Source organism: Microcoleus sp. FACHB-831 (assembly GCF_014695585.1).
GTDB lineage: Bacteria > Cyanobacteriota > Cyanobacteriia > Cyanobacteriales > FACHB-T130 > FACHB-831.
In genome coordinates this window covers 1-57,671 of record NZ_JACJON010000073.1, presented here as the reverse complement: position 1 = coordinate 57,671, position 57,671 = coordinate 1, and the positions used below count along the sequence as shown (strand labels likewise).

The 57,671-nt window shown below is 44.7% G+C and carries 55 protein-coding genes and 1 tRNA gene (1 of these 56 running past the window's edge); 28 read left to right on the top strand and 28 right to left on the bottom strand.

The genetic code is table 11. The annotated features are described in order from the left end of the window. From H6F77_RS22560 to H6F77_RS22520, 12 genes are all read left to right on the top strand, one after another. Positions 1–1,185, top strand: partial view of an ELWxxDGT repeat protein gene (locus tag H6F77_RS22560; protein WP_190491152.1) — the 3' portion only. Its footprint begins 4,209 nt before the window's first position; 1,185 of the gene's 5,394 nt are visible here — the last part of the coding sequence; the start codon falls outside the window, past its left edge; its stop codon occupies positions 1,183–1,185. A 212-nt stretch (positions 1,186–1,397) separates the two neighbouring features. Then, a complete protein-coding gene (locus H6F77_RS22555; RefSeq protein ID WP_190491151.1) occupies positions 1,398–1,574 on the top strand; it encodes a hypothetical protein in 177 nt (58 codons plus the stop codon). A 31-nt stretch (positions 1,575–1,605) separates the two neighbouring features. After that, positions 1,606–1,728: a hypothetical protein gene (locus H6F77_RS28555; protein WP_255515845.1), complete on the top strand. Its 123-nt coding sequence runs from the start codon at positions 1,606–1,608 to the stop codon at positions 1,726–1,728. Next, positions 1,725–2,114: an FG-GAP repeat protein gene (locus H6F77_RS28960; protein ID WP_190491150.1), complete on the top strand. Its 390-nt coding sequence runs from the start codon at positions 1,725–1,727 to the stop codon at positions 2,112–2,114. The genes H6F77_RS28555 and H6F77_RS28960 overlap by 4 nt, the downstream gene beginning before the upstream one ends. Next, positions 2,035–2,403, top strand: a complete 369-nt coding sequence (locus H6F77_RS28550) for an IS5 family transposase (protein WP_255515844.1) — start codon at positions 2,035–2,037, stop codon at positions 2,401–2,403. Before H6F77_RS28960 ends, H6F77_RS28550 begins: the two co-directional genes overlap by 80 nt. Further along, positions 2,313–2,702: a transposase gene (locus H6F77_RS28545; RefSeq protein ID WP_255515851.1), complete on the top strand. Its 390-nt coding sequence runs from the start codon at positions 2,313–2,315 to the stop codon at positions 2,700–2,702. Before H6F77_RS28550 ends, H6F77_RS28545 begins: the two co-directional genes overlap by 91 nt. Then, a complete protein-coding gene (locus tag H6F77_RS28540) occupies positions 2,671–2,841 on the top strand; it encodes a transposase (protein WP_255515843.1) in 171 nt (56 codons plus the stop codon). The genes H6F77_RS28545 and H6F77_RS28540 overlap by 32 nt, the downstream gene beginning before the upstream one ends. Before the next feature lies 1 nt (position 2,842). Beyond that, a complete protein-coding gene (locus H6F77_RS22540) occupies positions 2,843–3,943 on the top strand; it encodes an ELWxxDGT repeat protein (protein WP_190491149.1) in 1,101 nt (366 codons plus the stop codon). Positions 3,944–4,160: 217 nt separating this feature from the next. Further along, a complete protein-coding gene (locus H6F77_RS22535) occupies positions 4,161–4,913 on the top strand; it encodes a peptidylprolyl isomerase (RefSeq protein ID WP_190491148.1) in 753 nt (250 codons plus the stop codon). Then, positions 4,862–7,699 carry a peptidase domain-containing ABC transporter gene (locus H6F77_RS22530; RefSeq protein ID WP_190491147.1) on the top strand — a complete coding sequence of 946 codons (2,838 nt, stop codon included), beginning with the start codon at positions 4,862–4,864 and terminating at the stop codon, positions 7,697–7,699. The genes H6F77_RS22535 and H6F77_RS22530 overlap by 52 nt, the downstream gene beginning before the upstream one ends. A 368-nt stretch (positions 7,700–8,067) precedes the next feature. Beyond that, positions 8,068–8,634 carry a hypothetical protein gene (locus H6F77_RS22525; RefSeq protein WP_190491146.1) on the top strand — a complete coding sequence of 189 codons (567 nt, stop codon included), beginning with the start codon at positions 8,068–8,070 and terminating at the stop codon, positions 8,632–8,634. Between the two features lie 1,003 nt (positions 8,635–9,637). Next, on the top strand, positions 9,638–14,521 hold the full coding sequence (locus tag H6F77_RS22520) for a beta strand repeat-containing protein (protein WP_190491145.1): 4,884 nt from the start codon (positions 9,638–9,640) through the stop codon (positions 14,519–14,521). 213 nt (positions 14,522–14,734) lie between these two features. On the opposite strand, the gene H6F77_RS22515 is transcribed toward H6F77_RS22520, so the two are convergent. The 7 genes from H6F77_RS22515 to H6F77_RS22485 form a co-directional block, all read right to left on the bottom strand. Next, positions 14,735–15,505 carry a phosphatase PAP2 family protein gene (locus H6F77_RS22515; RefSeq protein WP_190491144.1) on the bottom strand — a complete coding sequence of 257 codons (771 nt, stop codon included), beginning with the start codon at positions 15,503–15,505 and terminating at the stop codon, positions 14,735–14,737. Between the two features lie 24 nt (positions 15,506–15,529). Beyond that, a complete protein-coding gene (locus H6F77_RS22510; RefSeq protein ID WP_190491143.1) occupies positions 15,530–17,386 on the bottom strand; it encodes an ABC transporter ATP-binding protein in 1,857 nt (618 codons plus the stop codon). A 2-nt stretch (positions 17,387–17,388) separates the two neighbouring features. Next, complete coding sequence (locus H6F77_RS22505) at positions 17,389–18,753, bottom strand: sulfotransferase family protein (protein ID WP_190491142.1); 1,365 nt, start codon at positions 18,751–18,753, stop codon at positions 17,389–17,391. A 578-nt stretch (positions 18,754–19,331) separates the two neighbouring features. Next, on the bottom strand, positions 19,332–20,216 hold the full coding sequence (locus tag H6F77_RS22500) for a CobW family GTP-binding protein (RefSeq protein WP_190491141.1): 885 nt from the start codon (positions 20,214–20,216) through the stop codon (positions 19,332–19,334). Positions 20,217–20,219: 3 nt separating this feature from the next. Further along, the gene (locus H6F77_RS22495; RefSeq protein ID WP_190491140.1) at positions 20,220–21,680 is read right to left on the bottom strand and encodes an RtcB family protein; all 1,461 of its coding nucleotides are present in this window, start codon (positions 21,678–21,680) and stop codon (positions 20,220–20,222) included. A gap of 52 nt (positions 21,681–21,732) precedes the next feature. Further along, the gene (locus H6F77_RS22490) at positions 21,733–22,467 is read right to left on the bottom strand and encodes a lycopene cyclase domain-containing protein (protein WP_190491139.1); all 735 of its coding nucleotides are present in this window, start codon (positions 22,465–22,467) and stop codon (positions 21,733–21,735) included. A gap of 16 nt (positions 22,468–22,483) precedes the next feature. Continuing rightward, a complete protein-coding gene (locus H6F77_RS22485; protein ID WP_190491138.1) occupies positions 22,484–22,684 on the bottom strand; it encodes a hypothetical protein in 201 nt (66 codons plus the stop codon). Positions 22,685–23,239: 555 nt separating this feature from the next. Between H6F77_RS22485 and H6F77_RS22480 the strand changes: the two genes are divergently transcribed. Beyond that, positions 23,240–24,136 carry a hypothetical protein gene (locus H6F77_RS22480; protein ID WP_190491137.1) on the top strand — a complete coding sequence of 299 codons (897 nt, stop codon included), beginning with the start codon at positions 23,240–23,242 and terminating at the stop codon, positions 24,134–24,136. 21 nt (positions 24,137–24,157) lie between these two features. Beyond that, a complete protein-coding gene (locus tag H6F77_RS22475; RefSeq protein ID WP_242022466.1) occupies positions 24,158–26,134 on the top strand; it encodes an Hsp70 family protein in 1,977 nt (658 codons plus the stop codon). Between the two features lie 18 nt (positions 26,135–26,152). On the opposite strand, the gene H6F77_RS28535 is transcribed toward H6F77_RS22475, so the two are convergent. Next, positions 26,153–26,278, bottom strand: a complete 126-nt coding sequence (locus tag H6F77_RS28535; protein ID WP_255515842.1) for a hypothetical protein — start codon at positions 26,276–26,278, stop codon at positions 26,153–26,155. Between the two features lie 162 nt (positions 26,279–26,440). Here H6F77_RS28535 and H6F77_RS22470 point away from each other — a divergent pair, with 162 nt between their 5' ends. Beyond that, positions 26,441–27,250, top strand: a complete 810-nt coding sequence (locus H6F77_RS22470) for a prohibitin family protein (RefSeq protein WP_190491136.1) — start codon at positions 26,441–26,443, stop codon at positions 27,248–27,250. A gap of 81 nt (positions 27,251–27,331) precedes the next feature. On the opposite strand, the gene H6F77_RS22465 is transcribed toward H6F77_RS22470, so the two are convergent. The 6 genes from H6F77_RS22465 to H6F77_RS22440 form a co-directional block, all read right to left on the bottom strand. After that, positions 27,332–27,793 carry a DUF7980 family protein gene (locus H6F77_RS22465; protein WP_190491135.1) on the bottom strand — a complete coding sequence of 154 codons (462 nt, stop codon included), beginning with the start codon at positions 27,791–27,793 and terminating at the stop codon, positions 27,332–27,334. A gap of 145 nt (positions 27,794–27,938) precedes the next feature. Then, entirely contained in the window at positions 27,939–29,093 is a 1,155-nt protein-coding gene (locus H6F77_RS22460; RefSeq protein ID WP_190491134.1) for a glycosyltransferase family 4 protein, read from the bottom strand. Between the two features lie 363 nt (positions 29,094–29,456). Continuing rightward, positions 29,457–30,098, bottom strand: a complete 642-nt coding sequence (locus H6F77_RS22455; protein WP_190491133.1) for a hypothetical protein — start codon at positions 30,096–30,098, stop codon at positions 29,457–29,459. Positions 30,099–30,151: 53 nt separating this feature from the next. After that, entirely contained in the window at positions 30,152–30,796 is a 645-nt protein-coding gene (locus tag H6F77_RS22450) for a cadmium resistance transporter (protein ID WP_190491132.1), read from the bottom strand. 22 nt (positions 30,797–30,818) lie between these two features. After that, positions 30,819–31,532, bottom strand: a complete 714-nt coding sequence (locus H6F77_RS22445) for a cadmium resistance transporter (RefSeq protein WP_190491131.1) — start codon at positions 31,530–31,532, stop codon at positions 30,819–30,821. Positions 31,533–31,571: 39 nt separating this feature from the next. Further along, positions 31,572–33,062, bottom strand: coding sequence for an APC family permease (locus H6F77_RS22440; protein WP_190491130.1), 1,491 nt, complete (start codon positions 33,060–33,062; stop codon positions 31,572–31,574). A gap of 189 nt (positions 33,063–33,251) precedes the next feature. Here H6F77_RS22440 and H6F77_RS22435 point away from each other — a divergent pair, with 189 nt between their 5' ends. Both H6F77_RS22435 and H6F77_RS22430 read left to right on the top strand, forming a co-directional pair. Further along, positions 33,252–34,178: a LysR family transcriptional regulator gene (locus H6F77_RS22435; protein ID WP_199321491.1), complete on the top strand. Its 927-nt coding sequence runs from the start codon at positions 33,252–33,254 to the stop codon at positions 34,176–34,178. A gap of 121 nt (positions 34,179–34,299) precedes the next feature. Next, positions 34,300–34,590, top strand: coding sequence for a hypothetical protein (locus tag H6F77_RS22430; protein ID WP_199321490.1), 291 nt, complete (start codon positions 34,300–34,302; stop codon positions 34,588–34,590). Positions 34,591–34,732: 142 nt separating this feature from the next. On the opposite strand, the gene H6F77_RS22425 is transcribed toward H6F77_RS22430, so the two are convergent. From H6F77_RS22425 to H6F77_RS22410, 4 genes are all read right to left on the bottom strand, one after another. Beyond that, positions 34,733–35,230, bottom strand: coding sequence for a DUF1634 domain-containing protein (locus H6F77_RS22425; RefSeq protein WP_190491129.1), 498 nt, complete (start codon positions 35,228–35,230; stop codon positions 34,733–34,735). Position 35,231: 1 nt separating this feature from the next. Continuing rightward, a complete protein-coding gene (locus H6F77_RS22420) occupies positions 35,232–36,068 on the bottom strand; it encodes a sulfite exporter TauE/SafE family protein (RefSeq protein ID WP_190491128.1) in 837 nt (278 codons plus the stop codon). A gap of 59 nt (positions 36,069–36,127) precedes the next feature. Further along, positions 36,128–36,829: a cadmium resistance transporter gene (locus H6F77_RS22415; protein WP_190491127.1), complete on the bottom strand. Its 702-nt coding sequence runs from the start codon at positions 36,827–36,829 to the stop codon at positions 36,128–36,130. Positions 36,830–37,847: 1,018 nt separating this feature from the next. Further along, positions 37,848–38,720, bottom strand: coding sequence for a sulfite exporter TauE/SafE family protein (locus tag H6F77_RS22410; RefSeq protein ID WP_309228904.1), 873 nt, complete (start codon positions 38,718–38,720; stop codon positions 37,848–37,850). A 111-nt stretch (positions 38,721–38,831) separates the two neighbouring features. Here H6F77_RS22410 and H6F77_RS22405 point away from each other — a divergent pair, with 111 nt between their 5' ends. The 3 genes from H6F77_RS22405 to rtcA all read left to right on the top strand — a co-directional run bounded on the left by H6F77_RS22405 (position 38,832) and on the right by rtcA (position 41,556). Continuing rightward, positions 38,832–39,263, top strand: coding sequence for an archease (locus H6F77_RS22405; protein WP_190491272.1), 432 nt, complete (start codon positions 38,832–38,834; stop codon positions 39,261–39,263). A 670-nt stretch (positions 39,264–39,933) separates the two neighbouring features. Continuing rightward, positions 39,934–40,110 (top strand): hypothetical protein, encoded by a 177-nt coding sequence (locus H6F77_RS22400; RefSeq protein ID WP_190491126.1) that lies wholly within the window; start codon positions 39,934–39,936, stop codon positions 40,108–40,110. A 378-nt stretch (positions 40,111–40,488) separates the two neighbouring features. After that, a complete protein-coding gene (rtcA, locus tag H6F77_RS22395; protein ID WP_199321489.1) occupies positions 40,489–41,556 on the top strand; it encodes an RNA 3'-terminal phosphate cyclase in 1,068 nt (355 codons plus the stop codon). Between the two features lie 114 nt (positions 41,557–41,670). On the opposite strand, the gene H6F77_RS22390 is transcribed toward rtcA, so the two are convergent. Together H6F77_RS22390 and H6F77_RS28530 are read right to left on the bottom strand one after the other, a co-directional pair. After that, a complete protein-coding gene (locus H6F77_RS22390) occupies positions 41,671–42,090 on the bottom strand; it encodes an AbrB/MazE/SpoVT family DNA-binding domain-containing protein (protein WP_190491125.1) in 420 nt (139 codons plus the stop codon). Positions 42,091–43,124: 1,034 nt separating this feature from the next. After that, complete coding sequence (locus H6F77_RS28530; protein ID WP_255515841.1) at positions 43,125–43,253, bottom strand: hypothetical protein; 129 nt, start codon at positions 43,251–43,253, stop codon at positions 43,125–43,127. 266 nt (positions 43,254–43,519) lie between these two features. Between H6F77_RS28530 and modA the strand changes: the two genes are divergently transcribed. Beyond that, positions 43,520–44,317 (top strand): molybdate ABC transporter substrate-binding protein, encoded by a 798-nt coding sequence (gene modA / locus H6F77_RS22385; protein ID WP_190491124.1) that lies wholly within the window; start codon positions 43,520–43,522, stop codon positions 44,315–44,317. A gap of 75 nt (positions 44,318–44,392) precedes the next feature. After that, positions 44,393–46,186, top strand: a complete 1,794-nt coding sequence (modB, locus tag H6F77_RS22380) for a molybdate ABC transporter permease subunit (protein WP_190491123.1) — start codon at positions 44,393–44,395, stop codon at positions 46,184–46,186. 98 nt (positions 46,187–46,284) lie between these two features. Here modB and H6F77_RS22375 read toward each other — a convergent pair whose 3' ends face one another. From H6F77_RS22375 to H6F77_RS22365, 3 genes are all read right to left on the bottom strand, one after another. After that, complete coding sequence (locus H6F77_RS22375) at positions 46,285–47,058, bottom strand: EcsC family protein (RefSeq protein WP_190491122.1); 774 nt, start codon at positions 47,056–47,058, stop codon at positions 46,285–46,287. Between the two features lie 56 nt (positions 47,059–47,114). Next, positions 47,115–47,261 (bottom strand): hypothetical protein, encoded by a 147-nt coding sequence (locus H6F77_RS22370; RefSeq protein ID WP_190491121.1) that lies wholly within the window; start codon positions 47,259–47,261, stop codon positions 47,115–47,117. Between the two features lie 19 nt (positions 47,262–47,280). Continuing rightward, positions 47,281–47,353, bottom strand: a tRNA-Ala gene (locus tag H6F77_RS22365). Positions 47,354–47,519: 166 nt separating this feature from the next. Between H6F77_RS22365 and trhO the strand changes: the two genes are divergently transcribed. The 3 genes from trhO (at position 47,520) to H6F77_RS22350 (ending at position 50,928) form a co-directional block, all read left to right on the top strand. Then, on the top strand, positions 47,520–48,344 hold the full coding sequence (gene trhO, locus H6F77_RS22360) for an oxygen-dependent tRNA uridine(34) hydroxylase TrhO (RefSeq protein WP_190491120.1): 825 nt from the start codon (positions 47,520–47,522) through the stop codon (positions 48,342–48,344). After that, a complete protein-coding gene (locus H6F77_RS22355) occupies positions 48,314–49,948 on the top strand; it encodes an adenylate/guanylate cyclase domain-containing protein (protein ID WP_242022464.1) in 1,635 nt (544 codons plus the stop codon). Before trhO ends, H6F77_RS22355 begins: the two co-directional genes overlap by 31 nt. A gap of 488 nt (positions 49,949–50,436) precedes the next feature. Then, on the top strand, positions 50,437–50,928 hold the full coding sequence (locus H6F77_RS22350; RefSeq protein WP_190491119.1) for an acyl-CoA thioesterase: 492 nt from the start codon (positions 50,437–50,439) through the stop codon (positions 50,926–50,928). Between the two features lie 97 nt (positions 50,929–51,025). On the opposite strand, the gene H6F77_RS22345 is transcribed toward H6F77_RS22350, so the two are convergent. The 5 genes from H6F77_RS22345 to H6F77_RS22325 all read right to left on the bottom strand — a co-directional run bounded on the left by H6F77_RS22345 (position 51,026) and on the right by H6F77_RS22325 (position 55,535). Then, positions 51,026–52,105, bottom strand: coding sequence for a peptidoglycan-binding domain-containing protein (locus tag H6F77_RS22345; protein ID WP_190491118.1), 1,080 nt, complete (start codon positions 52,103–52,105; stop codon positions 51,026–51,028). Between the two features lie 78 nt (positions 52,106–52,183). Beyond that, on the bottom strand, positions 52,184–52,402 hold the full coding sequence (locus H6F77_RS22340; RefSeq protein ID WP_190491117.1) for a hypothetical protein: 219 nt from the start codon (positions 52,400–52,402) through the stop codon (positions 52,184–52,186). A gap of 290 nt (positions 52,403–52,692) precedes the next feature. Next, positions 52,693–53,406 (bottom strand): tetratricopeptide repeat protein, encoded by a 714-nt coding sequence (locus H6F77_RS22335; RefSeq protein WP_190491116.1) that lies wholly within the window; start codon positions 53,404–53,406, stop codon positions 52,693–52,695. A gap of 44 nt (positions 53,407–53,450) precedes the next feature. Next, a complete protein-coding gene (dxr, locus tag H6F77_RS22330; RefSeq protein ID WP_190491115.1) occupies positions 53,451–54,659 on the bottom strand; it encodes a 1-deoxy-D-xylulose-5-phosphate reductoisomerase in 1,209 nt (402 codons plus the stop codon). A gap of 147 nt (positions 54,660–54,806) precedes the next feature. Beyond that, positions 54,807–55,535 carry a sugar phosphate nucleotidyltransferase gene (locus H6F77_RS22325; RefSeq protein WP_190491114.1) on the bottom strand — a complete coding sequence of 243 codons (729 nt, stop codon included), beginning with the start codon at positions 55,533–55,535 and terminating at the stop codon, positions 54,807–54,809. Between the two features lie 42 nt (positions 55,536–55,577). On the opposite strand from H6F77_RS22325, the gene H6F77_RS22320 reads away from it, so the two are divergent. From H6F77_RS22320 to H6F77_RS22310, 3 genes are read left to right on the top strand one after another with little or no spacing between them, the layout of a single operon-like run. Then, the gene (locus H6F77_RS22320; RefSeq protein ID WP_190491113.1) at positions 55,578–55,757 is read left to right on the top strand and encodes a hypothetical protein; all 180 of its coding nucleotides are present in this window, start codon (positions 55,578–55,580) and stop codon (positions 55,755–55,757) included. A gap of 7 nt (positions 55,758–55,764) precedes the next feature. Beyond that, entirely contained in the window at positions 55,765–57,033 is a 1,269-nt protein-coding gene (locus H6F77_RS22315) for a mannosyltransferase family protein (RefSeq protein ID WP_190491112.1), read from the top strand. A 9-nt stretch (positions 57,034–57,042) separates the two neighbouring features. Further along, entirely contained in the window at positions 57,043–57,594 is a 552-nt protein-coding gene (locus H6F77_RS22310) for a putative hexosyltransferase (RefSeq protein ID WP_190491111.1), read from the top strand. Positions 57,595–57,671 lie beyond the last annotated feature (77 nt).

Here is a 57,671-nt window from a genome sequence, read left to right as displayed (position 1 = left end):
ATGACCGACGGCAGTCTTCAAGGTACGAATATGGTAAAAGACATCGTACCGGGGCTTGGGAGTTCGTCTCCTTCCTTAATGACCAACGTCAATGGCACGGTGTACTTCGTGGCCGATAACACAACTAAAGACGGGGGTGGGAACACTATTGGCAACGGGCTTGAGCTGTGGAAGACCGACATCATGGGTATAACGACGCTAGTCAAAGACATCTTTGTAGGGACTGGCAGTTCAGACCCCGCCGATCTCATCAACTTCAATGGCACTTTGTACTTCACTGCTACTAATCCAGCCAACGGACTTGAGCTGTGGAAGAGCGACGGCACGACACTCGGCACGGTCTTGGTCAAAGACATCATCGCTGGGACTGGCAGTTCGTCTCCTACCAATCTCACCGTTGTGGGTAACACGCTGTACTTCACAGCTAGTGATGGAAACAACGGATTTGAGCTGTGGAAGAGCGACGGCACGACACTCGGCACGGTCAGAGTAACAGACATCAACCCCGGGGCTGGCAGTTCCTCTCCTGAAAATCTCACCAATGTTAATGGCACGCTGTACTTCACGGCTACTAATGCAACCAACGGGCGCGAGTTGTGGAAGACCGGCCCAGGGGGGACATTCATAGTAAAAGACATCATTGCTGGGGCTGTCAGTTCGTCTCCTGCGAATCTCACATTGGTGGGGAGTACGTTGTACTTCACAGCTAGTGATGGCAACGGGACCAAGTTGTGGCAGACTGACGGCAGTGATGCGGGAACGAGCATAGTCGCGATGACCGGTACCTCGCCAACCAACCTCGCTGCTGTCGGTAACATACTTTACTTCACAGCCACTGACGCTACCAACGGGCGCGAACTGTGGCAGACCACCGGCGGCACGACACCGACCTTGGTCAAAGACCTCAGAGTGGGGAGCCTCAATTCAAACCCTGACCAGCTCACCAATGTTAATGGCACTCTGTACTTTACAGCCAATGGCACAATCGAAGACCCTGTTACTAAGCAACCAGTTCTGAGCGGAACTGAATTGTGGAAGATCGATGGCATAAAGGGACCAGTCATTGTTAAAGACCTCAACCCAGGAGTTCTCGGGTCGAACCCTGACCAGCTAACCAACGTCAATGGCACTCTGTACTTCATAGCCAATGACGGGGTTAACGGAGATCAGATATGGAGCATCTAGGCTCCCCCGTTTCTGGCTTAAAGCTAAGTTCTGTCTAAGGGGTTAGCACGTATAAATTGCCCTCCGGGGCTACATATCAAAGGGCGATCGCTTTATAGTGCGATCGCCCTTTTCCTTTTTGATGGCGATCGCTCCACCTGCCAACCCATTCACATTTGTGTGTAAAAGTCTACAGCAATAGTTATAATCTCGCTATTCACCTATAGAGAATTTTGTCAATAAATCCAACAGCGATCGCTATGAGTGCGTATTGGTATGTGCTATCTTCATGTGGTTCTCAACTGATGGCATTGAGGCATTGCAACTCTAGCAGCGGACAGCCCAGCTTTATTAAAACTTTAAATTATTTCGCCAAGGTTATGATGCGGACACCGTATAAACACTTATAATGTTGTGCCAAACGCAACCGGAAGGACTTCCATGGCTTCTGCATCAGAACTGCTGCAACAAAACCTAACTGTTGGTGGACTGGACTGGCAAGCACAGGCGTCAAAAGCATCAGTTGCTCCTGGACTTAACGCAGATACGTCGGTTACGGGTTGAGCAGTTCTGCACCCTCGGTTTTGGCATCAGCCCCAATAGACGGGGGGAGTGTTAACAATTCCGACTTCAACGGGGATGGCAAAGCAGATATCCTCTGGCGCAACTATGCGACGGGGGACAATGCCGTGTGGTTGATGGATGGTAAACTCTTGTCCAGCTCTGCATACCTCGCTGCAACGTCTGACGTGAATTGGGAGTCAGGGTTAAATGATGCCGTTACTCCTAAAAGTCTCAACTTATCTACTAGGGCGTGTTTTCAAACTCGTTGTATCCTAAAAAAGACGCGCTCGCAGGCAGGGTGTGTTGATGAATCGAGGAGACTTAACTACCGAGCAGTGGGATTTGTTAAAATCGCTACTGCCACCGCAAAAACCGCAAACAGGTAAGCCCAATCACGATCACCGACAGGTGATTAATGGCATCCTCTGGATACTAAGAACTGGGGCACCGTGGCGAGACCTGCCAGAACGTTATGGAAAGTCGCAAAGTGTGGCAACTCGGTTTTATCGGTGGCAAAAAGCTGAGATTTGGAACCAAGTCTTAGAAAACCTACAAGCCGAGGCAGACAAACAAGGAAAGCTAGACTGGGAGGTTCATTACGTCGATGGCAGCGTGATTCGTGCCCACCAACATGCTGCTGGTGGAAAAAAAGGGGCGAAGAAGACGAAAAACTAGGTCGTTATCGGGGTGGTTTCAGTACAAAAATACACATACGTTGTGAAGGGAAAGGTAAACCGATAACTTTTCTGCTTAGTCCAGGTCAGCGTAACGAGTCAATTTTTCTTGAACAATTAATGGAACAAGGTGCTGTTAAGCGTTCTGGGCGAGGTCGTCCACGTTTACGCCCGTTCCGATTAGTTGGAGACAAAGGCTACACAGGTCGTCGCATACGTAATTACTTACGTCGTCGCGGTATCCGTCTGACAATTCCACGACTATCGAATGAACCGCGCAGCGGTCCGTTTAGCCCGTGAAATCTATCGTCAACGCAACGTTGTTGAACGCGCTATCAATCGACTCAAGCAATTTCGACGTATCGCTACCCGATATGAGAAACTTGCTGCAAATTATACAGCCATGATTACGATCGCCTCTATTCTTTTGTGGTTGTAGTTTGAAAACACGCCCTAACAGTTCTTCTCCTGCCAATCTCACTAACGTCAATGGCATCGTGTACTTTACCGCCGAGAACGGGGTCAGCGGCAGAGAAATTTGGAAGACTGATGGCACGGCTGCTGGGACTGTGATGGTAAAAGACATTAGTTCTGGCTATGGCAGTTTGCCTCCTGCCATAGCCAGAACTAATGTCAATGGCATTCTCTACTTCACAACTAATGATGGAGCCAACGGAACCGAGCTGTGGAAGAGTGATGGCACGGCTGCCGGAACTGTGATGGTAAAAGATATTGTTTCAGGAACTGGTAGTTCTTCCCCTCAAAATCTCACCAACATCAATGGCATTTTGTACTTCACCGCTAATGATGGAGCGAACGGAACAGAACTTTGGAAGAGCGACGGCACTGCTGCTGGCACTGTTATCGTAAAAGACATCAACCCAGGTGCAGGCAATTCGGTAGCAGCCAATTTCACTAATATAGATGGCAACCTCTACTTCACAGCCTACGACCCGAACTATGGGATAGAGCTGTGGAAGAGCGATGGCACTGCTGCTGGCACAATTATTGTAAGCGATATCTACTCTGGTGCTGGTGGTTCGTCACCTCTAAACCTCACCAAGGTCGGTAACAGCCTTTACTTCATTGCTTACGACGGAGCGAACGGGTATCAACTTTGGAAGAGCGATGGTACTCAGCCGGGGACGGAGCTGGTGACAAAGATTGCGCCTGCTTCTGGCACTTCATCTTTTGGCAATCTGACTAACGTGGGGGGCACTTTATACTTCACGCTAAATGATGGCAACGGGTCGAAGCTGTGGAAGAGTGACGGCACGGAGGCGGGGACTGTTATCGTCAAAGATATTCCGTCTGCTGCTAATCTCACCAATATCGACGGGAATCTATACTTTACGGCCTCTGCTGCATCTGGGGGGACTGAGTTGTGGATGAGCGACGGTACTTACTCCGGGACTGTGATGGTCAGAGATATTAATTTAGGATCGGGCAGTTCCACTCCTGCAAATCTCACGAATGTCAATGGCAGCCTGTACTTTACAGCCGATGATGGTGTGAACGGACGTGAGGTGTGGGTTCTTTAGTTGGGTCGCCAGCTTGGCTGGTTGAGCTAGTTGAATGAGGTTTGTTTAGTATAAAGAAATGCGTAGCGGCTTTGCTACGCATTTTTAATGTCAGCAATAGCCATAGCGCGATCGCCACCATATTAATGAAAGACTTATTGCTAGCTATCTCTAGTATTAGGGTGCAATTCTCGATTATCGGAAGATAATGGTTGTGGGAGTTCTAAGTAATTTCTTCATGCCAGCTGAATCATTTCTAATCGTTGATGACCAGCCCGTTTCCCTTGGGCAAGCCCTGCAATATCTGCAAGCCTCGGGCAAACTAGGGACTTTTATCGGAGATATACTACGCCAGTACATCATAGAAAAAGAACTGCAAACGCGATCGTTTGACGCTACCGCTGCTACTGAGCAGGCAGTTATCGATTTTCGCTTGCAAAACCAACTGGCTGACCCGAAAGTTTTCAGCGAATGGCTGGCTCGTAACGGTACAGACTATCCGACTTTCCACAAGCAGTTGAGTTATGGCTATAAGTTAGCTATGCTGAAAGCTCAAATAGCAGAACCTAGACTGCAAGAATATTTTATTGAGCGCAAACTCTTTCTCGATCGGGTAGTTTTATCTCGTCTAGTTGTTGCCTCTCCGGAACTAGCTGAGGAGCTACACGCCCAAATCGATGAAGGAGCCAGCTTTGAGCCACTAACCAAAGAATATTCCCTCACAGAAGATCGCATTGTCAACGGCATGATGGGGCCAGTCAGTCGAGGTTCAATGCCAGATAAACTAAGGGCTGCGGTTGATTCTGCCAGCCCGGGAAACTTAGTAGGGCCGATAGAACTGGAAGGACGTTATGCTCTATTTCGAGTTGAGCAGTTTCTCCCAGCTTCATTAGAAGATGCTCAACTAAAAGAAGGACTACAAAATGAGCTTTTTGAGCAATGGCTAGCAGAGAAAATCAAAAAAATGACCGTCAAGGTTCAACCGGACTGAACCTTGTAGATGCTGAAGTTCTACGAAGTGAAATTATTGCTTCTATACCTGGGGACGAGCCACCTTTTTGCTGGCTGACTCCCCAACAGCAAGTTCTACTTAAAGATCGAGCCTCAATTCGGCGCTATAAGCTTGGAGAAAAAATTTGGTCGGCGGACAATCCCAAAGACCAGTTCTTAGTTGTTTCTGGTAAAGTTCGCTTGAGGGAAGAAGGAGCAGTCGCCGGGGCGGCTCCTGCATCGCCCGTGGTGACAACTTTAGAGGCGGGTAACTGGTTCGGCACTTTGCTAGAGTATCCCGGACAGTTCAAAGCTGTAGCTTCTAGCAAAGAAGTAATTGTAGTGGCGTGGGATGCTGCTCTGTGGGCTGAAGTTTCATCAGCAGAAATCGATAGCTTTTGGAATGCCCAACAAAGTACCGCTTTGCTAGCGCTTCTACAGCCAGAACAACCCCCAATCGACTTGCCCGCGATCGCCATCAACTCGACTCCCCCACTTCCTGCAAGTGAGGAACAGCGCCCTATCTCACCCCCCCTAATTCCACCCCATCAAGGGGGAGAAGTCGGAAGGGAAGAAACGGTACAGGACGCAAAACAAACAACTGCGCCTGCAAACGTAATCAGAAAACAGGGGCGATCGCCCGCACAGAATTATCCTTTTGTCTCTAGCTTAAATACCGCTGCTGCTTGCTTAACAATGGTGGCGCAACAGTTGCAGAACCCCGCTTCGTTGGAATGGGTGCAACGCCAACTCAGGGGAAAACGCCCCAGAGATGTTGTGGAAGCTGGGGAAAAATTGGGGCTGCAACTGCGACGCCTAGTTACATCAAAGCGAGATTTGCGACAGCTAACTTTTCCAGCTTTGCTGCAATGGCAACTCGCCGCACCCGCTAATGGTCGGAAACCCCAGCTTGAGTGGATTGTAGTCTACGAGGTGAGGGGTAATTCTCTGATTATCGCCGACCCTCTCAATCCCGGTCAGACTTGCGAAATAATTTCCCAGACAATGCTGGAAGCTGGTTGGAATGGGAAGCTGTGGCAAGTTGAACCTATCCAGCGACAAGAAAAATTTAACCTTGGCTGGTTTTTACCTGCGGTTTGGCGTTACCGACAGTTGCTGATAGAGGTGTTGTTGGCATCTTTCACGTTGCAACTGTTGGGTTTGGCGACGCCAGTAATCACTCAGGTGATTATTGATAAGGTGATGGTGCAGGAGAGTTTGGCTACTTTAGATGTAATGGCGATCGCTCTCCTTGGTGTCTCTTCTTTTGAGGCAATATTGGGAATTTTGCGCCTCTACATTTTTACTCACACTGCCCGTCGTCTGGATCTAAGTCTATCAGCTCAAGTTTTTCGGCACTTGATGCGTCTACCCCTAGCTTATTTTGAATCTCGCAGGGTAGGAGATACAGTTGCGCGAGTTCAGGAACTAGAAAATATCCGTCAGTTTCTCACCGGAACTGCGCTAACTGTTATTTTAGACAGCATCTTTACGGTTGTGTATTTGGCATTGATGTTTTACTACAATGTCAAACTCACTTTAGTTGCTTTGGCGGTAATTCCGTTATTTGCGATTTTGACATTGGTTTCGACACCAATTTTACGCAACTGGCTGAATGAAACGTTTAACCGCAGCGCTGACAGTCAATCTTTTCTAGTCGAGACAGTAACGGGGATTCATTCAGTAAAAGCTCATGCAGCAGAGAATACAGCACGCGATCGCTGGGAAGGTCTATTTGCACGCTTCATCCGCACTGGCTTCAAAGCTTCCACAACCTCCAATATCAGCAGCAATATTGGTGACTTTCTCACCAATTTGTCCAGCTTACTCATTCTCTGGTTTGGAGCCAAATTAGTTATAGAACAGAAATTAACCATCGGTCAGCTAGTCGCTTTTCAAATGCTTTCGGGCAGAGTAACCGGACCACTTTTGCGATTAGTTCAACTGTGGCAAAATCTCCAACAAGTTCTGCTTTCAGTAGACAGAATTGGAGATATTCTCAACGTTGCACCCGAAGCTGAACCAGGCGCGGGTTTAGTTTTACCGCCCTTGAAAGGTGAAGTTAATTTTGAACAAGTTTTCTTCCGCTATCGACCCGATCAAGAACCAATTTTGCGGGGAATTACCTTCACCATTCAGCCTGGGATGTTTGTAGGAATTGTCGGTCGTAGCGGTTCGGGTAAAAGTACCCTTTCTAAGCTTCTGCAACGGCTTTATCAAGTAGAATCAGGGCGTATTCTTATCGATGGATTTGATATAAAAAGTGCTGATTTAGGCTCTTTGCGGCAACAAATTGGTGTAGTGTTGCAAGAGGATTTTCTATTCAACGGCTCTATCCTAGAAAATATCACTCTGGGAAATCCAGACATTACCGCAGAGCAAGTTGTAGACGCTGCGAGGCTAGCTGCTGCTCACGATTTTATCAGCGACCTTACGCACGGCTACGAGAACAATGTGGGAGAACGGGGTACAGCTTTATCGGGAGGACAGAGACAACGCATTGCTCTTGCTCGTTTGTTCCTTTCGCAAGCGCCAATATTAGTTTTAGACGAAGCTACTAGCGCGTTGGATAGCGAAACTGAGCAACAAGTTTTGCAGAATTTACAGCGTGTTTCTGCAAATCGAACTATGTTTATGATTGCTCACCGATTTGAACCATTGAAGCGAGCAGATTTGATTTTGGTGCTAGAGAAAGGCGTGCTGATGGAGCAAGGAACGCACCAAGAACTGATTCAAAAGAAAGGGTTGTACTGGTCATTGTATCAACGCCAACAGGCATCAATGTAAATAGTTGCTGAATCTTTCAGTAAATCTAGCTGCTAAATTTGGTAAGTTTTAATTACTGCTTACCCATCATTAATAAACACGCTCTTACGCAGGGAAGCAGTTAAACATATAGAAATTATGCGACCCCAAACTATGCGATCGCGGGGTTGATCTGTATGGCGAAAATTAATGCTGGTATAGCAATCCTAAATGATTCGAGAAGGCGAGATACCCGACAACTCCTGCGAAGTCGGGTATCTAAACGTAACCTTAATAACCCAGCGCTCAACTCTAAAACCCTCAATACGATAACAGAGTTGAGCGCTTTATTACTATAATTTCAATCAATGTCCATAGGCTCATTAACAAGGGTTCAAAGGAGTTATTAAATGGATTTAATAACTTATCTGGCTTGTATCAAAATGGCAATCGGCTTTGTGACTTCATATAATATGATGGCAAATCCAAGCAATTCCACAACATTAGCGCCTGTTGTGAATGTGCAAGCGCAAAACAACTTAACGAACATTGAGAGCGATCGCGCCAGTATAACAGTGAAATTCTTCGCCTCCAGCGTGGCTGATCCCAAAGTTAGTAGCTATGCGAAGATTATATTAAATATTAATAATAATTCTAAAAAGCCGACAGAAACTGAAATTACTCGGCTGGTAGTTGTAGACGCAGATGACAATAAAGTTTTAATGAGTTCGACACCCCAAGAGTTGGGGGTGCCCGCTAAAATATCTCTACAACCAGGGATAAGTAAAGAGGGCATAAAGTATTTCTTGAAATCTGAATCGGATCTCTATCAGCCCGGACACAAACCGCTCGCTTTGATTTATTATCGACAAGATGGAGCGGCTGAAAGAGTTATCATAACCGAGCCTGAGTTCGTGGCTGTTAGGGTAATCGACAGAATTAATAGAGAATTATTCGACAGAATTAATAAAAAATAACAGGCGATCGCCGATGCTGTCTGGCTTGATTTTGCCCTTGTTATGAGTGCTTCCTCAGCAATCAACCCCATAAGCCACTATCAAGGTTTTGTAAAGATATTTTACGTTCTATGTAAACCTACACACAACTACTTGTCACCTAACAACTCGCGCCCAATAAAATAAGCGGAATCACGCACTACAAGCCATTATTTTTTGGGCAAAGCAAATATTATATCAGGCTTAATTGTCATTAAACATACCCTGTTGATAACCAGTCGCGCTGGAAACCAGGGTAATTGTATGTTCAAGCCTGACGGAGAAAAGTTAGGTTTTGGCACGGGTAATGAAGTCCTGGGGTAATTTTCTGTTGTGCTTTTTAAAATACTAATCTCCAGACATTTATGCGATTTTTTTACAAAAATTAATATTTAAAGTTTTGCATAATAGGCTACTTTTTTGGATGAGTTAAAGACAAAGGGGGAGCAACTAAGGGGAATGCGAGTTTAAATATCGACGTTGAGGTACTAGAGGACTATAGGCTGGCGATCGCAGCTAGCTTAGTTGATTAATTAAAGTTTGCGTATTGCATACCAAGAAGGCTTCTTGGTAAGGTTGACGCTGGAATTAATTTTTAGTATTTCTCAACTCGACATCAACATGGAAAAAGCAAGATGCTTATCCAAATAGAGCATTCGCTGCTAGATGGTGCTTGCTTAATTATTGATGTTGTTTTCTAAAAAAGTTGATGGTTTTAAATAAACTGTGTTTCTGGCTTATTGGGCTATTTGCTTAAAATAAAACGCTATTTTTCTCAAGCGTTAATCATCAAGTTTTGATTGTTAATGACAATCAAGCCGAACAGATAGGAAAAAAACTGGCGATCGCAAGTTTTGAGGAAGAATAGCCCCCTAAATAAGGCTTCGCCAACTTGAGCAGGGTAGTTGCATCTATAACAATCGCATTTGGACGGGAGCTTAAGCTCCGTGTAAATACTTAGTATATTTTTCAGGAGAGCTAACCAATGTTAAGCGGATTGGAATCTAAAGATCGTCAGAGTCCACTAGGTGCAAGCTCGATCCAGCCTACATCTATACAATTGAATTCATTATTAGCACCATCAGGAGTCCTGCCGGGACTGGCTGACCCACTAAACCAAATTAGTAGCCGATCTAGCTCCAGTTATAGCGAAGCGATCGCAGCTAATCAGCCACCTGCAACCTTGCCGCTCAACCTCATTGATGGAGGCAATTACCTGTGGGACATCCAACAAAATGGGAACATTATTGACGGCACCAGTGATGCTTATGACGGGGGCATGTCACTCAATGGCTTCCCTAACTTTGCAACTGGCACCACAGAAGATAACGGACGGGAAATAGTCATAGGTGCAGCGACAATTAACGGCGCTTCTGTAACCCGGAAAATTTATATACCCACCGACCAAGCATTTGCCCGGTTCCTAGAAATAGTCACCAATCCCGGCAGTAGTATTCTCAACTACACAGTGGATCTGAACACAAACCTGGGTTCAGATAGCGGCACTTTAGTGGTAAGGACTTCCAACGGTGACACCAACTTCACAACTGCCGATAACTGGATTGTCACCGATGATGGCGATAGCATATTCGACCCCACAATGTTGCATGTGATAGCGGGTGAGGGCGCTTTGCGACCGACGAGTGTCTCCAGTCCAATCGGTTTTTTGAACTACGGCTACAACCTGAGCTTGAATCCTGGGGAAACCAAGATTGTGATGCACTTTGGGGCTCAGAATCCTAACCAGGCAACGGCATTGACTAAAGGTAATCAACTGACACAACTTGGCTTGAATGCGTTAGTGGGAATGTCTGCTCAAGAAAAGGAGTTGGTGGTAAATTTTAATGCCACTAATGGACAGACAGACGGACAGACAGTAAGCATCCAGTCCACAGACGCCAATGCCCTCGAAGTAGTTAATGGACAATCAGCTAATCCCGGACAATTCACCTTCACGCGCCAAGGTAGTACAAACACTGCACTGACAGTCAACTACACCATCGGCGGCAGTGCCACCAATGGGACGGACTACAGCAATATTACTAACAGCATCGTCATCCCAGTTGGTCAAACCAGCGTGACGCTGCCGATAAATGTCATCAATGACAGAAGTGTAGAAGGAAACGAGACAGCGCTACTCACCTTAAGCGCTTCTAACGCTTACACCATCGGTACTAGCAACACTGCCACCATCACCCTTGCTGACAACGACATCAGTGGCAACCAAACCGTAACTGGAACATTAAGTAACACCGACCCAAACAACCCCACCCGCACTGGCCGCTATCGAGATGACTATGAGTTGACTGGGCTAACGGTGGGCGAGACAGTCCGAATTAACTTAAACGCCGAATTCGACCCCTACCTGCAATTAGTAAATGAAAGCACGGGTGAGGTAATTGCCTTTGACGATGATAGTGGCGAAGGTTTTAATTCCCAACTTTCATTCATAGTCCAGGATGGCCCCAAGTACCTAGTAAGAGCCACCAGCTATAGTAGCGGCGCTACGGGCAACTACAGCTTAATTACCACGACACTGCCAACAGTCAGCATCCAGCCCACAGACGCCAATGCCCTCGAAGTAGTTAATGGACAACCAGCCAATCCCGGACAATTCACCTTCACGCGCCAAGGCAGCACAGCCACTGCTCTAACAGTTAACTACACCCTGGGCGGCAGTGCTACTAATGGCACGGACTACAGCAATATCACTAACAGCATCGTCATCCCAGTTGGTCAAACCAGCGTGACGCTGCCGATTAATGTCATCAATGACAGAAGTGTAGAAGGAAACGAGACACTTAGCCTCAGTTTAGCCACTTCTAGTGCCTACGGTATAGGAAGCGCTAACGCAGCCACCGTCACCATTGGTGACAACGACATTAGTGGCAACCAAACCATAAGTGGGACATTGAGTAACACCGACCCCAACAACCCCGCGCGGACTGGTAGTTATCGAGATGACTATGAGTTGACTGGGCTAACAGTGGGCGAGACGATCCGAATCAACCTCAACGGCTCTTTTGACCCCTACCTGCAATTAGTAAATGAAAGCACGGGTGAGGTAATTGCCTATAACGATGACAGTGGCGGAAGTCTTAATTCCCAACTTTCATTCACAGTCCAAGACGGCATCAATTACCTAGTAAGAGCAACCAGTTTTAATAGTGGCGCTACGGGCAACTACAGCTTAATTACCACGACACTGCCAACAGTCACCATCCAGTCCACAGACGCCAATGCCCTAGAAGTAGTTAATGGAGAAACAGCCAATCCAGGACAATTCACCATTACTCGCACGGGAAGCACAACCAATGCTCTAACAGTTAACTACACCCTGGGCGGCAGTGCTACTAATGGCACGGACTACAGCAATATAACTAACAGCATCGTCATCCCAGTCGGCCAAACCAGCGTGACGCTGCCGATTAATGTCATCAATGACAGAAGTGTAGAAGGCGACGAAACAGTTAGCCTCAGTTTAGCCACTTCTAGTGCCTACGGTATAGGAAGCGCTAACGCAGCCACCGTCACCATTGGTGACAACGACATCAGTGGCAACCAAACCATAAGTGGGACATTGAGTAACACTGACTCCGACAACCCTACGCAGACTGGTCGCTTCCGAGATGACTATCAGCTGAGTGGGGTAACGGTGGGCGAGACTATCCTAATCAACCTCAATGCCGAATTTGATGCTTACCTGCAATTGGTAAATGAAAGCACGGGTGAGGCGATCGCTGCCGACAATGACAGTGGCGGGGGTACGAATTCCTATCTAAGATTCACCGTCGAAGAGGGCATCAGTTACGCGGTGCGAGCCACCAGTTTTAATAGTGGCGCTACGGGCAACTATAGCTTGACTACTTCTACCCTACCAACCTTAAATATCAGTGCCACTGACCCCAATGCTATCGAAACCTTAGATGGACAAACGTCTAATCCAGGTGAATTCAGAATTAGCCGTAGTGGCAGCACAGCCAATGCACTTACAGTTAACTACACTGTCGGCGGCAGTGCTACTAATGGCACCGACTACAGCAATCTCACTAACAGCATTGTCATACCCGTAGGTGCTAGTAGCGTGACACTGCCCATTGGTGTTATGTATGACAGCATTGCAGAAGGTAACGAGACAGTTGTCCTTAACCTAGCTGCGGACAATGGTTATAGCCTGGGTACGACGACTAGCGCCATTGTTAACATTGCCGATTATGACCCAATATTCAACAACTTCAGTTTAGTTGATGCTTCTGGGGACAACACTTTTAATACCATCTTTGAGGGTGGAGCGACGCGCTTTAGCTATAACTTGGCAAATACGCTATCTTTGTCAAACGTGCGTTTGGAAGCCTTGAGTAACGGTAGCGTTGTATCTACTCTAGGAACTTGGAGTGAAGCTAGTTTATCTAACGCTTTGCTCAACTTGGGTAACTTTTCCAGCCTAACTGGTGGTAATTATCAACTACGTGCCGTTGCTCGCACTACCAGCGGTCAAGAATTCTTCTCTTCTTCCCAATCTTTAAGCATTTTGTCTTGGAACCAAAGCAGCAATACTAGCTATGGAACTTTTGCTGGTGAAACGCTGAATTATTCTGCTGCGCTAGGGACGGGTAACGTCTTTGTTGGGCGTGGCGGGACGGATACGCTGAACCTCTTAGGCATTTCGCGTTCTAGTGTCACGAGTATAAATGGCATCGGCCTTACCTCTTTCAATCCATTGTCTTCAACAGCCAATCAAGCAATATTCAGGGGTACAGCTTTTGACTATCTAACTCTAGCTGATGGTCGAGAAATCTACTTCCAAGGTATTGAAAACCTGCGTTTTATAGATGAGGCAACCTTAGATCTGCAAGTTCGTACTAATGATAATTACTTCCCTGCTCAGTGGAATCTCCATGTATCTGATGTAGATAGTGCATGGCGGTTTACTCAAGGAGCCAGTGACGTATTATTGTCATCTGTGGATTCAGGCGTGCTGACCGCTGTTGGTAACACTGGTAATGTTGTGGACATTTCAACAAACCGCTTGATTACAGATTCGACTGATGATGATAACTACAACCCTGCGGGACATGGGCATCAATCGATCAGTATTATGGCTTCAACTGCTAATAATGGTTCGGGTGTTGCTGGCATCAACTGGAACAGTAATGTATACGTGAATGACGTTTACAATGGTGTCTCTTTGCAGCAAGCAATTAGTGACGCGATCGCTTACGCAAGAGCCAACAATCAGCGCCTTGTCTTCCAAGGCGGCATTCAAGGCGAGTATTGGCTAAATGATGGTGGCACGCAAGCGGAACTTGAGCAGTTGATCGAAGATAATTCTGATATTGCGCTGTTCGCGATCGCCGCAGGCAACGGTGGCGTCGATATAGACAATACGACTAGCGACCCAGTACTTAGTGGTGGGGTTGCTAGGCTCCAAACAACTCACAGTAATGTAATGTCTGTAGGGGCACTTGAACGTGGAGGCGCATCGACCGTAAACGGCTTGTCAAATGCTACTTCTGTAAACAGAGCATATTACTCTAACTATGGCTCTAGCCTGACGCTGATGGCAGCAACAGACTCACCAGCGATGGAACCAGATGGCAGCGTAAATATGACTTTTAACGGCACTTCTGCTGCTAATCCCAACATGGCTGGAATTGCTTCCCTAGTTTGGAGCGTCAACTCTGAATTAACTGGAGGAGAATTGCGTCAAATCCTCATCGATACAGCGATGGATTTAGGAACAGAGGGCCGGGATAATACTTTTGGTAATGGGTTGGCTAATGCAGATGCCGCCGTGCGTCGTGCAGTAGCACTGAGCCGTAACAACCAACTTGCCAATCTTTATACTGGACGCTCGGAGTTTGCATAAAGCTGTTTAGATAAGCAAAAGAGGGGTTCAGAATTTAGCTAACTATCTGGCTAAACTCTGAACCTCTATTCCTCTTTTTGGCCATTTAAGGAGACTTGGAAAGTTATAGCCGTTTTCATTCGGAGCGAATATGCATAGCTTGGAGGATTTGCCTTTATACAAGAAGCATTTTTCAGCAGCGCGGATTGATGAGATATTGACAAAAATTACATTTTAATTCTCGTTTAATGAATGTGTTTCTTCAGGACTTAATGAAGTTTCATTTTCATCTAAAGTATCATCATCATTAACAGCGATCGCTTTAGTTAAATGCGGCTTAATAAGCAGGCTAACCCCAATTGCCCAAGCTACCGACACCATCCATCCTGCCAAAATGTCGCTAGGAAAGTGAACCCCCAAATAAAGCCGCGTCCAGGCAATAGCAACAACAAACACGCTACCGAATATTAGAATTGGCACGACCCAAGGGCTACCCCAAGTTAAAATTACCAAAGCTGCTACTAAAGTCATGCTCGTCATTGCATGACCGCTGGGAAATGCGTAATCAAACTCTGGAGAAGGCGATTCCCATATTTGGGGACGCACTCGATGCATTATTATTTTGACTGTGCGGTTGATGATAGTGCTTCCTAGCGCGGTAGTGAGCAAATAGGCAAGCGATCGCCACCGTCTGTAGATTAAAAACACAAGGGCAATCCCGCTAACAATGGGAAACACAGTCCAAACCGACCCAAGCTTAGTTAGAGTTACTGCAACAACATCTAGCTGCGAATGTGATGTAGTGTGAATTGCTAATAGAATTAGTTCATCCCAAGAAAACCCGCCTTCATTCTCCCATACCTCTAGTGCAAGCAGGCCAAAAACCTGCAAAGGTAAATACACGCCTATTAATAGCACCAGCAGGGAGCGCCAATGGGCAATTAGCAACTGTTTTAGAAAGTTTAGGAAGGATTGGATAAGCTTCCAAAAATTGGCTTTAAACATTTGCAAAAGCTATCAATAAATTGATTACATTACTACTGTTGGAGATTCAAGTTTTTCTAGTTGAATCTCCGAGCGATTTGACACGCTGTATTGCTGTGAAAATTGTATGTCATGTAGATGGGCATATCTTCCACCTTTAGAGAGTAATTCAGAATGAGTGCCAGTTTCTAAGATGCTACCTCCTTCCATCACAACGATCGTATCTGCCTTCTGGATGGTTGAAAGTCGATGAGCGATCGCTAAAGTAGTACGACCTTTAAACAACTCTGACAAAGATGCTTGAATTAGATGTTCCGACTCAGTATCTAATGCCGAAGTTGCTTCATCAAGCACAATAATGCGAGGCTTTTTAAGCAGAACTCTAGCAATAGCTAAACGCTGCTTCTGTCCTCCTGATAAATTTACACCGCGCTCGCCTATTAGTGAGTTATAACCATCAGGAAAGCTCATAATAAACTCATGAGCATTGGCTGCTTTCGCTGCGTCTTCAATCTCTCTATCTGTAGCGTCTAACTTTCCATAGGCAATATTATCGCGCACCGTGCCGTATAGAAGTAAAGTTTCTTGAGAAACAATTCCCATGTGCGATCGCAGCGACTCTAAACTCACATCTCTTAGATCGCATTCATCAATAAAAACGCTGCCTTTTTGAGGATCGTAAAAACGAGCAGCTAATTTAGTAACAGTGCTTTTTCCTGCACCGGAGGAACCAACTAAAGCAACTGTCATTCCTGGTTTAATTTCCAAGTTAAAGTTACGGAGAATAGTCTCACCATCCCTGTAGGCGAACTCAACATCTTCAAATCTAATGCTACCCTTCACAGATGTCAGATTAACTGCATCTTCTTTCTCAATCACCTCTGGTTTGGTATCAAGTATTTCAAAAATCCTATCTAATGCAACAACAACTCTTTGAAGTAAATTAATCACTTTACTAAAACGCCTGATCGGTTGATTCATTTGATTGATATAGGCCAAAAAAGCTGCTAATTCACCGATAGTCAACCGACCAACCATCACTTCCCACGAACCGAACACAAGCACAATAACGCTACTGAGGTTGTTTAATATGTCAATGAGAGGAAAGAAAATCGACCAAAGACGCACAGCACGAATGTTAGCATCCATATAGTTACGACTCTGCTGTGAAAAACGATCTATTTCATAATTTTCATTGCCAAAAGACTTAATTATATTGATATTAGTTATCGTATCTTGGAGACTATCGTTGACAGCGGCGGCTTGTAGTTGAACATCCCAGTAAGCGCCTCGCATAGATTTGCCAAAAACCTGGGTAAGGTAAACTATCAGAGGCCAAGTTATTAGCAGAAGCACCGTCAGTTGCCAATCTGCACTGAGAAGATAAGCAGCGATCGCTACAAATGTGAAACTATCAGCCAAAATATCAGCAATGTCAGCGGTAACTAAATTCCCAATCGTATTTACGTTTTGAGATAACCGCGTCATCAAATCTCCCGTCCGCTGGTTATTGAAAAAGCTGATTGAAAGCTTTTGGAGGTGTTTGTAAAGGTCGTTTCTGAGGTTGTCAATTGTCCTCTGACCAAAAACCGACATCATGTAACTGCGGAAGAAGTTGAGAATGCCAACCAGCAGCGAAATCAATAAAATTGCTCCAGCTACCCAAGGCAATAAATCAAATCTTTTTTCAGGAATGACAAAATCAATTGCATAGCGCGTAATCTGGGGAATAAGAATCTGAAGGAACGAAAGCCCAAGAACCATTATCAAAGCCACTATTAACGGTGACTTGTTGCGCCCAATATAAGTAAAAAGACGCTGCAATAGTATTTTAACCGAGACTCTTTCCGGCAGTTTACCAGGATCGTTTGTAGCAACCTTAAGAACTAAATCTGCTTTCACTTCTAATTCCTCTTATTCATGAACGGGAATGGTTTATCTAAACTAGGCGATTTTAAAAACGTGCATAACTTTTCCCAGCCTTCTCCAGCATAAATATTAAGTATTAGCAGAGATTCGGGACGGTATGTAAAATATTCAACAACATTTTTATAGTGCAGGTCGTAAACGTAAGAAAATTGTTCTTTATCAAAATTATAAGTACCATAAACAGCAGTACGAAGCCTTTTTCTGAGTAGCATTGTATTTTCATTACTGGGTAAACCTTCAAATACAGGTTGCCCGAATTGTGCTTCTACAGCTTTGAGCCAGGATTCTTTATCGCGTATAGTTAGGATAAACTTACTGTCTGGAAAAAGTTCATCTAACTGAGCATAAAATGGTGCAACAGTTATATCCGTTATTCCATCAAATTCTTTTAAAATAGTCAAGCCATAGTTACCTGCTATCAATTCTTTCAAAGTTACTTCGTCGTCGGGTGCGCTTGCTACATTGAAACCCAGCATATTGACTGCTAGGGTTAAGCTTTCATTTCCAGTTCCGCTCAACCCAATACCAAAAATTTTCCTTTTATTAGTGTCGAACGGCTTTTTAATATTTAGACTTGCTGATAACTCTTCTACCTCTTGTAAAGTTAAAGGCTCTTTTTCAGGAATTCCTCGTTTAACAAGTTCGATGCTAGCAATATTAGGTAAATATTCAATAAATTTCGCCATTTCTTGCACGGAGGCTGCGAACGGTAGTTGGTCTCTGGCGTAGGCAACTGCATAGTTAGCTACTTTAAAATCTAAATCGTCGTCTTGCATTTCCCAAGTTTCTTGATAGGCTTTTAATTTAGCTTGATGATAATCAGTGCGACTTCTTAACTCCCTTAAGGCATATTTAACAAAAACATCTCTGTAGAATTGGCAGAAGTCATGGAAAATTTTAAACGACTTAAAAACTTTATCTAAGTTAAGTTGGCTCATAGCCAAATCCCTAATTCTAGATTCAGGTCTTAGCACATATTTAGGATCGTCGGTCGGCTCTTGTACTTTTTTCATTGCTTGTACGACATCTATTCTTACGATGTGTACGCCGCAATGTATCTGCCCTCGAAATTTATCCCGGACGTAACAATCTATATAAGGTAGGGTATTTCCTTGGAGGAAAAACGTCATATCCTCCATAATCAAGCAATCGGCATCCATGAATACAACAAAATCGCAAGCATAGTCAATCTTGAGCATTTGCTGAACAGCTAGGGAAAAAGGCTTAACATTTTCAAAAATATGCACTTGAGCAGGCTGAATATTCTTGATAGCCAGCTCTAAGGCAATTTTGGATGTTCTTTCTCCAACTGTTCTAAAAACTAAATCTATTTTTTTCATCGAGTTAAGCTTTTGTGCCTGTTATTTCTTCAAACAGGCGTTCAATATTTAGAATAAGTTATTGCTGACAAGACAATCTCTAATTACCAACGCCTAGAAACCCCCAGATTACTAAAAGTCAAGGCTACAGCTACTAAAGAGAGGCTTGGATCACCAGCATATTAGTTAAACTTTACCATTAAGAGTTGGCGCGACGCGATCGCCTCCGCTGTCTTTGAAGTTACCCTCTGCGACTGCACAATGGCTGTTGCTCTAGCTGGGCTGAACAGTAGCGAAATTGGTTTAATACTATGACTGCATTGACCGTGTAAATCGGACGGTGCGCGCTTTCTTGAGCCTTGCTTTTAGCTTTGTCACTAATAAACCAACATACAGAGGAAGAGGTTCGCTCGTACTCGACTTTCTAACCGACGGCAAATCGGACGGACTTTTAAATCTACCTTTTATAGGTGCGAAAAGACCGCTAAAATGGTTTGTATGCACGCACTTTTTTCGGCTATATATTGACAAAATATTATGGCTTGTCGCAAGAAATAGCCCTGCTATTTTTAAGGGGAGTTAAAGGTATCTTCACTCAACTATTGCTCGCACAATTTTAATCGAGCGATAATTTCTTCTTTTCTCTCGCTTACCAGTTTGCCAATAAAAACCAACTGGGTCGCTTCTTGTTCAAATGGCTCCATATCCCAACGCCCAGCCACAAAATTAAACAGATAAATTCCTTCTGGAAATCTTATAAAACCTTTAGCCCGATAAACATCTGCTCCAAGGCTGTCAGCAAATTCCTCAAACCGCTGGCGATTGAAAGTAGCCGTACTGGTAGTGCTAAAAGATTCAAATTCGGGTTGGTGAACGTGATGGGGTTGCGGTTGCACTCGCTCTCGACCAATACCAAAAAGCAAATCTGGATCTACCTTACCGCGAGAGGTGCGAATAATTGAAGCGACTTCATTAAAAGAGCGTAACTTCTCTTCTATTGCTTTTAACTCGCTTTCAGACACCAGATCGACTTTATTCAAAAGTATCGTATCTGCTGCTTTAATTTGAATCCGACTTGTGTGACCGACACTGGGATATTTTATCATTGCATCTGCATCGATAACCGTGACAACCCCATCGAGTCGCACTGTTGTTAAACTTTCTTGAATATCAAAAACAAGAGCATCAGGCTCCGCTACTCCTGTTGTCTCCACTACAATAATATCAGGGTCAACGGTATCAATAATTTCATTAACAGCAGCTTCAAATTCACCTAGAAGCGAACAGCAAACGCAGCCGCCGCCAAGATCCGCCATCTCGACATTTTTTCCAGCAATAATTTTGGCATCAATTGCAATCTCGCCAAATTCATTCATCAAAATGGCGATTTTTTTAGAATAAGTGTCGAGGATGTGACGAAGCAGAGTAGTTTTTCCACTTCCTAATGGCCCGGTAATAACTGTTAGCGGCGTGCGTATTTGCATAAACTATCCCTTGATGTTTCCAATAGGAGTTAACCGCACAACCTTTTTACTAATTCCAGCTAACTCAGCCGCTTCGATAACATCATCGATATCTTTGTAAGCTGCACCCGCTTCTTCTGCTAGTCCAGACATTGAGGTACTGCGGACATAAATGCCCTTATTTTGCATATCTTTTAGGAGTGTATCTCCGCGCCATGTTTTTCGCGCTTTGGTGCGACTCATGGTTCTTCCGCTTCCATGAGCAGTGCTGAAGAAAGTTTGATCGCCAGTAGGGACGCCAACTAATAAATACGATCCTGTCTCCATACTGCCGCCAATAATAACTGGTTGACCGATGCTCTTATATCTTTCTGGAACATCAGCCATTCCTGGCCCAAAAGCCCTCGTTGCGCCTTTACGATGTACGAGGAGCGATCGCTCTTTTCCATCCACCATATGGCGCTCTAGTTTTGCCGTATTGTGCGCTACGTCATACACCATATGCATGCCGAGATCTTCAACAGAGCGTTCCAATACTTCAGAGAATACTTCGCGTATGCGATGCAAAATAACCTGGCGATTGGCATAAGACATATTAATGCCGCACTTCATCGCAGCATAATAAGCCTGACCTTGAGGAGAATCAAAAGGCGCACAAGCTAACTCTCGATCCAGAATTTTAATTCCATACTTACTCTCCATCACTTTTAGGAAATTTTGCAGGTAGTCAGTCGCCACTTGATGACCAAATCCGCGACTTCCACAGTGGAACATCACCACCACCTGATCCGGCATGGTAATTCCTAAAGTCTTGGCTAACTCAGGATCGAAAATGTTTTGTTTTCGCGCAACTTGAATTTCTAAATAATGGTTTCCAGAACCTAAAGTTCCGATTTGGTTAAAACCGCGATCGATGGCTTTTTCACTGATTTTTGCAGAATCGGCACCCTTAATGCAGCCGTTTTCTTCCATCAGTTCCAAATCTTCTTCCCACCCATAGCCATTTTCAACGCACCACTGAGCGCCTTGCTCTACAACGTTGCGAAAGTCCTTCCGCGAAAGCTTCACAAAACCAGTGCTTCCCACTCCAGCCGGAACTCTTTCATACAGCCTATCTACCAGCTTTTTGATGTAAGGTTTGACTTCATGGTAGGTGAGGTTTGTTGTTACCAATCGCATTCCACAATTGATATCAAAACCGATACCGCCAGGGGAGATAACGCCTCCCTTCTCCACATCCATCGCCGCTACGCCACCAATGGGAAAACCATACCCAAAGTGTCCGTCAGGCATACATAAAGCGTACTTCGTTATTCCTGGAAGCGTGGCGACGTTGGTAATTTGATCGTAAACAGCTTCGTCCAAATCTTGAATTAACTTTTCTGTGCCATAAATCCGAGCGGGAACGCGCATCCCCTCTTTGTAGGAAACAGGAATTTCCCAAACAGTATCAGAAATCTTTTCTAAAAATTCTTTAACAGCCATTCCCGTTCTCCTACAAAAAAATTATGTTGCAGATAGTTAGCAACCGTTTAAATTAAGTTTGTTGTACTGGCGATCGCGCATTTCCTAGTATTAGCAGCAGCAAGAGTCCCTGAACTACTAGCAGGTTAGTGACTAAAAAGAATATTGCCTCTTCAATAGGCAAACCTAACACCTTAAATCCAGTGCTGTATGTTTCAGAAATACTCCAAATACCCTGCCCTATAGCGATGCGATCGGCAATCCACAAATAAATCGTAGGTATCAGAGTGCCCATCAGCCAAGTGTATCTTGTAGCCCAAATTTGATTTGCACCAATTGCCCACTGTAGAGCTAAAATTGGGCTTGCCCAAACCAAGATTAGCCCAAGATAAACAGTTTTATCCCATTGCAGCATCAAGCCTCCGGCAATGCTTAAACCTGCCCATAAAATAAAACCAATTATTCGCAGCCAAACGTTATCTTCCTGTTCCATTGGTTCGCTTGCGCGAGGAAACAGCCAGTAGAGCCAAAGACCTGTTAAAAGTGGCTGAAGTAGGAAGAACAAATATTCTTCAACTGGCACGTAGCCAATCGTACCCACCACACGCCCAGCGCCATAATTCCACACTTCGCGCCAAACCAAATAGTTGTCCCAAGGTGTCGTATAAACAAACGCCACAACGGCAATTAACGGCAGACCCATCCATGCTCTAATTCCTCCGATACCAGCTAGAGGTTGTCGCTGAAACCATGCTAGTAGGAGTATGGGAGGTATTATAAAAATAAGGTGAAACGCGGAATAACTCATGTTCGCTAGCAATACTTTAGACGTTGATGATGCCGAAGTAAAAAGCAAAAAAAAGCAGTAGTGCCCCTAGTGTTACTAGGGTGACACCGATGCGAAATGGCTTAGCTGGCAAGTCTTCACGGGTAATTACACTATCCCGTTGTACCTGCGTAATTGGCTCAGAATTTTTGTCTTCTGATTTTTTATTTGGCGTTTCTGTGGTTTCTTTGGATGTCATAGCTAGGTTTTTGTAAGAAGTGCCTGCTGTCTATGTTGTAGGAATCCCTCTGGCGCTGCCTCGTTCTTAAGAACTACCTTGGTATGAAATTAGTTCTGCCAGAGGTGTTAGTTGGGAATGAGGGTTTATTGTAATTAGGTATACACAAAACCTGTCGGCGAGTGGAGCAGCGATTTTTACTTCTGGTCATGCAAACAAGCGATCGCTTGTTTTTGTTGAGCAAGGTATTAAACTGTTCCCTGCGGTAGAATAAAGTTATTTGTTAGTTACTACCAAAATATTTTATGTACGGTTTTACACACTTCAACAAATAGAGATATTCGCTACCCAATTACTATAATTAAAAAAGGCAGAAAAATTTGCATATTACCGTAAACCCCACATAACTTAAAAAAGCGCTGCGGCGCCATAATTATATGTATAATTAAAACCTTCTTAATGGTCGCGACCATACATTTATTCTAGATGCATGAATTTTGCTGTAGAATTTAGGCGAAAATTGAGTAAGACGACAAATCATTCTGCTTTTGGGCAACGCTAAAGTCTTGGTAAGCGATGAAAACACTATCGACGCTTTTTGGCAAAGAACGGAGCGAACTTGAGACAGAAATCGACAAGGCAACCAGTCTCAATCAAGTAGTTGAGTTAGTTCAGAACCGCCTCGACGGACTTGAGAAAAATTACACGGGTAAACTAAATGTATCTCAGATACGTCTGGCGTCCTTGTTCCTGGATGCGACGCGGCAGTCCATCGCTAGCCTGAGTGCTGCAAACGAGACGCAAGTTTTGCAACCAGAGACGACGCAAATACCCGCTCGATCTAAAGGGTTTTCCGCTAAAAGTTTAATTTTGAAAGTGCTACAAGCACTCATCTGCACGGGCATCTTCAGCACTTTGTTCTCTTTGTCTAGAACTACTTCTGGCGCTTGGATGGCGATATTGCTGATGTCTCTGCTTGTAGGACTGGAAGTTGCGCTGCAACTTGACAAAGACGAGGAGGAAAAAAATTCAGTTGCTGCTGTAGCTGTGGAAGTACCGCAAGCTATCGTGCGGGTTGATAGCAAAGTCCTTTTAGACAACATAGCCGATGCGCTGAATACAATAGATGTTGCAGTTGCTCGTACTGAAGAAGTGAAAAAGCCGCTCGAAGATAGCGGTATAGAAGAACTTCCAGAACTCTTGAATGTTATTCAGAGGTTAACGGGTGCGTCATTTCTTGAAAGACCGCAGATGGCGCTGGAGCTGACTAAACTTCTGCCACAAATTTTGATGGAGCAGGGAATTCGCGTGCAGATTTATCGACCGGAAGAAGGGCAGAGCGATCGCGAACATTTTGACTTTGAGCCAAATATCGATCGCGACGCTAAAGATTACGTGACCATAACTCCTGCTTTGTTTAAGGGCGATCGCTTACTCCGCCGAGGTCGGGTAATTGAGCCAGCAATTAAGTAAAAAGGCAAAAGGGGAAACCATATGGAAAAATGCTTTCCCCTAACAGTTAATACCTATTATCTATTTCAAGACAATATGCAAGTTTTAGAAACAATTGGGTTCGATTTGGGGCACGGCGAAACAGCTGTGGCTAAAGCGAATGTGGAGAGCGTCGAGCCGCCGGAGATGCTTGAAGTTAATAGCAAGAAAATTCAAATTACGGCTCTTGGCTGGCATCCCGATTTAGGCTATCTTGTCGGCGAGCAAGCATTAATTCAAGCTGGCGTTACTCAACTCAAAATTTCTTTCAAGGAAAGACCAAACAACGATTTAAATTATAGGAAGACTATCCGCAGCTTCCTGGAAACTTACTACAATCTTTTAAAAGAAAGCAAACAAATTGAAGGTGGGGAAACCAGCCAATTTTACGTTGGGTGTCCTTCAGGATGGTCAGCTAACGATCGCGAGGAATATCAAAAGTTACTTAAAGAAGCTGGCATTCCCATATTGAGCGTTGTACCGGAGTCGCGGGCTGCTTTCATGCAAGCCAAGGAAGCCGGGAAACTGGAATATGACAAACTCAAATCTGCGGTGCTAATAGTTGATATTGGCTCCTCAACTACGGATTTTACGCTTGTTAAGAGTTTGTACGAGATACCCATAGATTTTGGGAGTAACTCTCTGGGAGCATCCTTGCTAGACAAGGCAATTTTTGCGCGAACTGTGGCTAAACACGAGCAGAAAGCGTTACTTGAAAGAGTATTTGAAGAATATCCGCACCATCAAGCTCGTTGCGAACTTGCTTGTCGCAAAGCAAAGGAAGACTATTTTTCTAACGAACAGTTATACAGCTCTCCACAATCATTTGCACGCGGATTTGAGTCTATCAACGAACAGATTTATTTTATACCCCAAGTTAACAAAGCGATCGCGCAAGAGGTCTTAAACAAGCCTTTGCCAGAACTGGGGAATAAAAGTTGGATTCAGGCGTTTCGCGATGCAGTCAGCGAGGCGAAGGAAGAGTTAGCAAAACAAGGCATTGTACCCAAAGTTCTGCTGATGACTGGCGGTGCGTCTCGCATGAAGTTTACTCGTGAAATTTGCGAGGAAATTTTCCCAGAACCGGAAACTCAGGTTCGTCCTGACTCGAATCCGGAGCAATGCATTGCATTAGGTTTAGCGCGGGTAGGAAGATGGGATTTGCGTGCTGCTGCATTTAAAGAAGAACTCAACAAACTGTTCGATTCAAACAAGCTGAACGAACTCGTCGAGAAACATATCCCAGAGTTAATCGAATTGTTGAGTAAGCCGCTGTCAGATAGCCTGATTGAAAACGCAGTCAAACTAAGTTTGAAAGACTGGCAAAAAAACAAAATACGCACTTTGGCTGACTTGGAAACTTCTATGAAAAGTCGGGCAGAACAGTGGCTCAAAAGCACTCAGGCGCAGCAGATAATTAAAAATCAATCTGTCACTTGGTTTAACAGCAAAATCCAACCCGATTTAGCCGCAGAAACCGACCCCCTTTGTCGCAAGTTCCAGATATCTAGAAGCAGCTTGAGGTTTGAGGAGGGCATCGACGCTGGTGTAGTTAATCCGGAGTTGTCGATTGGCGATGCTCTTCTTGCCGATACGGTTGCATTTATAGTCAGTGTAGTAATTGGTGGAAGCACTATCGGTAGCATCATCGCTCTGATATTAACGGGGCATTTGACTTGGCCAATTGCACTGGTATATGGAGCCTCAGTTCTTGCTGCTGGGGTGGAGCTAACTAGGAGCAGGATTCAAGACACAATTAAGACAACTGTGGATATTCCTAGTTGGATGCGTTCTAATTTATTGAGCGACAGCAAGATCGACAGTACGTGCGAACAAACAAAGCCTGAGTTAGAGAAGGTTATGAAGGAACAACTGACTCAGAATCGGGGAGCTTTTGACGAACTAATTGAGAAAGTGGGACAAGAGTTAAAAAAGGCTCTAAATAACAAGGCTCAAGAGGCAGTAATTCTGATTCAATAGGGTCGCGAACGCGATCGTCTAGTTTCTATAATAAGGCGATCGCAGCGCAGCATAGATGTAGTAAAGCGATCGCACAACTCGAACAAACAAAGGCGCGATCGCTAAGCGTACCTCTGCAATTGGCTCCGAGAGATTGTGCGTCAAAGATTTACAACCAAGTATGGAATAAAACACGCAAGTTTTAGCGGCAAGTATTAAGCAAGCTTGTCGCGTTTTGATATTTTAATTTATATGTTGAATAGTAGATGGAAGCAATATTTGGTATTGTCTATGATAATTTATTAAAATCGATGTTCCCAATCATCTATGAAAAAAAATAAATCGCTTTCTAAGGCTGGTAAACTAACTGCATTTTTATTGCTATTAGCTATAGTATTTACACCTTTTTCAGTTGTAAGCGCTGGCGAACGCGGCGTTTTGATGCAGTTTGGTAAAGTGCAAGACACAATACTAGGCGAAGGAATTCACCTAATTATCCCTCTAGCAAATTCAGTGAAAAAGTTGAGCATCCGGGTGCAAAAACAGGAAATTTCCGCCGAGGCGTCCTCGAAGGATCTCCAGGATGTTTTTACCGATGTAGCTCTCAACTGGCATATTATTCCACAGGAAGCAAATGCCATTTATCAAGAAATTGGGGACGAAAATGCAGTCGTCGAACGGATTATCAACCCAGCTGTTAAAGAAGTTCTAAAGGCAGTAATAGCAAAGTACACTGCTGAAGAAATAATTACCAAGCGTGGAGAAGTGAAAGCTGGATTAGACGAGGGATTGACCGCAAGGCTAAATAGCTATCATATCTCGGTTGATGATATTTCCCTGGTTCACGTCCATTTCTCGCAGCAATTTGGCGAGGCGGTAGAGGCGAAACAGATTGCCGAACAGGAAGCAAAAAGGGCAGAATTTATAGCGTTGAAAGCCTCAAAAGAAGCTGAAGCTAAGGTGAATTTAGCAAGAGGAGAGGCTGAGGCACAAAGCTTGGTGCGCGAAACTTTGACAACGGAGTTATTGCAAAAACAAGCAATAGAAAAATGGAATGGAAATCTGCCGTTAATTGTTGGTAAGGGGGGGCCAAAATTTATGGATTTGAGCCAGTTCGCCAAAGCTGCTGGAAAGTGATTTTATTGGTATAGCATCCTAGTTTTTAAATCTGGGGTTTCCAGCAGCGATCGCGTAGGGCTAGATACTCTTTTATTCCCATTAACTACCAGAAAATAAAACCGGAGCATCGAGAATCTTAAATTGTATCAATGCCAAAATCACAATGGTATAGACGGTTGAAGAAGCTAGACCCGTCAATAACTCTTTTTTAAGGTTGCGCTCTTTGGGCTGGCCTTGAAAAACATCCATAGCCCCGGCTTGCATTAAGAGAATTCCCACAATATTAGAAAGCCAGTACCCCAAGATCGAGCATGGTATTAGTAAATCTGGGGAAAACCAACTACACATATACCCAAAAAAATAAGCAATTGGCAGATTAAAAAACAGATCGTTCCACCAACATAGCGGTGACAGCAAATATCCAATTACTAGGAAGAATCCGCCTCTTAACTTTTTAAACAACACGTCCTTGAACGGGGCAAGACTGGGCTGTTGTAACTGCTCGGCGCTTACCTCTCCTGCTAGGCGCAACTCTTCAGGGACTTTTTTGGTGTTCTCCATGAGATATACTAAATTCCGCTAGGATTACCGTACTTTATCTTAACACTGCGTAAAAGTCTAGTGCAGCAATAAAGCACAGCCCTGGAGTCTTACAGGACTGTGCTTATAAGGCGCTACGGCAACGCCAAAGGACGGGCACGCTAGGCTACTTTGCGCTTGGTTGCAGATTTGCTCTAATTGGGGTGCGTGGCATTTTCAAGCTTTTGAGCATTGATTCATACTCATAAAGCACTTCAATAGCCTGGGGTAGTTGTGGCGGAGACAGGGGTTCTGGTTTTGACCGCAAGGAGCAAGCCAAATCTAGAATTGCCTGACTAGCGGCTGACTTATCTCCAATATCGACAAGACGAGCATGAGGCCACTGATTTAACCATTCATTAACTACCTCGCGGGAGCCAGGATTGTCGTAAGCAACGATTCCCTTTCCAGCGGCGATCGCTTCTTGAAGAACGCGAGGTCGTCCCTCGTTATCCGAGCAAAGCAGAACTGTTTCTACACTATTGAGACAATCCAAAACTTCTTGCCGAGCGACGCGACCCTTGACGAGAATGTGTTTTTCTAGACCGTAGAGAGCGATAAGATTTAACATCTTTGGCATATCAGATCCATCGCCACAAATAGTCAGGTGGACATCAATTTGACGCTCTACTAGAATCCGTATAATTTCAACAGCATCCAACGGTCTTTTTCTAGGCTTTATTTGGGCAGCCATTAGCAAACGAATTTGCTCGCTAGGAGCTGGCGGATCGGTAGCGTTTAAAAAGGGAAGATCGATCGGGTTTGGCAAGAAAACGGTATTGTTGACCCCAACTACACGGTCGAGAGATTCGACAAGATGGCGGGCTATACAAATAATGCGATCGCAACCTTTGTAAAGATCGATCAGTTTTTCTTTAAGCGACGATTCAATTGTGTCGCTAGAAGCAAGGCGATTAATATAAGCTCCCCGGCATATTAGTATGACTGGCTTATTATGATGAACGCGGCGAACAGCGGGGAGATGCCAAAGAAAAGACTCGCGACCCAGAATGACATAATCGAAAGGGCCATGATTTCGATACGCCGATTGCACGTAATAATCGATATCTGATTGAGCCTTTGGACTAATGTTTAGATCCGCCGGAAAGTCCGCCGGAAACCAAATTAATCCAGGATATTCGCTGCCCAAAACTGCCGATTTGTAGGGCGAAATGTGCAAAACTTCATGCCCAAGCCTGCGTAATCCACAAGCAAGTTCTTGGCTAGAGTAGGCTGAACCGCCGCCTTCTGGTGGATGGACGCTTAGTAACAGTATTTTCATAATTAAAAATGCAGTCAGCTCTATGAGTAATTACCTCTGCGGAGCGCTGACTTTTTGTTGCTCCCGCAGGGTTAGAGGCGATCCCGATTCTCCATCAACTTGAGTTTAATTCGACCTTTTGTAGTCCCGCACAGGCTTCGGGGTAGGCTGGACAGGGGGGTAAATAAAGAGCATATTTAAAGATAATTTGTATTAAATAAATAACTTTAAAAAGTGCAATATATCGATCGGGTAAAACTTAACTCATAATTTTTAATTTTGGAGGGCTATCAGCCAGACTTTAATAGTTTTGCACTCTCTGGCTGTAGCCCTAAGATCCTACTGCTCAAAAGCAGTTATAGAAGCCCCATAGATGCGTGAAGTTCAATCATCAATTGGCGCGGTGGGAATTTGCATGCTGATGGCTTGCTGGGATATATCGGGCATAAACCAGTTGGCTTGACCAGCTTGGAAAACTTTAGCAGGAGGGATGTTTAGTTCAACTGCGCCAGTTTGTGGATTGGTCTTAGCAACTAGCTGAGTTCCATCAACTATCTTCACAGCCACGCCACCCGAAGATTGTTGTGCGTCAGCAGGATTTAAACCTGCCAATTGCACGTCACTTGGCAGATAAACGCCATCGCAATCCCACTTCTCGTTAGTTGTCTGACCATCCGCTAGAAGATAAAGGGCATTGTCGTAGGGGGAATCAGATTTTTTTGGTTTTGGCCCGTAGACAGCGAGGGTTTTTCCTGTTTCATTGCGGCATTGTCCCCAGCTTTTTCCTGTTTCCAGGATATATTTTTGGAACTGCAATTGAGCGATTTGCTGTTGCAGTTGTTCGGGTGTCAAACCATCAGGCTGAGTTTGTGAATTCTGCGCGTTCAAGAGATTATCAAGGTTTTGAGTCACCTCGATATAGTCAGCACTTTTGCTCAGTTTAGGTCTGTCTGCGAATGAGGGTTGCGCGATCGCTAAATTCGCTATCAGCACCACGAAGACTAGAACAATTTTCCAGAGTTTCATGAAATGTCTCCTTTTTGAAGTTATTAATTTTCCAATCTAAAACTTGTCAAAACTTACCTAGACTGAAACAGCGGCAATAGTTGATAACTACCACTTTCAATCAAAATGTAAATCCCTAACCCAATTAAAACGAATGGAACGATTGCCTTAGCGTAACGAGTTAAAACACTTGCAACAGCAGGTTGACGGGTTAATCTGTAAGCAATGTAGCACCAGACTCCTATGAGCAAGAAAAACACGCTTAAGATTATTCCCAAACTCGCTAGATCGCTGCTAGCAAACAAAGGCACGTAGATGCCAATATTGTCTCCGCCATTAGCAAAAGTTACAGCTGCAACTTGATAAGTTTGGGGAGCAAACAGGCTGGCGATCGCGTGCGTGCGGTTTGCTCCTGCTGGTACTTCCTGTACTTGCTTTTCCTCATCTTCCCGATTCACTAGATGAGTGATGCCAATGGCAATGGGAAGTAAACCTAGAAGTCCAATCCAAGCTTTGGGAACGATTAAGCCACCAAAGAAACCGGGAAGGCTAGCAACAATTAAAACAGTAAATCCAAGGTACTGACCGCTAACGATATGCTTGGGGCGGAAGGAAGAATTAACCTGCGAAAAGAAGAGCATCAAGATAATAATGTCATCGATGTTGGTTGCGGCAAAGGATGTGAATCCGGCAACGATCGCTGTGGCAAACCAACTCATGACGTTATATTTGTGACCTCATTCAATTCTTTTGTACTTCAGGCGATCGCCAGTTATTTCTACCTATAGCCATCAAAGACAAACAACTGGCAACTATAGTAATTATCGTTAACAGCGGGCTTTCGAGGGTGTGACTTTCCACCAAAATTAAAACACCCAACCCAATTAAAACAAAGGGAACGAGATAATTCCCGTAGCGAGTTAGGAGAGCAGCGATCGCAGGCAACCGGGTTAATTGATAAGCAGCGTAGCACCAAACTCCCACCAACGAGAAGAACACGCCCAGAATCACCAAAAGGCTTTCCCAAGTACTGCTAGCAAACAACGGCACGTAAATGCCAATATTATCACTCCCATTAACCACTGTAACGGCTGCCACGCTGTATGTTTGGGGAGACACAAAGCTGGTAAATAGAGAGTTTTTAGGCTCTCGAGGTTCTTCCTCGCCTTCCGACTCCTCATCTTCCCCATTCAACAAGCGACCGACCCCAAGCGCAATCGGAACGATTCCCAGCAGGCCAATCCAGGGCTGGGGTACGATGAAGCTGCCAAAAAAACCGGGGAGGCTAGCTAAAACCAGCGTACCGAACCCTAAATACTGACCGACAACAATGTGCCGACGACGAAAAGCAGCATTCACCTGCGAGAAAAACAGCGTCAGGATGACAATATCATCAATATTGGTAGCACTGAAAGCTGTTAATCCTGTAGGAATTGCAGTTACTAATCCACTCATTTGTGTCTGTCCTTAATTTTCTTGCTGGCGTTGTACGGGCTATGGTTGGGGTTCGTCTGCAACTGGTGAAGGAACTACCGCTGGGTTGGGGGTGGCAAATCTTGCATGAATTTCTTCAATGCCATTCTCCATCGACCGCACAATATCTGGAGACCGGAGTCTTTGCATTACAAACCATCCACAAGTAGTAACCAAGTACAGCAAGAACAAGTAAGGAAACGCATCGTAAGGGGCTTCTGGTGCTGGGAAAATATTGCTACCGGGTATTCCCACACTGCCCATAACGGGGATCGCCATAAACCCAACGCCCAAAATCGAGAACACTACATCGAGGGGACGCAGTTTGCCGATTTTGTGCAGGTAAACGGGAGCCGCAATCGAAATCAGGATGTATACCGTTAAAAATCCATAAGTGCAAATTGCTCCCAAGTAACCCATACAGTCAAATAGCTTGACGTGAAACAGGGACATCGAAGCGGGCACCAGGAACACGATCAGCGATGACATCGTAATAGCGACGTGCGGAGTTTTATTGGATGAGTGGGCCAGACCCAGGGAAGAAGGAAACAGACCGTGACGCGCCATCGTGAAGAACACCCTAGCAGCCGGATTAATACTGCCGAGGACGCAAGCGAAGAAGCTAAACAGAGCGCTAATTGCAATCAACTCTCCGAGCCAACCCATTCCCACTTGTTGCGACAAAAAGCCCAGGGGTGCTTCACTTTCGGCAAGCGATGCTCCCGTCCCGCTAAAACCAAGCACCTCAATGTAAGTCATGGAAATGAAGAATAGACCTGCTAGGATAGCGCTGCCCATAACCGCTCTAGGGATCGACTTCAATGGATTTTTCGCTTCATCACCCAATGAAGTAGCACTTTCAAAGCCAGAAAAGCCGAACACCACTAACACAAGCCCCATCGCCACTCCCCCAGGGGTTGTCCCTTTCAAAGTCAGTTGGCTCATGTCAATAACAAAGCCCTTATGCGCCCAGATAACGATCCCCAGCGTCGCAATTAAGACTAGAGATATTGCTTCCATCCACAGCATGGCCATTGCTGAGAGCTGGATATCTCTGTAAGCTGCATACCAAGCAACACCAGCACCTATCGCTAGGATTGTAATGGTTGAGGGATGGATTCCCACATGACCGAGCAAGGCGTCGCTAAAGTTGGCAAAGCCACACAAAACCGACATTCCTGTAAACAAATAAGCCAGAACTAAACTCCAGCCGCATATAACGCCTGCTGTCGGGCCAAGACCTTTGGCGATGTAAGAATACAGCGAACCTGGAGACGCCGAGCGACTGGCGAACTGGTTGATGTTGATACTTACAAACACTAGACCAATCATACCGATGGCGAAACTTAGCCAGGTGCCGTTGCCTGAAAGTGCCACGATCAAGCCCAAATTTGATGCTGGGATTGTAGTGGGGGCAAGGACAGCCATTGATTGAGCGAGGACTTCTCCGAAGGGAAGACAGTCTGGTTTTAAGCCGTTATTAGTGTGATTTATTTGCTTTTTCTTGGTCATGCAAAATCTCCTTTTACAACCGAGCGATCGCTTGAGTTAAATTCGTGGGTTCTGCAAGTAGGGAACCCGGTGCAGAAGGGTTATTTTTAAATTTAATAGTTCCTCCTCAGATAATCAAATGGTATTATTTGTTAAATCAATAAATAAAAGTGATTAAATCTTGAACGCGACGTTTTAGGAGGACTCGCAATGGCGGGAATGACGCTTGACCAGTTGCGAATTTTTCTAGCTGTGTCGGAACATTTGCACTTTACCCGTGCAGCAGAAGCACTTTATATTACTCAGCCTGCTGTGAGTGCGGCAATCCAAAGTATAGAGCAGGAATATAGCGTAAAACTGTTCCATCGTATTGGTCGTCACATTGAGATAACTGAAGCTGGAAAATTGCTCCAAGTCGAAGCCCAAAGAATTATCGATCAAGTTGCTTTGACGGAACGGGGTCTGCGAGAATTAAACGAGTTACAACGGGGTGAGTTAAGGGTGGGATCTAGTCTCACTATTGGTAACTATTGGCTACCTGATAAGATCAGCAACTTCAAACGTCAATATCCGGGTATCTTTGTTAACTGTACTCTCGCCAATGCAGAGGAAATTTGTGCAGGAACGGCGACGGGACTGTTTGATTTAGGCTTGGTGACGGGAGAAGTAAAAGCATCGCTTAAGGGTTTGCTAGAACAAGAAGTGGTTGGGAGCGATCGCTTACAAATTGTTGTTGGCAAATCTCACCCTTGGTTTGAACGATCAGAGATTTGCTTAGAGGATCTTTCTACAACAGATTGGGTAATGCGCGAGTCTGGATCTGGCGCCCAGCAAATGTTTGAGCAAGCTTTGCAAAGTTGGGGAATCAATCCAATTGACTTGAATGTGATTTTAGTTTTGAGCAGTAGCGAGATGGTGAAAGCCGTGGTAGAGAGTGGCGTAGGTGCAGCAGCTCTACCTGAATTGATGGTAAAAAAAGAACTGCAAATATCGTCACTTTGCTCGCTTAAAGTTAAAGATAGTCGGAAAGGTTACAAGGTATCTGCTGAAATAGTCCAACCTGTTTTAAAGCTAAAGCACAAACAGCGTTTTCAAACTCGAATTTCTAGAGCCTTTGAACAGATGTTAATTACATAAGTTTAGGCTAATCTTATGGCTTAAAGCCATGCGCGATCGCTGCCAAAACTTGAATTTCTGCTAGGTCGATAGCCATCTAAGAATAGCTATAATAAAAAAGCTTACTTACCTAAAAAACGTTATGAATTTCCTAAGTGAAATGGCTAGTCCTCCTTTAACTACTGTATTTTTGATCGTCGGTTTGGTTTTTCTGACACTGGCTGTTGTAGGAAACTCTAGACTGGGCTTTGCTGAAGTCAATCCAGGATGCTTTGGGAGATTTTTAGCTTTGACTATTGGCCTCTTTAGCTTAATAATCGCTGGCTCTTTAGCAATCTTCCCTGTTGAAATGGTTGAACCACTAAAAACTTCTGTGGCACAGTGGCTGCAACAAAACATCGAGCTACTTACCCAATTTAAAGTTAGCAGTTAAATCACCAAAACTTACCAGAATGTTAATCAGCCAGCCTTACTTGTGGTTTAGATACCGAAGATAATTGGGTAGTTTATAGCGGCATCGGCGATGTTAGACAAACATCCAATAAATATGACTCAAAGCGTACCCCCTAAAAATTTTAAGGATAAGCTCCAATCAGGCTGTAAATTAGCCCAGCCAGTACGCACAAAGTCACGATAACGTAAGTAAAATCCCGATGCCGTAGAAAAGTTAACAGAGAAATTGCCACGCGAGCGATGGGAGTAGCAATTAATACCAGAAGCCCAAATTGAATGATGCCTCTGCGGCTACCGGATAAAATAGCTGTCACCACACCCGCTGGAGAGCGAAACTCGGCTGGTTCTCCTCGAAAAATGTGGTAGTCAGCAGGTTCAGAACCGTGACGAATTAAGTAGAGGACGCCACCTAGCAAAACTATAGCGCTAGCAATAGTAACCCCGTATTTTAAGAGATTGCCAATCAACTTTTCGAGCTGGCGATCGCTCGATTTTTTCGCGATCTTCTTCTTACTATCAACCTCACAGGTTGGGGTTTCCTGTTGCAAGGGGAGTAAATCCTCCTCACCACCACCTATTACCAGATCGAAATTTCTACGACCAGAATCAATTTCATACATTTTAAATGCCCCCACTTAGACTGTTGTAAACCATCTTGAAAGCCATCAGCGCGAGTACGAGACTAAAGACACTTCTCAAAAGTTGAGTCTTAGCTCCTACTAAAACTTTTGCCCCCAACAAAGCACCAGGCAACACGCCCAACATCACGGGCATTGACAATCCTGGATCGATGTAACCCCGCGCCAAATAAACCCCCGCCGATGCTGCGGCTGTCACGCCAATCATGAAATTGCTGGTGGTTGTGGAAACTTTGAACGGGAGACGCATGGCTTGATCCATCGCCAGTACTTTAAACGCTCCCGAACCAATACCCAGCAACCCGGAAAGCACCCCAGCTATCCACATCACGCCAAACCCAACCGGGACAGAATGAACTTGATAAGACATCAATCCATTGGGAGTTGGGTAAGTGCTATTGAGTCTCAGATGAATTGCGATGGGGTCAGTTGACTCGCTTTCAGGGGTTTCTGGTTTGGGTTGCCCAGACAGGTAAGCTGAATAAAGTAAGACAACTGCAAGCACGACTGTAAGCGCTTTTACAGAAACAAAGGTAGCAATTAAAGCTCCTACTATAGCTCCGGTTGTTGTCGCTACTTCTAGAAACATTCCTATTCGCAAATTTGTGTAGCCTTCTTTGATGTAGGCAGATGCTGCGCCGCAGGAAGTAGCGATTACAGAGACTAGGGAAGCGCCGACAGCGTATCGGATATCAACACCAAATACCGAAGTTAAGAGGGGGACAATAACTACACCACCCCCTAACCCAGTTAGCGAACCTAACAAACCAGCGATAAAGGAGCCAATGAAAATAAGAAGGGAAAATTCTAGTATGTTCAAAGTTTATTCCTCTTTTGGTGATGCACAGAAATAAGGCAATATAGTTTTTTATTTAAGTTTTAATTATTTTCCAACTCAGGCGAGTCCTCATCTTTTTTGACTAAAGTCATCAAGCACAGACAACTAGCAAGCAGACTTACTAAATTTAAAGATTTACTTTCCAGCACTATGAAGGAACCTAGACCAATTAAGACAAAAGGAACGAGAGCATTGCCGTAGCGAGTCAAAATATCCGCGATCGCAGGCTGGCTGGTTAATTTATATGCAGCGTAGCACCACACTCCCACCAACGAGAAGAAAACACCGATTATCGCCAGAAGATTCTCCCAACTACTGCTGGCAAATAACGGCACGTAGATGCCGATATTGTCGCTGCCATTGGCAAACGTAACTGCTGCCACGCTGTATGTTTGGGGAGAAAGAAAACTGGCAATTGGAGAGTCATCAAACTGCTCTATTTCTGACTCGACTTCATCGGATAAATCTTCTTCCCGATTCAGCAAGCAACCCAATCCTATGGCTATTGGCACTAAGCCAAGCAACCCAACCCATTCTCGTGGCACAACTAAACCACCAAAAAAACCGGGGAGGCTGGCGATAACTAAAGCAGCGAAGCCTAAATACTGACCAAAAACGATGTGCCGACGACGAAACGCCGCATTCACCTGTGCGAAAAACAACAGAAGGATGACAATATCATCGATGTTGGTAGCACTGAAGGCGGTTATCGCTGTAGGAATTGCAGTTACTAACCCGCTCATTGGTATCTGTCCTGATTTTCATGCTTGGTCATTAGTCGCTGTTGGTTATGGCTTTAATTGGATTTAGCGATATTCCTAATTTAGGTTAACTACCTTAATGCGTTTTAGGGGTACCTATATCTTTGGTTATACGAAAGATATCACTTAAGAGTGATGAAATTTGTATGATAAACATCAATTAACAACATCGAGAATTTATCGGCTGCTAAAACTTTTTTCGTTAAATATTTTTTTCAAATATTGCAGGTTACTTAGAAGTATTCTGCGCTATTCGATTCGTGCTTAAGAGATAGTCCCGCTTCTCGTAAACACTCCAAAAATTTTTTGTGTTTGTCTAAAAAATTATTCTAGCCAAGTATTACAGAGATGTGTAAATTTTGCATTTTCTATATGCAAATATTTGTAACAACGTAATTTCCCTAAAAGTTCTCATAAGCATTCAGGCGGCTTTGCTGGAAATAATTAAGGCGTGTATCAGTTAAGCTGGTGGTATACCAGTAAATATTTTCCTGCCCTTTCCCTTTAAAGCAATCCTAATATATATTCACCTTCTTATTATTTATTTCAAAAGATAGATGCGGTTGCGATTAATCTCGTTTTATTTGATGAACTGTAATATTACCCTAAAGTCTTTTTCAAAAGCAAGTAGCACAAACGATAAACCGGAATTTTTTCTTATATAAAATCTACGGTAAAATCATCGGAATACTTCAAAATCAATCTACGGTAAAATCATCGGAATACTTCAAAATAAAATAAAAGAGAAATTTAATTTTTAAGTTTGGCAAAATATGTAGTGGATATAAATTTCAGTTTTGGCGATCGCTACAGTGTTGATAAGCTTGCTAGGACAGGAGGAAGTCTAAATTTAAACTCAAAAACTTGCCAGGAATCTTGAATGCAGGTGAGGCAGACTAATTTACACGCTTACCTACAAATTAGTTTTGAAGTTCTCGGAACTCAGACTCCTCGACGATTCGCGCAAGCTGGAAATGCCGTGCATTCTGGGAAGTTTGTCTCACGCTTGATTCACTAACTTCCAGCTCACCATCACTAAAATTGCGTAGATCGCAAGCCGGAGTCCGTGTGGTGGCGTGATTTTGCAGAGCTTTGCACCTACCAAAACCCCAGGAACCGTACCCAGCCAAATTGGTATTACCAGACTCCAGTTAACTGTCCCCAGCCAGATATGTCCGAGGGAGGTAAAAAGCAATAATATTGCCGCCTGGGAAATATCCGTACCCACCAACTTGCGAGAGTCAAGGCGGAAAAAGGTAATCAGGACGAGTGCAAACATCGAACCGGAGGACACGCTAGTTAGACCGACTACACAGCCTAAAACTGCTGCCACACCGAGAGTTTGAAGGCGACCCACGTTAGTTTTTAAGTCAAACTTGGGTGGTTCGGGTAAATTCAAGTTGGGGAAAAAATTCTTCACCAACAATTGCGCGATCGCCAACAAAGCGACCAATAGCATTATTACTCCGAGCAAGCGGAGGAGGATAAAATCCAGGTTACTAGCGCCAGTACGCTTAATCAGGTATAAGATTCCCACCCCAGCGAGCGATCCGGGAACGCTCCCTAAAGCTAGCCATGTAACAATTTGCAGGTCGAGCGTTTGCTGTTGCCAGTGCTTGAAGCCGCCGATAACCTTCATTAAGGTGGCAGCCACCACATCAGAACTCACCGCGATCGCTGGCGGTACTTGGAACACGAAAATCAACATCGGGGTGATCAGAGACGCACCACCAATTCCCGTTAGACCAACGATGATGCCGACTAGGAAGCTTAACAGCGGCAGTAATAAGGCACTTTCCATTAAACACATAATTCCGCTAGACTTACCGTAGTTTAACCCTACAAGCGATCGAAAGTCTAGAGCAACAGCCACCGTGCAGAAATAGTAGGATGGGTTGAGGTAACGAAACCCAACTATATAAACAATTGTTGGGTTGAGCGAAAGCCCAACCTACAACTAAACCGTATTGTGAGCAATAGCCTTATGTCTTATGAGTTTCTAGAAGATTTTGCTACTGCTGATATTGCCTTTCGCGCTTGGGGAAAGGATCTGGAGGAGGTTTTCACAGCGGCGGGTGATGCAACTATTAATGTGATGATTGATAATTTGGATGCGATCGCACTCCAGGAAACCCGCAGTTTTAGCTTAGAAAATGATGAACTAGATATGTTGCTGTTCAATTTTCTGCAAGAATTCATCTACTACAAAGACAGCGAGTTACTTCTGCTGAGGGCGCAACAGGTTGAAATTTCCGAGAAAGATGGGTTGCATCAGCTAAGTGCGGTTACGAAGGGAGAAAAGCTAGACCGCGATCGCCACGAACAACGGGTAGATGTCAAAGCTGTTACTTTACACCAATTCCAACTCGAAAAAACCGATGATGGTTGGACTGCTATAGTAATCCTCGATATTTAAGGCGCCTTGCCAAATACGAAAACCCAGCGCGATCGCGCGTTGGTCAATTTCAGCCCCAGTAGTCAACGCGATCGCCCTAATTTTCCGCGTCTCTCTTGCGATTACCTTTTGGCTGAACGCTTATCCCTATTTTCCCAAAATACATCATTCTTTTTATATATAAGCCCAAATAAAAAAAACTTTAGATATTTATCTAATACTAATCCACCATTTGCCTGACCAAGATTTGCTCCCCCCTACCCCCTTATCTGTTAAATCCCTGATATACGATAATTTCACTAACTATAAATAAGGGGGGATTATTTATTACCCATAATCTGTAACCGCGATGCTTTGTATATTTATCTAGTCCTGCAATACTAAAATTTATGCTAAATGTGCGATCCCCCTACCCCCTCCTCTCCTTAATAACGTGTTGTGCGGTTGTCTCAATATGTATCAAGGGGGGGGATAATTTATTACTAATACGTTGGGAAATGGTATAAATTTTATCACTTTAGAAAGAGGATTATAAGAATGGGGAGAAATATTATATGAAAAAGTAATTTTTTTGTACCCCTCCTCATTAAGTGAGGTATTAAGCGGACAAGGTATTGTTCGCTTTTGGGTAAGGTGGTTAGCAATCCCTGATAGTTCTTTTAATCAATCGCAAAAATAAACTAGGATAATCATGAAAACTGAAGAAACAACAAATTTCAACAAATCTGGACAAGCTCCCGTGCAGCGCGATAGCGAAACGCCTGTTCCTCAAAAACCATCTGTCCTATATATAGGTAGTATTGTGCTGGGAGTCATCACCATTATCACTCTGGTTGCAAGTGCCTATCACGGAGTAGTTGGGTTATAGTTCTAGTCGATAGAAGTTGTAAGCGCTGGTATTTCCTTAAGGGAGTGCCAGCGTTTAGATTTTCCTAAAAAATTAAATAACTCAATTTAAGGGAAACGCACTTTAGATAGACTGCGATCGCGCTGCTAACGACTATTAACTTAAAGTACGCTGCGAACTGTTGAATACAGTAAAAGATCTGTAGGGAATGGTGACTTAACCACCCGATAATCTATAGAAACGCGATAAGGCTAGACTTTAGGCTTCTCTAATCCACATTATTAATTTATAAGCGCGATCGCGGCTACATTACATTACCCCCACCTGGGATATATGGCGATCGCGTTGTTGTGAATATAACCTTACAGTGGACACTGATTTCCGCCTTAAAAACACGCTTTGGCTAACATACTTCACATCGACGGCTCTTACGGTGAAGGTGGCGGTCAGATCCTCCGCACCTCTCTTAGTTTAGCTACCATCACAGGTCAACCAATTCGCATCACGAAGATTCGGGCAAAACGCAAAAATCCCGGACTTGCAATTCAACATTTAACTGCCGTGCGGGCGGCGGCTACCCTCTGCAAAGCCGAATTGCATGGAGATCATGTGCGTTCAACAACGCTGGAATTCATCCCCACTTGTCCGCCGCAAGCGGGAAATTATACCTTTGATGTCACCGAAACCACAGGCGCAGGTTCAGCAGGTGCTATTACCCTGATTTTGCAGACTATTTTACTCCCCCTAGCACTCGCGAATGGCGACTCCATAGTGAGGCTCAAGGGGGGAACTCACATCGCGTTTAGTCCTCCCTTCCCCTACATCGAACAAGTCTATGTACCCATGCTCAAGCAGATGGGCGTGCAAGTAGAGGTGCAACTGCATTCTTGGGGTTGGTATCCTCAAGGCAACGGCGAAGTGGAATTGCGAGTTACGGGTAGCGGGGGAGTACCTTTACGCGGTATTCAATTACTAGAGCGGGGAGCTTTGCAACAGGTGCGGGGTTCGGCTGTTGTGACAAAACTTCCTGCTCATATTCCGCAAAGGATGGCTAACCGAGCAGAAAATTTGTTACAGCAAGCCAATCTTCCTGCGAAGGTGGAGGCAACGATCGCGCGAGGCATTGCGCCAGGAGCAGGAATTTCTCTGATTGCTGAGTATGAAAATAGTCGCGCTGGCTTTGGTGCTGTAGGAAAACTAGGAGTACCAGCAGAAAGCGTGGCGGAAATGGCGGCTGAAGAGTTACTAAATTTCCACGCTACTGGGATGCCAGTCGATCAGTTTTTGGCAGATCAATTGCTATTGCCAACTGCTTTAGCGTCAGAGGCGAGTCAATATCGGGCTGCTGAAATTAGTTTGCATTTGACAACAAATGCGTGGGCGATCGCGCAATTTGGGCTAGCTAGGATCGAGATTGATGAAGATACCCAGCTAGTTACCATTGCACCTGTAGCTACTGAAGTTTAGACTACAGAGATTTTCTGCGTTAGCGATATTCAGTTTTTCGCATAAGAAAAATCTGCGCTGCGATTAAAAGGGGCGAGCGATCGCACTCGTCAAAATAGTTCCAACTGGATCTATTTACTCTTCTGTATCAGCGCTATCTTCACCTTCGTCGCTATTTTCTGCTAATGCATTACTACCAATCTGCACCAAGCGAATGTGTTTGTATCCCAAGCGGATTTCAAACTCATCACCTGGTTTTAATCCCATTTCTGCGGTGTAGTTTGCTCCTATGACTATCTGACCATTTTTGTGTACGCTGACGCGATAAGATGCTTCGCGGCCCCGTCCATCCTTTTCGCTCTCTGGATCTAGAGGAATACCTTTGGCTATCAGCAGGGCATCGTAAAAATCTGTCAGGTTAACGCGATCGCTACCCGATTTCGTTTTCGTATAATACCCGCAAAGTTTAGCCAACTCTCGTCTGGGCAAGTCACTGCCCTTAACTTTTTGGAGTAGCGCTTTTCCAGTTAATGGAGAAGTTGCAGTTTCTGCCATAATCCACCCAATCACACATTTTTCTGAACAATTTAACAATATCATAACCCACTTCGATATACCTACTGTTTATAAGAACTTTTCTGTTTCTTGAACTTGCACAGCAGGTTGCCAATACCTTTACCTAAGACAGATATGAATTGGTATTCGTCATTACCCATTACTTATTACCCATTATTGGCAAACCAATAACCCTATACTCAGGCTTTGGTTTTGAAGCAACCTGTAGTAATAGATGCTTATTGTTCTCCTTGTTGCATCAGCGATCCCTGTCTTTTCTGGAAGGATTTCGCAGTTTAACGCACATTAGGGGGCTATTGCGATCGCGAACATCGCTACTGCGTCTTTGCACTGATAAGCACAAGTAAATAAGTAGGTATTCTATCAGCCCGCACTACTGTTGCAGTCGTTATAACAGCCTACTTTACTCTGCAATCGCTTAAGCGATCGCGTGAAGTTCGCACAGATCTTCAATTACTGAAACCAAAACTTGCTTACCTTACGGCAGTATGACAACCTAGTTATATTCCTTAGCTGGTCTATGATTTAGCTATTTGTGGAAAACCAGATCTGCTAGCTTATATCAACAGACCTTCTCCAGCTTGAATATTAACAAATCCTGATAAAAGCCAGCCCCAACTCTGAGAGTTTTTGGGCTGGACTCAAATACTTACTATTGTTTACGATATTAAAATCATACGCCTGCCATTGTCAAAGATATTCTGGCATCGTTGCTCAAAAATGATTATCTATCCCTCAACAGTCCAGCCGTTTGTTCGTGTCGTACTGGCGCGGGCTATGCTACGGACAAAAGCTGAAGAAGCATAAGGGCTAGCATCGCGCGGTTGAATGGGACGGAGATTGGATTTAATATATTACCTTTTTCCAACGCTATTCAGCACAAAAGCCAGCAAGCGCTCGCCTTCATTTATCATAAGCTTCAAAAGCTGGTTTCTCGAATATGGGATATTGCCTGCTTGCCAGTTAGCGGGGGAGGATGTCACGCAATAGACGATAAAGAATACATATTCAACTCAGGTTTTAGAGACTAGCCGCGATCGCGAGGAGCAAAATTGGCTCGAAAAAATTTTACCAGGTATTAAAACCATCGAAACTCCTCTTGAAGACAGCGATCGCGCAAAGCCGCCTGTAATTTTTGTCATAGACCTTTACCACCCCGATTCCCACAACCCGAATTTTGACAAGCTAAAATTTTCGTCTGCTCAGATTACTCATAATAGCCGCGAACAGGTATAAATTTTACTGCAATTTTTTTAATTTGCAGCCTTTGACGAAGAAGAGCATCCCGGAAATATACCTTCAGGCGAGGATAGCTTTGGCATATATTTCACATTGTTGCTTGCAAGCGGTAGCATATGCGAACGGGCGTAAAAGTGTCGCTACTCGATGGAACTAATACGGCTTTCTTATGAAAACCAGACAAATTATTATCTTCATCTGCGCGCTAGTTGCCACTTTACTCTTGGCACGTAGCATAAAATTTTTTGATCGGTCTACTGTTGTGGCACAGGCAAACACCAACTTGCTCGTATCCGCTGCCGCCAGTTTGAAAGAATCCCTCGAACAAGCGGGGCATATTTACCGACAAAATAAGGCAAATGTCACCCTTAACTATAACTTCGGTGCTTCTGGCGCTTTACAGCAACAAATTGAAAACGGCGCACCAGCAGATATTTTTATTTCTGCTGCTACAAAGCAAATGGATGCATTACAGGAAAAGGGTACGATACTCACCGATACCCGCCGCAATCTGCTGACCAATAGCCTTGTCTTGATCGTGCCAAAAAATTATTCCGGTATCGCCGACTTTCGCGACTTGACAGGCTCTAAAGTCAAGAAAATTGCTATGGGAGAACCAAGAAGCGTACCAGCAGGACAATACGCCGAGCAAGTATTTAAAAATTTGGGAATTTTGTCGCAAGTTCGACCAAAATTTGTGCTTGGTAACAACGTCCGTCAAGTCCTAGCGGCTGTAGAAAGTGGTAACGCCGATGCAGGTGTTGTTTATAGCACAGATGCTAGAACATCACAACAGGTAAAAGTGGTAGCGACAGCAGCAGAAAACTTACATTCTGCAATTGTTTACCCAGTAGCAGTACTCAAGAGCAGCAAAAATATGGCTGCTGCTAGAGAATACATCCAGTTTTTGTTGAGCGATCGCGCTAAAACTTTATTTAAAAAATACGGGTTTGGTATAGCGAGGTAAAAAGTTTGTAGAGACACCGATTTATCGCGTCTTGACCCTTGGCTGTCAACAGCGGCCAATAAAATTAAATGTCTTATGCTTGACATTTCTCCTTTATGGATATCCCTCAAAACCGCCTTAATCGCTACCATAATTACCTTCTTCCTGGGAATTGCCGCTGCTTACTGGATGCTGACTAGCGTCGGTAAATGGAAATCGGTAGTTGAGGGAATCTTTATCTCGCCCCTAATTTTGCCACCAACAGTCGTCGGCTTTTTATTACTGCTGCTGTTTGGCAAAAATGGCCCCCTTGGACAAGTGCTACTGTCGCTTAACTTCAGTATCGTCTTCACTTGGTACGCCGCAGTTATTGCAGCCACAGTAGTTGCCTTCCCCTTGATGTACAAAACAGCACTGGGAGCATTTGAACAAATTGATGCTAATCTCCTGCGGGTAGCCAGGACTCTTGGCGCTTCGGAATGGACAATCTTTTGGCGAATCACTTTACCCTTGGCAATGCCAGGGATTCTCGCCGGAACTACTCTAGCTTTCGCCCGTGCTTTGGGTGAATTCGGAGCTACGTTAATGCTGGCTGGCAACATCCCCGGACAAACTCAAACTATCCCAATGGCTATATATTTTGCCGTTGAAGCGGGAGCCATGAATGAAGCCTGGGTGTGGGTGCTGGTAATTATGAGCATTTCTCTATCCGCCATCATTGCTGCCAATTTTTGGGGAAAGGGAGACGCGATAAATCGGCGTCTCTACAATACTGGGGAACGATCGCCAATCGCAAATTACCAATTACCAATTACTAATTTCGGGCTTGTTGTAGACATCCAAAAGCAACTCCCTGGCTTTTTGCTGCAATTATCCTTCAGCGCCAACGAAAACCCCTTGGGATTGTTGGGGGCTTCTGGTGCTGGCAAAAGCATGATTCTTCGCAGCATTGCAGGGATAGAAACGCCTACCTCCGGTCGCATTGTTTTAAACGGGCGGGTGTTGTTCGATTCGCAAACAGGGACAAATATTCCCAGTCGCGATCGCCGCATTGGTTTTTTATTTCAAAATTACGCCCTATTCCCTCACTTAACTGTCGCTCAAAACATTGCCTTTGGTTTGCCAAAGGGCACGTCAGCTTTAATAATCAAACAGCAGGTAGAAACTCAACTCGCCGCTTTGCAGTTGCAGGGATTAGCAGACCGATACCCGCACCAACTCTCAGGCGGTCAGCAGCAACGGGTAGCCTTAGCGAGAGCCTTAGCAAGTCAACCAGAAGCGCTGCTGCTGGATGAACCATTTTCAGCACTGGATACGCACTTGCGAAGTCAGCTAGAAAAGCAACTAATTTCGACGCTTTCAACTTACCCCGGCGTCACCCTATTTGTAACCCACAATTTAGAAGAAGCTTACCGAGTTTGCGGGGATTTATTGGTAATTGAACAAGGAAGAGCGATCGCTTACGGTTCTAAACATGACATCTTCGAGCATCCAAATACTGTAGGTGTAGCCCAATTGACGGGGTGCAAGAACTTCTCCCGCGCTGTTGTCAGGGAATCTCAAATGGTAGACGCGATAGATTGGAGTTGCACTCTCCAGATAGTTGAACCAATCCCAGCTCCACTTTCACATATAGGAATTCGCGCCCATCAACTAACCTTTACCGACGACCCCCATCAAAAAAATACTTTCCCCTGCTGGTTGGTTCAAACAAGCGAAACCCCGCACCGGATGACACTATATATTAAGTTAAATTCTTCGCCTACCAGCCCCCAAGACTACCATCTGCAAGCAGAAGTCTTTAAAGAAAAATGGGCTACTCTCAAAGATCGTCCTTTTCCCTGGTACATTCGTCTGCATCCGCTGCGGCTGTTTCTTCTGTCGGAATAAGCGGAACCTCACCCCAACCCCTCTCCTGCAAGGAGAGGGGTTGGGGTGAGGTTTTCCTTGTTAGAGAAGTATTGTGTTGCTCAGTATCAATGCTTCTATTAGTTAGTAGCATTCCCAACATCACTCACAGTTGTGCGAGCAACAGAGTTTATTTTTAGTTCATAGAATCGGCAGGCAACAAATCCTAGCGAGTAAAGCAAAGCAGCGTTATTTGATGCTCCAACCACAGCGCCTATTATAGGTAGAAGTTCCACAAAGCCCAACCCAACCTTCAGGACTCCAGAACCTCCCACAGACAAACCAAAAATTGCCAGGACTTCGCCTCGTCGAGTTGGATCTTTTAGCGAAAATCCATATGCAGCAGCAATGCGATAAATCATCTCAGCTTGAAGTGCGGTGATTGCTGCTATATCAACTGCAAACAGAGTTAGCGCCAACGGAGGTACAAAGTTGGTTAGCAATCCAATTCCACCTGCTTTGAGCGAAGTATCGACAATAATGCGGTGGGCAAGCTGTTCGGGTGTTTCTAAGGGGTATTCTTGACGCAGCTTTTCTACTTCATTCTGAGCTTTATCCACATCAACTTGACCCAGCCCAGCTAAGAGCAAGTTAAGGCCTGGAAGTTTGGCAGCATATTTTATGAAAGGGTTTTCAGCGATTGGGGTAACGAATTTGCCTACGTTTTCCGTTCCCTCCTCGACTAACCGCATCGCCGTAGGTGTAACAGACTCTCCTAAAAGAGTGGTCGCGCTTGTAACTTTGTCAGTAGCAGACTGTAGTGCCTCAGAAGCCAACTTAGCTACTTGAGTTGCTTTCGCGATCGCTTCACTCACTTGGTCGGTGGATGAACTTTCTCTGCTTTCTACTGCCATAGGTTTATGCTGACTTCTATGTTTTGAACTCAAACCTATTCTATAAACAGCAAAGACTAGGTATCCTCTATCTGCTGATAGCGATCCACTGGTCTGAAAGTCAGAGCTTTAGCACTAAGTTGTGGAAAGTTTGGAAGGATATGCGATCGCCATCCATAGCCATAGCGATCGCTCTTTGCCAAACCTAAGCGTTCGCAGGACAAGTAGTAGTATCATTTCTAATGGAGGTTAGCGGACTCGAACCGCTGACATCCTGCTTGCAAAGCAGGCGCTCTACCAACTGAGCTAAACCCCCAGGCTTGAAGCCGGAACTTCATGCACTTTTATTATAGTAGCTCATATGATTCCATTAGACAAGGGGTAAAGGAAGAAATATTTAGACGCATGTCATCCTGAAGCTTGCCTCTGTTAGGTTGTAAACCTGAGTAAAAAATTTCTACTCCTTCGAGTTGAGCGGGGAAATGACCCAAGTTGTTGTAACTTTCTATAAATTTGTCAAATTGCCGGACTTTGCCGAAAAGCGAGAATCCTTGTTGTCGCACTGCGAAGCACAGGGTATTAGAGGGACGATATTGCTTGCAGCAGAAGGCATTAACGGGACGATTGCAGGCTCGCGTCAGGCAATTTATTCGGTGCTATCGTTTTTACGTTCAGATCCCCGCCTGGTTGACTTGGAGCATAAAGAGTCTTATGCCGATTCACCGCCGTTCGACCGGATGAAGGTGCGGTTGAAGAAAGAAATTGTCACGTTGGGATTACCGGAAATCGATCCAAGCGATCGCGTTGGCACTTATGTCAGTCCGCAGGAGTGGAACGAACTGATTTCAGATCCAGAAGTAACGATTATTGACACCCGCAACGATTATGAGGTGTCGATTGGTACTTTTCAAGGAGCGCAAAATCCCAAAACTGCCTCATTCCGCCAATTTCCCGACTATGTTCGCAACGACCTCGATCCGAGCAAACATAAAAAAGTTGCTTTATTCTGCACTGGCGGCATTCGCTGCGAAAAAGCGACATCATTCATGATGGCTGAAGGCTTCCAAGAGGTGTATCACCTCAAAGGCGGCATTCTCAAGTATTTAGAGGAAGTTCCCCCAGAAGAAAGTCTGTGGCAAGGGGAATGTTTTGTCTTCGATCAACGTGTCGCTTTACGTGAAGGTTTGGAGATAGGAACTCATGAAATGTGCCAAAGTTGCGGGCATCCTATCTCCGAAGCCGATAAAACTTCACCTCATTATCAAGAGAATGTTTCTTGTCCCTACTGTTGCGATCGCCCAGTTTGACACAAGAGCGGTATTCAACAGCACCCCAATTTCCAAATCGACGAGGAAGTCAGATGTACGACTTGACGAGATTCACTTTAAGGGACATGGTGGAATGCGGGTTGGCTCTACGCCACTTCGGCTTGGGGGCTGAAAGTATGGAAGAGGCGAGTAACAGAATTGTTAGGTATTTTTACGAAAATTTCTGTACTAAGCCAACTGGTGAGAAATCCTGCGCCCTCGTCCGTTTGTTCAAAACTCACCCTTATGAAGACTTAGAAGCCGAACTTGCCGACTATGCCCGTAGTATGTTGGGCGACTATCCCCCTTTGCCTGTCATGAAGTGCATGACTGCACTGGCAACGGTAGGAGAACAAACGGAATGGAACTCAAGACACACATCCGTTGGACACAAAGCTATTCCACTGGCAAGCGAATCTGTAGTGGCTCAGATGCCGATGATCTCACAACTCATCAGACAGCTTGGCTTAGATATAAAAACAGTTATCAACCCCGACCCGAATCTTTTAGTAGAAATCGAGCAGAGGAAATACAACGTTTTCTATGTGCCTGAAGCGATTGGCAACCCCTATATTCCCGCCCAGGACTCCTTTGTAATTCCATTCGGAATCAAGTCTGTGTTGGGGTTCGGTGGTCTATTGCCTTCGGGCAATCTGTTTGCAATCATCATGTTCTTGAAAGTCCAGATTCCTCACAGCACAGCTCAAATGTTCAGCACTCTGGCGCTGAACGTAAAGACAGCACTGCTGCCTTTCGATCGAGGAGCTGTCTTCGCTCAAAAAGATGAATCTGCTCCAGCCTCTAGGCAAATATTCACAAGAAACACTGAGCGGGAGCTAGCGCAGCTTAAATCCCAGGTAGTGACTTTGACGCAGTTGCTAGATGTTTTTGAGAAATCGATCTTAGTACAATCCGATCGACTCGAACAAGCCATAGAGCAACTGGCAGACTCAGCGCAAAAGTCAGAACAGTTATTGCTCAATATTTTGCCAGAGGCAATCGCCAAGCAGCTCAAACAAAATCCAGGTGCGATCGCTGAACAATTCAACGAGGTGACAATTATGTTTGCCGATCTTGTTGGGTTTACGCCCCTATCGGCTCGATTAAAACCAATTGAGCTGGTTAATTTACTTAATCAAATTTTTTGCACCTTCGACGCACTGGCTCAACAGTTGGGATTAGAAAAAATCAAGACGATTGGCGATGCCTACATGGTAGCCGCTGGGCTACCAATTCCCAGAGCCGATCATGCCGAAGCGATCGCAGATATGGCACTGGCGATGCAAGCTGCGATCGAGCGCTTGCGAACCGAAGGAGGTGTGAACGTTCAAATCCGCATTGGCATTAATACAGGGATTGTCGTCGCTGGAGTCATTGGCACGAAGAAATTTATCTATGACTTGTGGGGAGATGCCGTCAATATTGCTTCGCGCATGGAATCTTCCGGCCAAGCAGGAAGCATTCAGGTAACAGAAGCCACCTATGAGCGACTCAAGGATAAGTATGTGTTCCAAAAACGAGGCGCTATCAAGGTCAAAGGGAAGGGAGAAATGGTGACATATTGGCTCGTTGGCTCCTTTGCAAGTACAAGGATTGGGGCTTAGTGAGAGCAAAGGTTATTGGCCCTCCGAGGGTGATGATTGTCGCGGAGCGAGATTTACACAAATATCGCTTTGAGGACTTGGCCTTTAGTGTGTTGATTTTGTCAGGACAATCATCAATAGCCTCAAAATATCCATCAATTATTAGCTGAATAGACGTGGCCTAAATTTCGTTTACTGCTAGATGGATATTGGGTAAAAATTTTTAGAATCCCTCCTTATCCTTCAGCGGGAGTTCTTCTAAAGAAACTTGTGTACTGTCCAACAATAATTTTAGAGTGTATAGCCTCTTCAAGGAGAGATCGCGCCATATCAAAGCGCTCTCCTGGGTACAGATTGACTTCAATCTAGCGTAGGTTAATCTTTATTATAAAACTGAAAATTTTTATTAAATTGAACAATAATATCTAACAGCCTCTAATAGCAAATGTGTTGGCCTAACTCTTCTAGAGGTACAATGCCTCAAGCGTGTACTAGAGACAATTGGCAAAGTGTCAGAAGAACAACAAACCCCACCTCAACTGCCGCCCACTGGCGCAATCCAAAGCCACTCTCTAACAGCAACAACTGAGAACTGGTTTGAATACCCAGTCCGGGCGCAACCTCATAACACAGACTATTCCGGCAATGTTTGGCATGGAACCTATGTCACCTGGATGGAAGAAGCACGGGTGGAATGCCTGCGCTCAATTGGCATCGATTTTGCTAGCTTGGTAGCATTAGGCTGCGATTTGCCAGTTGTCGAGCTTTCGGTTCGTTACCACCGCTCAATTCAAATGGGTATGTCAGCTGTGGTAAGAGCGCGGATGGCAGCAATGGACGGTGTACGAATTAATTGGGATTACCAAATCCAATCCCTTGATGGGCAAGAGCTATATGTCACAGCACGAGTAACTTTGGTAGCTGTTGACCGGGAGAAGGGCAAGATTATGAGACAGCTACCCCCAACGGTAAAAGACGCGCTAGTGAAGCTATCGTTTTAGGTAATTGATAAGGGGTAATTGGTAATTGGTCATCGCTCGTCACCTTCACCAATCCCCCATTAGCTATTAATCCAAAATCTAAAATCCCAAATAGATATCAGCGACCGTTAGATGACCAGTGGGGAGGATCGTTATCTAGCTTATACACTCCGTATGATGCGCCCACTGCAAAAAGAGCCTCATTGCTCGCTCCATTTCGGGGAGCGCCAATTTGAACGATACGTCCGCTACCATTTTTAATTTTGAGCGTACCTTCCCAGGTAATATTCCAGTCAATCGCCAGCTTTTGGGTATGCATAGACTCTAGGGCGACGGGATTACCACCAATACCATACTCATCTACCATCTGTTCTGCGGCTTGAATCGAACCTGCTCTAAGGTAGTGTACCCATTGAATACCAACGCCAGCCATAGAAGGCACATCTTCTGGGTCAATCTGTCCTCGGCTAATCCTGGCTGCATAGTGCATCATGTAGGCGCGTTCTTTAGGCCGATAGGTAGCGGCTATGATTGTTTGTGCGCCCCCATCGATTAGGGCTTTTTGGAAAGCTTGCACTCTTTCGCGGAAGGGTGATGCCAAAGTGGAAATAGAGCGGCTGGTGGGGAAGTAGTTAATCCAATGCGGTCCGCTGAGGCGAAATCTGAGTATTTTGGCATAGCTGGTGAGAATATCCAAAGCTGGGTCGAGATCCGCACCGAGTTTCTGTTTGGTGGCGCTAGAGATTTGTTGTTCTAGTTCAACGCGGATACGCACGTCTCTTTGCTTGTAAACTTGGGCTAACCCTTGGATACTTCTGGCTCCAAAATCGCCATCTGCTACTAAAGAGGGATTGAGTTTGGCGATCGCGTTCAAGGTTCTTTGCAAGTCTTTAATTTCTGCCTCGCCGAAGCGAATGCAAGCTAGCAACATCTGTGTCGAGAAGTTGGGAACCTTGAATATAAACCCCTGGGTTACAGCCTTGGCATAAGTCGCGTTGTCCACGACTCCATTGACAGATAATCCCTGCTTTTTTTGATAGCTGCGTGTAGATACATCAGTAACGTTATCAAACCCGCCATAGGCAGATGCAATAGGATATTGAGCTTCCTTTAAAAACCGCTGCCAAGCAATGACGGCAGCCCCTTTAGAGCCTTTTTGAATGACGGGCAATTTCAGGGCACTAATATTTAAAGCCATAAATCTCTCCTAATGGGGATGTGAGCAAAACCATAAGCCTCATGCTATGAATCTGCAAAAGCTTGCGCTTCTTAGATTTTACCCACCAGTGACCTGATGCCAAATTGCCTGGGGAAGTTCGAGTAGTTTCTGCCAAAGGTCATTTGGCCCAATACCAAAGAAAAGCTGCAAAATGAAGAGAATAACAGCGATCGCGATCGCCGTCTTAACAGTTGTCTTTAGCAGGTTAACCAATGCACTGAACACCAGCCAAGACACAATTAATGCAATAATTAAGATGATTAATTCAGGTGGCATTTTTTATGCTCAAAAAGAGAGCGAGCGCAGTTATATAGTAGACTTTTTGCAAGAAGTGTAACCTGTTGAAATCCGTTGTCGAGAGATTGATAAGGTTGCGAACAATTTATGAGGGCGTGCGTTTTTGGGAAAAAGAAGCCCATAAATTGTTGAAAGTAGCGTTCTAAAACTTCTTTTCAAGGGCTGTCGTATTCATTTTGTTGTTGATTAGTCATGATGGCATAGCGCGATCGCCAAGAATAACCTTGATTTCAGGTAGCGTGTCTTTTTGCTATTTTACTACTATCTACCTATTGATTAAACTGCCTGCTATCCTCTAAAACTGCTTCGTACAAATCCATCTCTTCTTGTTCAAGAAATAGTTGTGCAGCTTTTTTGAAATCTTGACTTACCTTCTGGTTATCTTTTAACGCATAATAGACGTAAACTCGATTGTAGTAAGCATCAGCATTATTAGGATTAATCTCAATGGCGCGATTGTAATCTGCGATCGCTCCCTCCTTATCACCCAAGCTAGACCGAGCTAGACCCCTGCTGACGTAGGCATCTGCAAAGTTAGGATTCTGGCTTAATGCGCGGTTGTAATCTTCAATTGCGCCCTCCTTATCGCCCAAAAGATAGCGAACTAAACCTCTGTTGTTGTAGGCTTTTACAAACTTGGGATTGAGATGTAATGCGCGGTTGTAATCTTCAATTGCTTTCTCGTAATCGCCCAAGGAAGAGCAAGCTATACCTCGGTTGTTGTAGGCTTCTACAAACTTGGGATTCCGTCTTAATGCCCTGGTGAAATCTGCGATCGCTCCTTGATAGTCTTCTTTGTGAGTGCGATCTATACCTCTGGTGCAGTAAGCATTGGTTTCCCTTTTATAAAAATAACTAACTAGCGTCGCTAGAATTGCTATTCCAATGCTTACCATAGTGTAGCTATGGATTCCCAAAACACAAGCTACAACCAATGCGATCGCAACTGCAATTTTTTCAATTGCTTCAAATATCGGCATCATATTTGTATGGTCGAGTTAACGCCATTCAAACAGTAGTTATCTTACTAGCCAACAGATACAATACGATTCCCTGTGTTAGAAGTGACATTTCCTGTCTCTACAGCTGCTAAAACTTCTTGTCTTGCCCATTTATCTGCGGCTATAATGTCATCTAACGAAGGATTAGGACAGTTATCAATTTGGTGGCGATCGCACGTTTTCTCAATCACCCGCGCAATATCCAAATATCCAATTTTCTCATCTAAAAATAAGGCTACTGCTTGTTCGTTTGCCGCATTCAATACAGCAGGCATCGAACCGCCCGCGCGACCAGCCGCATAAGCTAGCTGCATGCAAGGATATTTTTTATGATCCGGTTCTCGGAAAGTTAAATTACCAGCTTTTACTAAATCCAACTGTTGCCAATCAGTATAAATTCGCTCAGGCCAAGACATAGCATAAAGCAACGGCAAGCGCATATCAGGCCAACCCAATTGAGCTAAAACTGAAGTATCTTGTAACTCAATCAAAGAGTGAATAATACTCTGCGGATGAATGACAATATCGATATGGTCGTAGTCCATTCCAAACAGGAAGTGTGCCTCAATTACTTCCAATCCCTTGTTCATCAGCGTCGCAGAATCTACCGTAATCTTGCGACCCATTGACCAATTTGGATGCTTTAATGCATCTTGCACCGTAACTTCTGCTAACTTCTCTACAGGCCAATCGCGGAACGCACCCCCAGAAGCAGTAAGCAGAATTCGCCGCAATCCGCCTTTGGGAACGCCTTGCAAACACTGAAATATCGCTGAATGTTCCGAGTCTGCTGGTAGTAGTTTTACGCCATACTTCTCTACAAGAGGTAAAACAACTGGCCCGCCAGCGATCAGGGTTTCTTTATTCGCTAAAGCGATATCTTTGCCAGCTTCTATGGCGGCGATTGTGGGTAGCAAACCAGCACAACCGACAATACCTGTAACTACGCTTTGAGCATCGCCGTAACGGGCAACTTCAATGACGCCAGCGCTACCAGCGACGAGGATGGGTTGGGGGTCGAGGTCTGCGATCGCGGACTTTAATTCTGCCAATTTCTCTTCTTCGCAGATAGCCACAATTTCCGGCCTAAACTGCCGAATCTGTTGCGCCAGCATTGTCACATTGCGCCCCGCTGCTAACCCGACAATCCGAAACTGATCCGGGTATTGAGCAACAATATCCAAAGTTTGAGTGCCTATAGAGCCAGTAGAGCCAAGCAGAGTAATAGCTTTCACAATTATTTAAGAATTAAGGGGCAATTCCAATATAAATTGGTTGGGACTCATTTTTCCGCGAGATCCCACCCCTTGCCAGATAGCTCCGAGCGGGCGATCGCTTCTCATACACACTAGCTTTGATTTGTCAATATTAATTACACTAATTTATTCAATAATATTATTATTGGTAGACAACAAAATTCTATTAGCTTCATATAAAGAGTCAAAAGTTCCGGCATCTGCCCAGCGTCCTTTAATAAAACTGAATTGCAACTGTCCTTGCTTTAGATAAAGCTCGTTAACATTAGTAATTTCTAGTTCGCCCCGCAGCGACGGATTAATTTTACGAATTAGCTCGAATACTTGAGAATCGTACATATAGCAACCTACAACAGCATAGTTAGTTTTGGGCTTTGTAGGTTTCTCCTCAATTTCCATAATTTTCTTTTCATCAAGAGCAGCAACAGCAAATCTATCTGGGTCGCCCACTTCCTTTAATAGCACCCTGGCGCCAATCTCCTGTTCTAGAAAAGCCCCGATATGGGGACGAATTGAATACTCAAAGATATTATCAGCTAGCAACACAACAATATTTTGGCCTTGAGCAAATTTTTCGCCCAAGGATAATGCATCTGCAATACCCTTGGGATTTTCCTGCACTCGATATGTAAACTCGCAGCCGAATCGCTTTCCAGAGCCAAGAGAGTTAACCACATCACCCATATGAGTATTGGAAGTAATTATCAAAATATCTAAGATATTTGCCTGAACTAACTGCTTAACTGGATGCCAGATCATCGGTTCTTTACCAACTGGCAATAAGTGCTTGTTAGTAACTTCAGTCAGCGGTGCAAGACGTGTTCCTTGACCGCCAGCAAGAATAATTCCTTTCATAATAATATTTGCGTTCCTTTTGAAACTTGATAGTTAGGGAATTTGTTTGAGTTTTTACAGCTTGGATGCGGACAGTTTGATAATATCAGCCGCGAGCTGTTTGAGGCTGGCGCGATCGCCCCAGCCTCAATCTTTAGATTATTTCGTCGCCAAATTGAGCCGATCGTGGCACAATTTCTGGAAAATCTGAAATATTACAAACCGAGGCTGCGGCACGCATAGCTTATTTATGGCTACAGAGCGGATAACTGAAAAAAAAGCTTTATTGGGCAATGGTTTAATCTTTGCCGCCGCCATGTGGCTGTTAAGCCGACTTGTCATCGCGATCGCCATGTTGCTGATTGCCCCTGCCCTTCCAGCGCCACCAGGAGGGAGCGCAGCGACAGTTGGCTGGGATGTTTTCTCCGCTTGGGATAGTGCTTGGTATCAGAGAATTGCAACGACAGGTTACGAATACATCAATGATGGCAAAGAACATTCTGTTGCCTTTTTTCCCCTTTTGCCGTTATTGAGTCGTGCAGTAATGACCCTTGGCTTACCGTTTGAAGTGGCTGGTACTATCGTCAACAACCTGGCATTTCTCGGTGCGCTAGTCGTTTTGTACGCTTGGGTAGAGGAGCTTCATGGCAAAAGCGCGGCGCGGTGGGCTACTGCTGTCCTCGCTTGGTGTCCGTTCTCCCTCTATGGGACGGTGATTTATACCGAGGGGCTGTTTTTGCTGTTAAGTACAGCAGCTTTGCGAGCCTTTGACAAACAGCAATACGGGCAAGTCGCCCTTTGGGGTGCATTAGCCAGTGCAGCGCGTCCAACGGGGATGGCGCTCATACCAGCTTTTTTGCTCGTGGCGTGGAGAGAACGCCGCCCGCCTATGGCATATATTGCCAGTTTAGCTACTGGTTTGGGGCTGCTTTTATATAGCATCTATTGTGGGATGAATTTTGGAGACCCCTTGGCGTTTATTCACGTACAGTCAGCATGGGGAAAAGAGAGTTTTTTGCAGGGTTGGTTCAAGATACTGAGGCAAGTTGTAGTTGGGCCAGTTGATATCAACACTGGTGCGATAAAAAACCCTTTACATGTAGTGATAGTTGCGACTGTTTGCGCGATCGCATTTTTATTATGGCGATCGCGATCTAAGCTCGGTTCTGTCAAAGTCGGCTATGGTTTGTATGCCTTATGGTTGCTTTTGTGGCTCGTAGTCGGTGACAGATTAATTAAAACTGTCATGGTTTTTGGTGGCGGATATTTGCTATGGTACTCGCGGGCTAAAATTAGCCGCGTTGCCGTAGCCTACGGCTTTTTCTCTTTGGCATTGCTGCTCAACGCTGGCAGAACTACATCTGCCGAGCGCTACGCTTATGGAATTGTTTCGCTATCAGTTGCATTTGGCGTGTTGCTCGAACGGTATCCTCGCTGGGGATATGCGATTATGGGCTTTTTCGCCATATTATTGGCAAGTTTTGCTGTACGATTTTCGCAAAATTTGTGGGTGGCTTAGAGAGAGTGTATGAAAGAAAAATTATTAGAGCCTAATTCTGCGTCTTGGGTAAGCAAAGGCAAAACTTTATTAGGTAATGGTTTAATATTTGCGGCTGCAATGTGGCTATTGAGCCGAGTGGTAATATTAGTGGCAATGTTGCTAATTGCCCCGCTGCTTCCGGCTCCCCCAGGCGGCATTACTCCAACAATTGGCTGGGAAGTTTTCTCTTGCTGGGATGGTGGTTGGTATCAGATAATTGCAACGACAGGTTACGAATACATTAATGATGGTAAGCAGCATCCTGTCGCCTTCTTCCCCCTTTTGCCCTTATTAAGTCGTGCAGTAATGACCCTTGGCTTGCCCTTTGAAGTGGCTGGAACATTGGTGAACAACCTGGCTTTTTTCGGTGCGCTAGTCCTTGTGTACGCTTGGGTAGAGGAGCTTCATGGCAAAAGCGCGGCGCGGTGGACTACTGCTGCCCTTGCTTGGTGTCCGTTCTCTCTGTACGGAACTGTGATTTATACCGAGGGACTGTTTCTGTTGTTACAGCAAATTGCAATCAGATGTACCACAAAATAAATTATCTAATTGGTTCTAAAAATAGACCACAATGATTAAACCAGTTGAGAGCATTTTCATCTGTAATCCCATTGATT

Coding starts and splice junctions, on each gene's coding strand:
- H6F77_RS28555 (WP_255515845.1), top strand. CDS start 1,606: ATGGCTTCTGCATCAGAACTGCTGCAACAAAACCTAACTGTTGGTGGA.
- H6F77_RS28550 (WP_255515844.1), top strand. CDS start 2,035: ATGAATCGAGGAGACTTAACTACCGAGCAGTGGGATTTGTTAAAATCG.
- H6F77_RS28540 (WP_255515843.1), top strand. CDS start 2,671: ATGAACCGCGCAGCGGTCCGTTTAGCCCGTGAAATCTATCGTCAACGC.
- H6F77_RS22535 (WP_190491148.1), top strand. CDS start 4,161: ATGCCAGCTGAATCATTTCTAATCGTTGATGACCAGCCCGTTTCCCTT.
- H6F77_RS22530 (WP_190491147.1), top strand. CDS start 4,862: ATGGCTAGCAGAGAAAATCAAAAAAATGACCGTCAAGGTTCAACCGGA.
- H6F77_RS22525 (WP_190491146.1), top strand. CDS start 8,068: ATGGATTTAATAACTTATCTGGCTTGTATCAAAATGGCAATCGGCTTT.
- H6F77_RS22520 (WP_190491145.1), top strand. CDS start 9,638: ATGTTAAGCGGATTGGAATCTAAAGATCGTCAGAGTCCACTAGGTGCA.
- H6F77_RS22515 (WP_190491144.1), bottom strand. CDS start 15,505: ATGTTTAAAGCCAATTTTTGGAAGCTTATCCAATCCTTCCTAAACTTT.
- H6F77_RS22505 (WP_190491142.1), bottom strand. CDS start 18,753: ATGAAAAAAATAGATTTAGTTTTTAGAACAGTTGGAGAAAGAACATCC.
- H6F77_RS22500 (WP_190491141.1), bottom strand. CDS start 20,216: ATGCAAATACGCACGCCGCTAACAGTTATTACCGGGCCATTAGGAAGT.
- H6F77_RS22495 (WP_190491140.1), bottom strand. CDS start 21,680: ATGGCTGTTAAAGAATTTTTAGAAAAGATTTCTGATACTGTTTGGGAA.
- H6F77_RS22490 (WP_190491139.1), bottom strand. CDS start 22,467: ATGAGTTATTCCGCGTTTCACCTTATTTTTATAATACCTCCCATACTC.
- H6F77_RS22485 (WP_190491138.1), bottom strand. CDS start 22,684: ATGACATCCAAAGAAACCACAGAAACGCCAAATAAAAAATCAGAAGAC.
- H6F77_RS22480 (WP_190491137.1), top strand. CDS start 23,240: ATGAAAACACTATCGACGCTTTTTGGCAAAGAACGGAGCGAACTTGAG.
- H6F77_RS22475 (WP_242022466.1), top strand. CDS start 24,158: ATGGAAAAATGCTTTCCCCTAACAGTTAATACCTATTATCTATTTCAA.
- H6F77_RS22470 (WP_190491136.1), top strand. CDS start 26,441: ATGAAAAAAAATAAATCGCTTTCTAAGGCTGGTAAACTAACTGCATTT.
- H6F77_RS22465 (WP_190491135.1), bottom strand. CDS start 27,793: ATGGAGAACACCAAAAAAGTCCCTGAAGAGTTGCGCCTAGCAGGAGAG.
- H6F77_RS22460 (WP_190491134.1), bottom strand. CDS start 29,093: ATGAAAATACTGTTACTAAGCGTCCATCCACCAGAAGGCGGCGGTTCA.
- H6F77_RS22455 (WP_190491133.1), bottom strand. CDS start 30,098: ATGAAACTCTGGAAAATTGTTCTAGTCTTCGTGGTGCTGATAGCGAAT.
- H6F77_RS22450 (WP_190491132.1), bottom strand. CDS start 30,796: ATGAGTTGGTTTGCCACAGCGATCGTTGCCGGATTCACATCCTTTGCC.
- H6F77_RS22445 (WP_190491131.1), bottom strand. CDS start 31,532: ATGAGTGGATTAGTAACTGCAATTCCTACAGGATTAACAGCTTTCAGT.
- H6F77_RS22440 (WP_190491130.1), bottom strand. CDS start 33,062: ATGACCAAGAAAAAGCAAATAAATCACACTAATAACGGCTTAAAACCA.
- H6F77_RS22435 (WP_199321491.1), top strand. CDS start 33,252: ATGGCGGGAATGACGCTTGACCAGTTGCGAATTTTTCTAGCTGTGTCG.
- H6F77_RS22430 (WP_199321490.1), top strand. CDS start 34,300: ATGAATTTCCTAAGTGAAATGGCTAGTCCTCCTTTAACTACTGTATTT.
- H6F77_RS22425 (WP_190491129.1), bottom strand. CDS start 35,230: ATGTATGAAATTGATTCTGGTCGTAGAAATTTCGATCTGGTAATAGGT.
- H6F77_RS22415 (WP_190491127.1), bottom strand. CDS start 36,829: ATGAGCGGGTTAGTAACTGCAATTCCTACAGCGATAACCGCCTTCAGT.
- H6F77_RS22405 (WP_190491272.1), top strand. CDS start 38,832: ATGTCTTATGAGTTTCTAGAAGATTTTGCTACTGCTGATATTGCCTTT.
- H6F77_RS22400 (WP_190491126.1), top strand. CDS start 39,934: ATGAAAACTGAAGAAACAACAAATTTCAACAAATCTGGACAAGCTCCC.
- H6F77_RS22390 (WP_190491125.1), bottom strand. CDS start 42,090: ATGGCAGAAACTGCAACTTCTCCATTAACTGGAAAAGCGCTACTCCAA.
- H6F77_RS28530 (WP_255515841.1), bottom strand. CDS start 43,253: ATGACAAAAATTACAGGCGGCTTTGCGCGATCGCTGTCTTCAAGAGGA.
- modA (WP_190491124.1), top strand. CDS start 43,520: ATGAAAACCAGACAAATTATTATCTTCATCTGCGCGCTAGTTGCCACT.
- modB (WP_190491123.1), top strand. CDS start 44,393: ATGCTTGACATTTCTCCTTTATGGATATCCCTCAAAACCGCCTTAATC.
- H6F77_RS22375 (WP_190491122.1), bottom strand. CDS start 47,058: ATGGCAGTAGAAAGCAGAGAAAGTTCATCCACCGACCAAGTGAGTGAA.
- trhO (WP_190491120.1), top strand. CDS start 47,520: ATGACCCAAGTTGTTGTAACTTTCTATAAATTTGTCAAATTGCCGGAC.
- H6F77_RS22345 (WP_190491118.1), bottom strand. CDS start 52,105: ATGGCTTTAAATATTAGTGCCCTGAAATTGCCCGTCATTCAAAAAGGC.
- H6F77_RS22340 (WP_190491117.1), bottom strand. CDS start 52,402: ATGCCACCTGAATTAATCATCTTAATTATTGCATTAATTGTGTCTTGG.
- H6F77_RS22335 (WP_190491116.1), bottom strand. CDS start 53,406: ATGATGCCGATATTTGAAGCAATTGAAAAAATTGCAGTTGCGATCGCA.
- H6F77_RS22325 (WP_190491114.1), bottom strand. CDS start 55,535: ATGAAAGGAATTATTCTTGCTGGCGGTCAAGGAACACGTCTTGCACCG.
- H6F77_RS22315 (WP_190491112.1), top strand. CDS start 55,765: ATGGCTACAGAGCGGATAACTGAAAAAAAAGCTTTATTGGGCAATGGT.
- H6F77_RS22310 (WP_190491111.1), top strand. CDS start 57,043: ATGAAAGAAAAATTATTAGAGCCTAATTCTGCGTCTTGGGTAAGCAAA.